A 55,390-nucleotide genomic window follows, 5' to 3' on the forward strand; every position below is an offset into this window, starting at 1 on the left:
ACCTCGATGCCCTTCAGGTAGTCGTGCACCAGGTCGTCGCCCCAGCCGTTGAGCTCGAAGCTGGTGGCGGGCGGGCCGTCGGGGAAACGGAAGAAACTGCGGTACAGCGCGTGGCTGTTGGGCAGCTTCTGCAGTGCCTTCGGACCAAACAGGCGACCCATCTGCGCCTCGAATGAGGTGGCGAACAGGCCGTCGATGTCATGGTTGCAGTCGTCGACGAAGACGAAGCCGCCATTGCGAACATAGCGCACGAAGTTCTGCCGTTCGGCGGCGTTGAACTCCACCAGCGTGTGCCCCGCCAGGTAGCAGAACGGCGCCTCCAGCATGCGCGGGTCGGCCAGCGCCACCACGTGTTCCTGCGGGTCCACGCGCAGCGAGGTGTAGTCGATCAGTGAGGTGATCAGGTTGGACGGCATGCGCGCGTCCACGTCCCAGTCACCGGAGTCGTACTGCAGGCGGGTGAACCAGAAGTCGTAGCGCGAACTGCGCGGGCCCGCCTGCGCGAAGGCCGGCAGCGCCGCCGCCGAAGCGGCAGCGGCCAACCAGCGCAGGCAGGCCCGGCGATCCATCAGACCGCGTCGGACAGCGAGGTGAAGGTGAAATCGCGCAGCTTCATCGGCGGGATCATCATCACGTAGCTGGATTCATCACCGGCCACGCGCACCGGCTTGCCCAGCTCTTCGATGTTGTTGAGCATGATCACCGGCGACTCGTTGAAGCGGAAGTTCTTCACCGGGTGCTTGATCTGGCCGTTCTCGATGTAGAAGGTGCCGTCGCGGGTGAGGCCGGTCAGCAGCACGGTCTGCGGATCGACCATGCGGATGTACCAGGTACGGGTGACCAGGATGCCCTTCTGGGTGCCGCGCACCAGTTCGGCGGTGCTCTTGTCACCACCGCTCATCAGCAGGTTGCCCGGCGTGGCCTTGGCGGTCTTGCCCTGCTTCTGTGCCCAGAAGCGCGAGTAGTCCAGGTTGGCGATCTTGCCGTTCTCGATGATGGCCATGCGCTCGCGCGGCATGCCCTCGCCGTCCCACGGCAGCACCGGTGCGTCCGGATGCCACGGGTCGGCGATCATGGTCACGCGCGGGTCGTAGACCTGCTCGCCCAGCTTGTTGCCACCGCCCTTCTTCGACAGGAAGCTGCGGCCTTCATCGGCCGAGCGTGCGCTGAAGAAGTTCATCATGAAGCTGATCAGGCCCGCGGCCGCGGCGGGCTCCAGGATCACCGTGTACTTGCCCGGTTCCAGCGCCTTGGCTTCGGCCGATTCGGTGGCCTTGCGCATGGCGATGCGGATGTCCTGGTCGGCCTTGAAGTCGGCGGCATCCTTCAGGTTGCGGCCAACCCAGCCCGAACCACGGCCATCTTCGGTACGCACGGTGCAGGTGTAGTCGAAGTTGGTCGTGCGCTGGTAGGCGAAGTTGCCGTTGCTGTTGGCGGTGGCCTGGAAGCCCTGGCCGTCTTCAAGGAACCCGGCGGCGATCAGGCCGTGGCCACGGCAAGGAGCGATCGAATCGGCGGCGACCTTGGCGCGGAAGGCCGGATCGATGGCAGCGGTGGATTCGCTGAAGGTCGGGCTGGCGCGGTAGCTCTGCTTGCCGATGGCCGGCATGAACTCCGGATTCTCCGGCGCCAGCCGGGCCAGGTCCTCGGCACGGCGCACCACGCGTTCCAGCGCGGCGTCGTCGAACTCGTTGATCGAGGCCGTGCCGACGCGCTTGCCGAAGGCGACGGTGACCGCCAGCTCGGTGTTGTCGACGATGCCACTGGTGGAGACATTGTTCAGCGCGAAACGTATGTTGCCGCTGATCGCGCCGGCCAGCACGGCGGTGCACTCGTCGGCCTTGGACAGGGCGATGACCTTGTCGAGGATGGCCTTGGCCTGGGCTTCGGTGAAGATACTCATGGTGTAAGGGCTCCTGACCGGTCAGCCGAGGCTGCGTGCGGTGTTGATGACGTTGATGCCGTTGAAGCGCGCGGTTGACGAACCGTGCGAGACCGCCGAGACCTGGCCCGGCTGGCCCTTTCCGTCGAAGAACGAACCGCCCAGGCGGTAGTCACGCTCGTCGGCCACGGCGGTGCAGGCATTCCAGAACTCCGGCGTGCGGATCTGATAGGCCACGTCTTCCAGCATGCGGGTGATCTGGCCGTTCTTGATCTCGTAGAACAGCTGGCCGCCGAACTGCGCGTTGTAGCGCTGCTGGTCGATCGAGAACGAACCATCACCGATGATGTAGATGCCGTTCTCCACGTCCTTGATCAGGTCCGGCACGCTCAGCGGCTTCTTGCCCGGTGCCATCGACACGTTGGCCATGCGCTGGAACTGCACGCTGGACCACGAGTCGGCGTAGCAGCAGCCGTCGGACTCGGTCTTGCCGAGGATGTGCGCCTGGTCGCGGATGGTCTGGTAATCCACCAGCTTGCCATTGCTGATCAGGTCCCAGCGCTTGCACTTCACGCCTTCATCGTCGTACGCCACCGCGCCGAGGCTGCCCGGCTGGGTCTTGTCGGCGAAGATGTTGACCAACTCGCTGCCGTACTGGAAGCGCTGCTCGCGCTTGTCCAGGGTGGCGAAGCTGGTGCCGGCGTAGTTGGCCTCGTAGCCGAGCACGCGGTCCAGCTCCAGCGGATGGCCGATCGACTCATGGATGGTCAGCCAGGTATGCGACGGATCGAGTACCAGGTCGTACTTGCCGGGCTTGACCGACGGCGCATTCAGCTTCTCCTGCGCCTGCTTGGCCGCCGCGATGGCGTCTTCCTTCATGTCGTAGGACGAACCGTAGTTCACCACGCCGTTGGGCGTGAGCACCTTGCCGCTGGCGGCGCCGTCCAGGTACTCGTAGCCCAGGCCCATCGGCGAGGACAGGCCTTCGCGGGTACGGAACTTGCCGCTGGACTTGTCGATGGCGGTGATTGTCATCGGTGCCCAGATGCGATGCACATCCTGGTCGATGTAGGAACCATCAGTGGAGGCGAAGTACTTCTGCTCGTTGACCAGGAACAGCATCGAGTTGACGAAGCTGGCACCGGCGCCCATCGCCGCAGCGTTGACGTCCAGCAGCAGGCCGACCTTGTCCTTGATCGGCACCTCCATCGCATTCTTGCGGATCGGCGTGCGCCAGCTCACCTCACCGACGCCCGGCGCCTTGGCCAGCTGCACCGGTGCGGTCTGCACGCCGGCATTGGCCTTGGCGATCGCCGCGGCCTGCTGCGCGGCCCTGGCCACGTCGGCCGTACCCAGCGCATTGGTAGCCGCGAAGCCCCAGGCACCGTTGACGATCACGCGGATGCCCACGCCGGTGGACTCGGTGTTCACCACGTTCTGCACCTTGTCCTCGCGGGTGATCACGAACTGCCGCAGGTAGCGGCCGATGCGCACGTCGCAGTAGGTGGCGCCAGCGCTGCGTGCGGCCTGCAGGGCGGCGTCGGCCAGGCGCTTCTTCAGCCCCAGGTCCAGCGTGCTCTGCAGCTGTTCGGCGGCAATCGCCTTGCCGAAGAAGGAGGGCACGATCAGCCCACCCGCGGTAAGCCCGGTCAGGGCCAGGAAGTCACGTCTTTGCAAGGCTGCTCTCCATGTCGAAGGATGGGTGGCTCAAGCGCCGAGACTGCGCGCGGTGTTGATGATGTTGATGCCGTTGAAGCGGGTGGTGGACGAACCGTGCGAGACCGCCGAGACCTGGCCGGGCTGGCCCTTGCCATCGAAGAACGAACCGCCCAGGCGGAAATCGCGTTCATCGCAGATGGCGGTGCAGGCGTTCCAGAATTCCGGCGTGCGGATCTGGTAGGCCGCGTCCTCGACCATGCCGGCGATCTTCCCGTCCTTGATCTGGTAGTACAGCTGGCCGCCGAACTGCGCGTTGTAGCGCTGCTGGTCGATCGAATACGACCCGCGGCCATGGATGTAGATGCCGTTCTCCACGTCCTTGATCATGTCCTCGACGCTGAGTGGCTGTTTGCCCGGCGCCAGCGAGACATTGGCCATGCGCTGGAACTGCACGCTGGACCAGGAATCGGCATAGCTGCAGCCGTGCGACGCATCGCGTCCGAGGATGTGGGCTTCATCGCGGGTGGCCTGGTAATCGACCAGGATGCCGTCGCGCACCAGGTCCCAGCGCTGGGTCTTCACCCCTTCATCGTCGTAGCCGACCGCACCGAGGCTGCCCGGCTGGGTCTTGTCGGCGAAGAAAGTGACAATGTCGCTGCCCCAGCGGAAGCCGGCATCGCGCTTGTCCAGCGTGGCGAAGCTGGTGCCGGCGTAGTTGGCTTCGTAGCCGAGCACGCGGTCCAGCTCCAACGGGTGGCCGACGTTCTCGTGGATGGTCAGGAACAGGTTGGACGGGTCCAGCACCAGGTCGTACTTGCCGGGCTTCACCGACGGCGCCTTCAGTTTCTCGCGCGCGTGGCGCGCGGCGGCGATGGCGTCTTCGACCGGGTCGTAGGAATCGCGGTAGGCGGTGATGCCGCCGGGCAGCTGCACCTTGCCACGTGCCTCGCCATCGAGGAATTCGTAGCCCATGCCCATCGGCGAGGACAGGCCGGCGCGGGTGCGGAACTTGCCGCTGGCCTTGTCGATGGCGGTGGCGGTGAACGGCAGCCAGATACGGTGGATGTCTTGGTCGATGAACGAGCCGTCGCTGGAAGCGAAGTACTTCTGCTCGTTGACCAGGAACAGGGTGGAATTGATGTAGTCGGCGCCCGCATTCAGCGCGGCGGCATTGAGCGCCAGCAGCAGCTCGACCTTGTCCTGGATCGGCACCGCCATCGCGTTGCGGCGCACCGGCGTCTGCCAGCGCACCTCACCGACCGAGGGCGTCGGCGCCAGCTGCACCGGCCGGGTCTGGATGGTGGCGTTGGCACGGGCGATCGCCGCAGCCTGCTCGACCGCAGCGCGCACGGCGGCTTCGGTCTGCTGATGGGTGGCGGCGAATCCCCAGGCGCCGTTGACGATCACGCGCACGCCCACGCCGGACGACTCGCGGTTGGTCACATTGCCGACCTGGTGCTCGCGGGTGATGACCGACTGGTTGAGGTAGCGGCCGATGCGCACATCGCAGTAGCTGGCCTTGGCGCTGCGCGCGGTGGCCAGGGCGACCTCGGCCAGGCGCCGGCGCTGGGCGGTATCGACCGGCGCCAGCAGCTGCTCTGCGGCGATGGCACGGGAATGCGGCAGCAGCAGGCCTGCCAGGCCCAGACCGGAAAAAGCCAGGAACTCACGTCGTTGCACAGCGTTTCTCTCTCTCGCTTGCGTGCGGTTGGCAACGGGCCGGACCGATCACGTCAACTCCTCGACTTTCGCCAGCGCGGCGCGTCCGGGCAAGTGACTGCAGTCATGGTTGGTGGGGGTTTCGGCAGGGCTTGCAGCCCTGCACCTGCTTCAAGCCAGGGCAACGTCAACGTCAAAAGCGGGCATTCCGTGGGTGGGTGGGGCGGTGTCGGATTGCGGGGACGCCGTGAATCCGTCCATGGAGGCTTGGCAGCCGCATCCATGCGGCTGACACCCCGCACTCCGACACCGCCCCACCTTCGACAGATTTCGTGTGCTGTTGGTGGGTGTCGACCTTGGTCGACACAATCTGTCAGATATCGAAATGTATCCGGGGTCAGATCCGTTTTCCTGTGGAAAACGGATCTGACCCCAAGAGCCGTTCCAACAGACCGCAGGAAACCGTCGAAGGCGGGGTGGGTCCGGTTGCGGGGGCGTGAGCCGCATGGATGCGGCGACCGAGCCTCCATGGACGGATTTACGGCGTCCCCCGCAACCGGACCCACCCCGCAATCCCACAGGAAGCCCGCTGTTGCTGTTGCCGTTGCTTCGGCGGGTGCAGGGCGCCGCCCTGTCGAGCAACACCCCCTCGTGCACAATGGGGCTGACCCCGCCTGGACACCGTCCCTGATGTCGAGCAAGCCGTATTCAGAAGCCTGCGAGCGCAACCGCGAACCGATCGCCGCCGCACTCGATCCGTGGATGGGCGACCGGCACCGGGTGCTGGAGATCGGCAGCGGCACCGGCCAGCACGCCGCCTTCTTCGCCGAGCGCTGGCCGTGGCTGCGCTGGCAGCCCAGCGATCATCCGGACCATCTGCCTGGCATCGAGGCGTGGCGCGCCGAGGCGGCGCTGCTCAACCTGCTGCCGCCCGTGGCGCTGCAGGTGGAACTGCCGCCGGCAGCGGGCCTGACCCTGCCGGAGGGCAGCTCGTTCGATGCCGCATTCAGCGCCAACACGTTGCACATCATGGGCTGGGAGTACGTGCAGGTACTGTTCGGCGCGCTGCCGCCACTGTTGCGTCACGGTGCGCTGCTGGCGGTCTACGGGCCGTTCAACTACGGTGGCCGCTACACCAGTGACAGCAATGCGCAGTTCGATGCCTGGCTGAAGGCGCGTGATCCGCGCAGCGGCATCCGCGATGTGGAAGCCGTGCATGCGCTGGCTGCGGACAATGGCTTCACCCGCCTGCGCGACGTGGCGATGCCGGCCAACAACCGGCTGCTGCTGTGGCGGCTGGGGTGATCATGCGTCGGAGGCCATGCTGGAAAGTCGAGCGGCTGCAGCACGTAGTCCGTTGAAAATCGGTTCGGACACGCTCGCTGGGAAGTTGCTTGGGAGCTGATGGGTGACGTGCTCGATGGCGGGTTCGACGGCTGCAATCAGTGCTTCGATCCACGGTTCTGCACCATCGGCAACACCGCAGGCGCGCGCGGTTTCGTTCCAGTGCCGGCGTCGCACAAGGTGCAGTTTCCGGCGGCGGTTCTTGCCCTGCACGGCCATGGCGAGCTGTGCGTTTCGTGGGTCGAGTTGATTGGGTCCTCTACCGAGGATGGGATACACCGACAGCACGTCGTAGACGGGCGTAAGGCGGAAGCGTCCACCGGCTTCCAGGTGAACACTGAAATTCTTGGCATGGCCGTCGGTTGCGGCCAGCATCCAGAGGAGAAACTGCGTCTTGAAGAAGATCGCGCGATCCTTGGGGTGTTCGGGCTGTCGAAGTAGATCCATGATCGCAACGATGCCGGGGCCGCCATCGGAGTCATACTTTCTGGCAGCGGGCAGACCAAAGACCTGGCACATGTCTTCCTGTGGCAGTCGCAGCCACCACTGGCGGTCGGCAGACAGGCGACGGTCAAACCGCTGGAATCTGCTGGATGTCCCCGGGTGGATGCGCAGGCGGCAGCAATTGCACTGCGCCCACACAATCCCGACCAATGGCTTCAAGAAGATCGAACGTATCGCTGCTGCGCGTGGCGAACCGGTCGCGGATCCGGTTGCGTATTGTGACGTTGTCGGGGAGAAGGTTATCGAAGTAGTCGTTGACGACGTTGCCCCGATGGCTCTCGCCATCCGGGAGCAGGGGGAGCGAGAGCGACAACGGTCGGGACTGGGGCGAGCTGACCCATTGGCTGACGTACGACAACCGGGATGACCCATTCCGGACATCATCCCAAAGCGCGACCTCCACACCATTCATCCAGACCCGCAGCGTACCCATGGCTCACCACTCCAATGACGACAGGTTCTCCTGGGGACTTCGTTGTTGCAGGCTGACCTCCAGACCCAGCACAGCCCAGATCCGCATCAGGCGTTCAAAGCTTGCTGATGCAGGGTCGCGTTCCAGCGCGCCCACTGCCTGGCGGCTGATGCCAAGTTGCTCCGCCAACTGAGCCTGGCTCAGGCCCGCCTGGCGCCGGAAAGCGCGCATCAGAGGCGCAAGTTGTTGTGCTGTCCTCACCGTGTGCAGCGGCCTGTCCATACCGGCAGTCCCCAGGAAAAATGACCGTACGCCAACGCGTACGCAAAGGATAGGTTGCTTTACGACAAGCAACCTATCGCTTTCTCGTTGAGGAGGCAACCTATCGATTGCTATATCGCCATGCAATCAATAGGTTGCCTTTCCGTGATGCAGCGACGAGTCAAGCCACCTGCACGATATGCAGCGCCTTCGGATTGCGCCACTGCGCCAGCAGCGCCGCTTCCCGTGCCTTGGCCTGCGCGAAATGCGCTTCCTTGACGTGGCCGAAGCCGCGGATGTGCTCGGGCACGCTGGCGATCTCCACCGCCAGCGCCAGGCGGTCGTCATCGAGGCCATCCAGCAGCAGCTGCACGGTCGCCTCGTAATCCCCGATCAGTTTGCGCTCCATGCGGCGTTCCTCGGTGCGGCCGAACACGTCGAGTCGGCCGCCACGCAGGAACTTCAGCTTCGCCAGCAGGCCGAAGGCCTTGAACATCCACGGGCCGTATTCCTTCTTCAGCAACCGGCCCTGCTCGTCCTTCTTGGCGAACAGCGGCGGTGCCAGGTGGAAACGCAGCTGGTAGTCGCCCTCGAACTGCTGCTGCAGCCGGCGCTGGAAGTCGCCGCTGGTGTACAGGCGGGCCACTTCGTACTCGTCCTTGTAGGCCATCAGCTTGAACAGGTAGCGGGCCACCGTCTCGGTCAGCGCGGTGGAACCACCGATGCGGTCGGCTTCGGCGGCGCGCACGCGCTCGACCAGGCTGCGGTAGCGGTTGGCATAGGCGGCATCCTGGTACTCGACCAGGAAGGCGGCGCGACGCTCGATCATTTCGTCCAGCGAGCGCGACAGGCGCGCATCGTCCAGCGGCAGGAACGCCACGTCGCCACCGTGCGAGGGCAGGCCACGCAGTTCGCGTTCGTCGCCGGTGTTGCGCGGTGCGGCGGTGGCACCCCATTCGTTGCCTTCCCACTCGCCCGGCGGCAGCGGGTGCAGCGGGCCCGGGGTGGATTCGGTATCGGTGTGGCGGTTGCGCACCAGGCCGGCCGCCTGCTGCACGGCCTGCGGGTCGACCACGGCCAGGCGACCCCAGGCGAAGGCCTGCTGGTTCATCGCCACGGCGGCGCCGTTGAGTTCGATGGCGCGCATCAGCGACTCGAACGACAACGGTACCAGGCCCTGCTGCCACGCATAGCCGAGGATGAACAGATTGGCGGCGATGGCGTCGCCCAGCAGCGCGGTGGCCAATTGGGTGGCATCGAGCAGCAGCGGTTCCTCGCCCCCCAGCGCCACGCGCACACCGGCCACGATGTCGGCGGCGGGGAACTGCATGTCCGGGCGGGTGGTGAAGGTGCCCGGCATCGCTTCGTAGGTGTTCAGCACCACCTGCGAACGGCCGGCACGCACCTTCGACAGCGCCCAGTAGTCGTTGACCACCACCATGTCGCAGCCCAGCACCAGGTCGGCTTCACCGGCGGCGATGCGCACGGCGTGGATGTCGTCCGGTCGGCGGGCGATGCGGATGTGCGTGGTCACCGCGCCACCCTTCTGCGCCAGGCCGGTCTGGTCGAGCACGGTCGCGCCCTTGCCTTCCAGGTGGCCGGCCATGCCCAGCAGCGCGCCGATGGTCACCACGCCGGTACCGCCCACGCCGGTGATCAGGATGTTCCAGGGCTGTTCCAGGGTGCCGCGGATGGTCGGCGCCGGCAGGTTGTCCAGCAGGGTGGAGGCATCGCGCTTGCTGCCCTTGCGCGGCTGGCCACCGTGCACGGTGACGAAGCTCGGGCAGAAACCATTCACGCAGGAATAGTCCTTGTTGCAGTTGGACTGGTCGATCTCGCGCTTGCGCCCGAACTCGGTTTCCTTCGGCAGCACCGACACGCAGAAGCTCTTCTTGCCGCAGTCGCCGCAGCCTTCGCAGACCAGCGAGTTGATCAGCACGCGCTTCTGCGGGTCTTCCAGCTTGCCGCGCTTGCGGCGGCGGCGCTTCTCGGTGGCGCAGGTCTGTTCGTAGATCAGGATCGAAACACCCTTCACTTCACGCAGGCGCTTCTGCACTTCGTCCAGTTCGCTGCGGTCGTGGAACTCGACATCGCTGGGGAAGTGCTCGCGCTGGCCGGTCCACTTGCCGATGTTGTCCGACAGCACCACGATGGTGTGGATGCCTTCGGCGCGCATCTGCTTTGCGATGTCCGGCACGCTCAGCGGGCCGTCCACCGGCTGGCCGCCGGTCATCGCCACCGCATCGTTGTAGAGGATCTTGTAGGTGATGTTGACGCCGGCGGCGACCGCCTGGCGGATCGCCAGCGAACCGCTGTGGAAGTAGGTACCGTCGCCCAGGTTCTGGAACACGTGAGGGGTGTCGGTGAACGGCGCCTGCCCGGCCCAGGTCACGCCTTCGCCACCCATGTGGGTGAAGGTATCGGTGCTGCGGTCCATCCAGGTCACCATGTAATGGCAACCGATGCCGGCCAGCGCACGCGAGCCTTCCGGCACCTGGGTGGAGGTGTTGTGCGGGCAGCCCGAGCAGTAATGCGGTACGCGCGGGAAGCTGGCGCGCGGCAGCGCAAGCTCGGCTTCCTTCTCCTGCATCCACTGCAGGCGCTGCTCGATCGATTCGTTGTTGAAGAACTTCTGGATGCGGCGGCCGATCACGCCGGCGATGGTGGCCGGCGTCAGTTCACCGGTGGACGGCAGGATCCATTCGCCGCTCTCGTCGTACTTGCCAACGATGGACGGGCGCTGGCCCCAGCTGGTCGGCCAGTTGAAGAACTGTTCCTTCATCTGGCGCTCGATGAAGGCACGCTTCTCCTCCACCACGATGATGTCTTCCAGGCCCTGCGCGAAGCGGGCGATGCCTTCCGGCTCCAGCGGCCAGGTCATGCCGACCTTGTACACGCGGATGCCGATGTCAGCGCATGCGGCTTCATCCAGGCCCAGGTATTCCAGCGCCTGCAGCACGTCCAGGTAGCTCTTGCCGGTGGTGACGATGCCCAGCCGCGCACGCGGCGCGTCCATCACCACCTTGTCGACGGCGTTGGCGCGGGCGAAGGCCTGCGCGGCCTTCACCGCATAGCGGTGCAGGCGCATTTCCTGGTCCAGCGGCGGGTCCGGCCAGCGGATGTTGAGGCCGCCCGAGGGCATCTCGAAGTCCTCCGGCAGCACGATGCGGCGTGCCATCGGATCGACCTCCACCGAGGCCGACGATTCCACCGTCTCGGCGATCGTCTTGAAGCCGACCCAACGGCCGGTGTAACGGCTCATCGCCCAGCCCAGCAGGCCCATGTCCAGGATGTCCTGCACGCCGGCCGGGTTCAGCACCGGCATCATCGCGCTGACGAATTCGTCTTCGCTGCCGTGCGGCAGGGTCGAACTGCGGCAGGCATGGTCATCGGCGGCCAGCGCCAGCACGCCGCCGTAGCGCGAGGTACCCGCAGCATTGGCATGCTTGAACACGTCGCCGCAGCGGTCCACGCCCGGGCCCTTGCCGTACCACATGCCGAACACGCCCTGCACGTTGGCGCCGGGGAACAGGTTGGTCTGCTGCGTGCCCCACACCATGGTGGCGCCCAGGTCCTCGTTCAGGCCGGGGGTGAACTTCACCTTGGCGGCCTCAAGATGCTTGCGCGCGCGCCACAGCTCCAGATCGAAGCCACCCAGCGGGCTGCCGCGGTAGCCGCTGACGAAGCCGGCGCTTTCGATGCCTTCGGCGGCGTCGCGCAGGCGCTGCATCAAGGGCAGCCGCACCAGCGCCTGCACGCCACTCAGGTAGATCCGCCCCTCGTTGCGGGTGTACTTGTGGTCGAGCGTGTAGTCACGGTCGATCAGGTCGGCGGAAGAGGGCGAAGTGAGTTGCGCGGTACTGGTCATGGCTGGCCCGGTAGGATCGGCTGGCACCGGCCGCGTGCAGGCACGCGGCGGGAAAGGCGCGAATTGTAGCAGCGGGGCCGCGCAGGCCCCGGCACTCGCGCCCGTGGCGGTGCTGGGGTTAGGATCGGGAAGAGAGAGGGAGGCTGCAGTTGCGGCCTGGGGAGAAGGGATGTCAGTTCCAGGAAAGATCCTGGCCAGCATGCTGCTGGCCTCGGGAGTGGTCACTGCGTGGGCCGCGCCGGTCGTGCCGGCACCACAGGAGTTCTACTTCGACAACGACCCGGCGGCCACGCCGATGGTGGCGGTGCACGGCGAGGGCGATGACCTGGTGGCCCAGCTGGTCAAGCTGCGTGAACGCGGCCGCCGCGCGGTCGAGGCGACGGTACAGCTGGCATCGGTGGCCGGGGCGCAGGGTCGCGGTGAACTGGCCGAGCAGCTGTACGGCGAAGCTCTGAAAGAGGCCCCGGCGCAGAGCAGCAGTGGCCGCAGCGTGCGCTGGAACTACGGCTGGGACCTGCTGCGCCAGGGCAAGCCGGAGGCAGCGCTGGAACAGTGGCTGGCTTCGGCCGGCAATGCGCGCAGCAAGCCCAGCTGGGTACCGCCGACCTATGCGCTTGCGCTGTGGCGCATGGGGCAGAAGCAGGAGGCGGTGCAGTGGTATGCGGCTGCGGTACGCACCGAGCCGACGCAGTGGAATACCACGGCCAACTATGGGCAGCTGCTGCCGCAGTGGCGGGAGGACGAGCGTGCGTCGCTGGCCGAGGTGCAGCAGGCGTGGGTTGCCGCGCCGCCTGCCTGGCCCTGAGGGAGGGGTTCGGCCGGGTTGCACCCGGCACCCGCAGAGGCAACGGCCAGAGCCGAAGCAACAGCGGGCTTCCTGCGGGATGGCGGGGCACTGTGGGTTTGCGGGGACGCCGTAAACCCATCCATGGGGGCTTGGTCGCCGCATCCATGCGGCTCACACCCCGCAAACCCACAGTGCCCCGCCTTCGACAGATTTTCGCAGCTGTGGGTAGGTGTTGACATTGGTCGACACGGTATCCACGCCATGCGTGGATGAATGTGCATCGGAATCGATTATTCGATATCTGATCGAAATGCAGCCGAGCGTGGGCTCGGCTCTACAAAGAGCGGCCGGCCAAGCGCTTTTACTTTTGCTCTTCTTCTTTCTTCTACGTGGCTGATCGCCAACGGAAACTGGCAGAGGCCGGGTGGGTAGGCTGCGCAGGGGCGTGAGCCGCATGGATGCGGCGATCGAGCTTACATGGACGTACTTGCAGCGTCCCCTGCGCGGCCTGCCCGCCCGGCCCCACCCGGCATTCGCCTTCAGCGAACAACCACGAGGGGCTGCGCCGTTCGCTGGAAACTCAATCGTCCGCGGAAACCGTGCGCCCCGACGCCCACGCCCGTAGTGCCTCCACCTGCTCGGCCATCAGCACCGACAGTGGCCGCGTGGCGCGGATCTCGGTCATCAGCAGCTCGGTGTCCAGCGGCCGGCCCTCGGCATGCGCCGCATACAGGCCGGCGACGATCGCCTGCTCGATCTCGGCGCCGGAGAACCCATTGGCGGCTGCAGCCAACGCGGGGAGCGCGAAGTCGTCGGCGTTGAGCTGGCGCCGGCCCAGGTGCAGCCGCAGCAGTTCCACGCGCACGTCAGGCGAGGGCAGGTCGACGAAGAAAATCTCGTCGAAGCGGCCCTTGCGCAGCAGCTCGGCGGGTAGTTCGTGCACCTGGTTGGCGGTGGCGACGATGAACACCGGCGCCTTGCGCTCGGCCATCCAGGTCAGCAGGTAACCGAGCACGCGGCGTGACACGCCGCCGTCCTCGCCACCGCTGGCCAGGCCCTTCTCGATCTCGTCCATCCACAGCACGCAGGGCGCCAGCTGCTCGGCCGAGGCCAGCGCCTGGCGCAGGTTCGCCTCGGTCTCGCCGTGGTACTTGTTGTACAGCGCGCCCACGTCCAGGCGCAGCAGTGGTACGCCGAAGCCGGCGGCGGTGGCCTTGGCCAGCATCGACTTGCCGCAGCCCTGTACGCCCAGCAGCAGCATGCCGCGCGGCGGGTCCAGCCCGGCCGGGGCCGAACCGGCAATGAAGGCCACGCGGCGCTGGTTGATCCAGCGCTTGAGCCGGTTGGCACCGGCCACATCGCCGAAGCGCGCGCTGTCGTGCTCGAAGAACAGGTGGCCGCTGCGGTTGAGCAGCTCGAACTTCAGCCGTGCCAGCTGTGGCAGGTCGTCGTCGCGCAGCGCGCCATCGGCGTAGATCAGCTGGCGGGCGATGCGCCGGGCATCGACCAGGCTCAGGCCCTGAAGGTTCTTCAGGATCTTCTTCACCGCCTCGCTGTCGACTTCAACCCGGCGGCCGCCATGCTCACGCGCATAGGCGTCGGCCTCTTCGCGCAGCATCTTCAACAGGGCGTTGGCATCGGGCAGGCGCGGGTTGAAGCGCACCGCCAGTGCTTCCAGCTCGGCCGGCAGCTCCACCTTGGCACCAATCAGCACCAGCACATGCGGCTCGCTGTGGCGGCGCTGGATCAGGTCGCGCAGGGCGCGCTGGTGACTGGCATAGCCCAGGTAGGGATGGAAATCGAGCAGCAGGTAGACCCCGCGCTGCTCCGCCTGGCGGATCATCTGCAGGGCCGCGCTGGCGTCGGGCGGCCCGACCGGCGGGTCTTCGCTGTCCAGGTCGATCCGGCGCAGGCCCTCGGTGATCGACCAGCGGTGCAGCGCCCGCCATACGTGCATCAGCGTCTGCCGGAACAGCTCGACGATGCGACCCTCGTCCTGGGTCTCGATGACGATCAGTGGGGTGTTGGCGCGGATCAACGCGCTCAGATCCTGCAGTTCGCTCATGCCGGTTCGATCCTTCGGGGGCGCCACGATAGCAAAGGCGATGGCCGCTGGTTCAGCACGACGCTACCTCCCGTCACCATCGCCGGTGTACGCTCGGGGCACGTACCCGGAAGCGAGGCTGGCATGAAGACGATCCTGGTGGCCGGTTCCAAGGGCGGGGTGGGCAAGACCACCGTCGCCACCCACCTGGCCGCGTACGCGGCATTGCAGGGCAAGGCCACGGTGATTGCCGATGCCGACCCGCAGGGCTCCAGCACCCGCTGGGCACAACGCCGTGCCGGGCTGGAAAGCGCGGTGCTGCCGATCGATGTGTATCGGAAGAAGCAGTGGGCGCAGAAGCTGCCCGATGGCACCGACACCGTCATCATCGACGCGCCGGCCGGTGCCCTGGCTGACGATATTCCCCATTTCCTCGACGCTGCCGACGCGGTGGTGGTACCGGTGCTGCCCTCGGCGCTGGACATCGAAGCGATCGTCGGCTTCCTCAACAGCCTGGCCCGGAACCCGCGCGTGCACAGCCGCAAGCTGCCGGTGGGGCTGGTGCTCAACCGTACCAAGCCATGGACCCAGACCTCGCAGCAGGCGCTGCAGATGCTGGGTGAATGGCCGTACCCGGTGGTCGCGCAGCTGCGCGACAGCCAGAGCTACGTGGTCATGACCGGCCTTGGCCGCAGCCTGTTCGACTACCGCTCGGCCCAGGTGCGCGAGCACCAGGCCGACTGGGAGCCGCTGCTGTCCTGGCTCAAGCTTTGATGCCTGCATCACTCTTTCTGCTGCATCCTCTTCTTCATGGAAACCCGCGATGCGTGAATTGATCCTGCTGCGCCATGCCCATGCCGAACCGGCGACCCCCGGCCAGGCCGACCTCGACCGGCCGTTGTCGCCGGTGGGGCTCGCCGAAGCCGAAGCCGCCGGCAAGTGGCTGAAGGAGAAAAACCTGCTGCCGGACTGCGTGCTGTGCTCACCGGCGCGGCGCACCCGGGAAACCCTGGAAGCCGTGCTCGGCACCATCGGCTACGTCGAGAAGCGCCTGGAAGACCGTATCTACGAGGCCACCCCCGGCACCCTTGCGGCGCTGGTGGACGACCGCCGTGACCTCGACCGGGTGCTGATCGTCGGCCATAACCCCGGCCTGGAGCGCCTGGTGGCGTTGATGACGGAAGGCACCAGCAGCGACTACCGCGGCATGCCGCCGGCTGGCATTGCCGTGCTCGGGTTCCCGCGCGAGGCCTCGATCGAGCCGGGCGTGGCCAGCCTGAACGCGTTCTGGTGGCCGTGATCCAATGAGTCTGGCGCGGCGCAGCCGCTTTCTGCTGCCCGTGCTGCTGGTTTCCGGCGCGGCCTGGGCTGCCGCGCCACCGCCAACGCCCCTGCCGCCGGTGGTTGCCGAAGCGCACCGGGTCCTGCGCCTGGATACCCAACGCTCGCAGATCGGTTTCGAGGTGCGCACCCGCTTCGGGCAGCGCATCGAGGGCCTGTTCCCGCACTTCGAAGGTCGCATCGAGGTCCTCTCCGATGGCCGCCACCAGGTGCACCTGAAGATGTTCACGCGCTCGGTCGAGATCCCCGGCAAGGCGCGCTACACCGGCTGGATGCGCGGCGAGGAGTTCTTCGACGCGGGCCGCCACCCGGTGGTCGAGTTCGACTCGCTGCCGTACTGGCCGGAGACCGTGGAAGACGGGGGCGACATCAACGGGCGGCTGACCCTGCGCGGGATCAGCCACCCCGAGACACTGAAGGTCGAGAAGGCGGAGTGCGCCCGACCCGGCTATGATTGCGACGTCGTCAGCCGCGGTACCGTGCAGCGAGGCCGGTATGGAATGGACAGCTGGCAGCTTGCCTTGAGTGACCGAGTGACCTTCGTATTGCGAGCGCGCCTGAGCGAGGCGCCGAAACCGTGAACCTCCTGCTGCGTGTACTGGCGCTGGCAACCGTGTTGCTGGGCAGCGGTTGTGCATCGCTGTCCACTGCCGAGCGCGACCGTGCCGAGGCCATCGCCGTGCAGGCGCGATCGACCCAGGTCGACTGCCAGCGCGCCGACCGCTGCGCGCAGGACTCGCCGCTGCGTGCGCTGGCCGGCCGGGCGTTCACCGAATCCACCCCGGAGCAGCCGCGCCACTACGCCACCCTGCTGGACGAGGGGGAGGGCGCCCTGGTGGCGCGCCTGAACCTGCTGCGCAGTGCCACCCGCAGCATCGACCTGCAGACCTACATCTTCGACAAGGACGACAGCGCGCGGCTGGTCATCGACGAACTGCTGGCCGCGTCGCGGCGCGGGGTGAAGGTGCGGGTGCTGATCGACCAGCTCTCGGCGATTTCCGACCTGCAGATCCTCGGCGCGTTGTCCGGTGCCCACCAGAACTTCCAGCTGCGGGTCTACAACCCGACCTTCGGCAAGGCCCGGCTGAACTACTTCGACTACGCCGGCAGCGTGCTGTGCTGCTTCCGCCGGTTCAACCAGCGCATGCACAACAAGCTGCTGGTGATCGACGATGCGATCGGCGTGGTCGGCGGCCGCAACTACCAGGACGACTATTACGACTGGGACCGCGAGTACAACTTCCGCGACCGCGACGTCATGATCGCCGGCCCGGAAGCGCGCGCGATGGCGGCCAACTTCGATGCGTTCTGGCGCGCCCACCGCAGCGTGCCGGCCGAGCGCCTGAATGACGTGGGCCGCACCCTGCTGCGCGAGGGCGTGCCGGTGCTGCCACCGGCCACCTTCCGCCGCCCCGAGCGGGTGCAGCGGGTCAGCGCCGAAGCCAATGACATGGACTTCGTCACCCGTTCCTTCGTGGATACCGCGCTGCCGGTGGCCTCGGTGCGCTACGTCGCCGACCTGCCGCGCAAGCACCGCCGCGAGAAAGCCGATGCCCCGCTGGCCGGCCAGCACGTGACCGAGCCACAGCTGGATGCACTCATTGCCGGTGCGCAGAAGGAAGTGATCCTGCAGACCCCGTACCTGGTGCTGTCCAAGCCGGCGCAGAAGCTGTTCCGTGAGCTGCGCAAGCGCCCGCAGCCGCCGCGCGTGGTGGTGTCGAGCAACAGCCTGGCGGCCACCGACAACCCGATCGTGTATGCGCTGTCGTACAAGTACAAGCGGCGCAACATGCGCGAACTGGGCTTCAACATCTTCGAATACAAGCCGTTCCCGCTGGATGCGCCGGTCGACTACCGCAACCTGCTGCCTGATCCGATCGCCGCGCCCGGAGGCGACGACGACGGCGGGCGCAATCCGCTGATTGGCGGCAGCGCCGCTGGCAGCAATGCCGGCGGTGGCAGCGATGGGGATCTGGCCGCGACCCGCAGGCAGGTACCGGTGAACCATCCGCGTACCGGCAGCGCCTACCAGAACGCCCGCGAACGCCGTCGTGCCGCTGGCAGCGAAGTGGAAACGCGCCTGCTGCGTACCGAGACGCGTCCGTCGTTCCTGGGCAGCAAGGCGGTCAACAAGCCGCTGCCGGTCACCCGCAAGGGTGCCCGCATGGGCCTGCACGCCAAGTCGCTGGTGGTCGACCGCCGCATAGGCGTGGTCGGCACCCACAACTTCGATCCGCGCAGCGAGAACTACAACACCGAAGGCGCGGTGATCATCGACGATCCGGTCTTCGCCGAGCAGCTGGCCGAGAGCATCCTGCGCGATACCCATCCGCAGAACGCGTGGACGGTGGCGCCGCGGGCCAAGCCGCCGGTGCTGTCGGGCCTGAACTACAGCGTCGGCAAGGCCTCCGAAGCGCTGCCGATTCTCGACTTCTGGCCGTGGCGCTATGCCACCGACTACGAGTTCAAGCCCGGCCCGGACTGCCCGCAGCCGCTGCCACGGCAGGACCCGGATTTCCATCGCTGCTACGTTGCCGTCGGCGACTTCCCCGAAGTCAACGTCGGCCCGAAGTGGCTGCTGGTGCGCATGCTGACCGCATTCGGTGCCGGCCTCGTTCCCATTCTCTGAAGGTGCCCGCATGACCCAGGTGTTCCGCGAAGCTGTTTCCATCGAGCAGCTCAATGCGCTCAGCCGCAATACGGCGATCGAGTCGCTGGGCATCGTCTTCAGCGCCGCGGGCGAAGACTGGCTGCAGGCCACCATGCCGGTGGACGAGCGCACCCGGCAGCCCTACGGCATCCTGCACGGCGGTGCCTCGGTGGTGCTGGCCGAGACCCTGGGCAGCAGCGCCGGCAACCTGTGCGTGGATACCGCAAAGCAGATCTGCGTGGGCCTGGAAATCAACGCCAACCATGTGCGTGCGGTGCGCTCGGGGACTGTCACCGGCACCGCGCGCGCGCTGCACGTGGGCCGCAGTACCCAGTTGTGGGAAATCCGCATCGAGGACGAGCAGGGCCGGCTGGTGTGCATCTCGCGGCTGACCCTGGCGGTGGTGGCCGCCGGCCACGGTTGAGCCCCCATCGGGCGTGTTGACGGCGGCAGAACCCAGCGTTCCCCGCCGATTGCCCCGGTCAATGGCGGTTATGGCCTAAATCGGCTGGCAGCTGCCGCGGCGCTCCGGTATCGTGCGCGGATGACTTCCCCCACTCCGGCCCCCCGTGGCGGCGTGGCGCGTGTGTGCCGTTACCTGTACCGCGTACCGCTGCTGTTGGTCCACATCACCGTGTTCCTGCCGCTGATCCTGCTCGGCATGCTTCCGCCGTGGGGCGAGCTGCGCGTGGGCGAGGATACCTTCGGCGCGAAGGTGGTGAACTGGTGGCAGGGCGGGCTGATGTGGATCTTCGGCTTCCGCCTGTCACGGGTGGGCCAGCCCTTGCCCGGTGCCGTTCTGTTCGTCGCCAACCACGTCAGCTGGGTCGACATCTCCATCCTGCACAGCCAGCGCATGATGGGCTTCGTTGCCAAGCGCGAGATCGCCAGCTGGCCGTTGGTGGGTTGGCTCGCCGCGCGCGGCCAGACCATCTTCCATCAGCGTGGCAACACCGAATCGCTCGGTGGGGTGATGCAGGTGATGGCCGATCGCCTGCGTGCCGGCAAGGCGGTCGGTGTGTTCCCGGAAGGGCGCACCCGCGGTGGCCACGAAGTGGGGCCGTTCCATGCCCGCATCTTCCAGGCCGCGGTTGAAACCGGCGTGCCGGTGCAGCCGGTGGCGCTGGTGTACGGGATGAAGGGCGACGCACAGACCATCGTCGCGTTCGGCCCGGGCGAGAGTTTCGCCGCCAATTTCCTGCGCCTGCTGGGTGAGCCGGCGCGGCATACCGAAGTGCATTTCCTGGAGCCGATCGGTACCCAGGACCTGGAAGGCCGTCGACGCATCGCGGAAACCTCGCGCGCGCGCATCGTGGCGGCCATGAGCACGCAGTGAGGGTGCGGTGGCCCTGATACCGCCACCTGTCCTGGACGCCGGTACGCCGACGCTGCATGCGGCTGACTATCAGCCGCCGCGCTGGCTGCGCAATCCGCACCTGCAGTCGATGCTCAGTTCCAGCCGCATGCGCCTGCAGCGCGGCCTGCTGCTGCTGGCGGCCACCGGTGCAGTCAGCGAAGAGCTGATCCTCGATGGCGGTGATGGCGTGCGCCTGCAGGGCTGGCACAGTCATGTCGAAGGCCGCGAGCCGAAGGGTGTCGCGCTGCTGCTGCATGGCTGGGAAGGCAGTGCCGAATCCAGTTACATGCGCATGGCCGCCGCGCGCATGATCGAGCAGGGCTTCGACGTGGTGCGGCTGAACTTCCGCGACCACGGCAACACCCATCATCTCAATCCCGGCATCTTCCACTCCAATCTCATCGATGAAGTGGTGCACGCCGCAGGCGACATCGCCCAGCGCTGGCCGCAGCTGCCGCTGGTGGCCGCCGGCTATTCGCTGGGTGGCAACTTCGTGCTGCGCCTGGCTCTGCGTGCACCGGCCGCCGGCGTGCCGCTGCTGCGCGTGGCCTCGGTGTGCCCGGTGCTGGATCCGGCGTTGACCATGGAGAACATCGAGAACGGCCCGGCGATGTACGACTGGTACTTCCGCCGCAAGTGGGCCGGCTCGCTGCGCCGCAAGCGCGATCTGTTCCCCGAGCTGAGCGACTGCGACGACCGCGTGCTGAAACTGGACATCCGTGCACTGACCGCCTGGCTGGTCGAACGGCACACCACCTTCGGCTCGCTGCAGGCCTATTTCGATGGCTACTCGATTGCCGGTGACCGCCTGTCCACCCTGCAGGTGCCGGCCGACATCCTGATGGCGCAGGACGACCCGGTGATCCCGTACGCGACCTTCAGCGATTGGCAGCTGCCGCGCCAGGCGCACCTGGAAACCGCCTGCTGGGGAGGCCACTGCGGCTTCCTGGAAAACTGGCGGGGTGACGGCTTCTCCGAGCGCTGGGTGGCGCAGCGCCTGCAGCAGGTGCTGGCGGGCTGAACCGGCACCGGTGCGCGGACCGCTACAATGCGGGTTTGCACTTGAACCGGACCGCCATGCAAGACCAGATCATCCAAGCGTTGCGCCAGAACCAGGCCGACCAGGCCGTGCAGCTGGCCCAGGCATGGACCCGTGATGAACCCGGCCAGGCCGGCGCCCACCGCTGGCTGGCGCTTGCGCTGCAGCAGCAGGGCAAGGCCGAAGATGCCATGGAAGCCCTGCAGCAGGCGTTGCAGCTGGCACCGGACGACGCCCAGCTGCACCTGCAGCATGCTGGCCTGCTGCTGGCCCTGCGCCAGTACGAAGGCGCCGACGAAGCGCTGGCGCGCACTACCGGGCTCGACCCGAACTCCTTCTCCGCCTACCTGATGCAGGCGCACCTGGCGATCGGCCGCAACGACTTCGATGAAGCCCAGCGCCTGTCCACGCTGGCCTCGCGCGTTGAGCCGGATCACCCGGAACTGCTGACCATCGACGGCATGATCGCGCTGCGCCGTGACGATCCGGATCGTGCGCTGACGCTGCTGTCGGCGGCCAACCAGGCGCAGCCCAACGACACCCGCGTGCTGTACGCGCTGGGCTTCGCCTACCTGGGCAAGGACATGCTGGCCTTCGCCGAGCAGGCGTTCCGCCGCGTGCTGGAACTGAACCCGGCCATCAGCTCGCTGCATGGCCTGGTGGTGCAGCTGGCGCTGCGCCAGGGCAACCTGGAGGCGGCTGCCGAAGCGATGCAGATCGCCCTGCAGCAGGAAGGCATGGATACGCCGTCGATGCGCCGCCTGGCCGGTGAACTGTCGCTGCGCGGTGGCCAGCCGCTGCGGGCGCTGGACCACCTGCTGCCGTTGCTGGAATCGATCCCCGACGACCGCCAGGTGCTGCAGCTGCTGCTGATGTCCTGGCAGCGCCTGGGCCGCGAAGACGAGGCGCGCGCGCGCCTGGACGCCGCCCTGGAGCAGCACCCGCAGCTGCACGACCTGTGGCTGGCGCGCCTGGCCGTGGAAGAAGTGGGCAGCCCGACCGCCGCCGCGACCGTGGAACGCTGGATGGACGCGATGCCAGGTCATCTGCCGGCCCTGGAAGCGCGCCTGCGCCTGCATGACATGGTGGGCGAACACGAACAGGCTGAAGCCATCGCCGAGCGTATCGTCAGTCTCGAACCGGGCCGCGTCAGCGGCGAAACCCGCCTGGTTGAAGGCCTGTTGCAGCGTGATCCGGTCGCCGCGATCGCCCGCGTGCAGGCGCTGATCGACAGGGCGCCGGACGGCCATCGCGCCGACCTGCGTACCTGGCTGGGTGAAATCCAGGATCGCGCTGGCCAGCCGGAACAGGCGTTGCAGACGTGGATGGCGCTGCAGGCCGACCAGGCGCCGCAGCGCCTGCCGCTGCCGCCGCAGGCCAAGGCGCCGCCGAGCTGGCCGGACAAGGGCGAGATCGACGCTGATGCCAGCTCCGCGCCGATCTTCCTGTGGGGCGCGCCGGGTTCGGGCGTGGAGCGGGTTGCGACCGGCCTGGCCGCCGCCAGCCCGGTGCTGCGCAGCGACCGTTACACCAGCAATCCGCCGGATGATGCATTCCAGAACTACCACACGCTGCAGGACCTCGCCTCCGGCGTGCTGACCCCGGAGCGCCTGGTGCAGCGCTGGCGCGAGCAGCTGCCCGTGCGCGGCTTGCAGGGTGATGCCGTCATCGACTGGCTGCTGTGGTGGGACAACGCACTGCTGTGGGCGCTGCGCCCGCAGCTGCCACAGGGGCGCCTGGTGCTGGTGCTGCGTGATCCGCGCGACATGCTGCTGGACTGGGTGGCCTACGGCGCCGCCGCACCGCTGGCGATGACCTCGCTGGCTGAAGCCAGCGAATGGCTGGCACGCGCGCTGGCGCAGGTTGCCACCCTGCACGAGGAAGATCTGTACCCGCACGTGCTGCTGCGCATCGACCAGATCGGCAACGATCCGCATGCGATGGCCGAGCTGCTGGGACGCCTGTTCGAGCGGCAGATGCCGCCGGCCGCACAGCTGGGCGCACCGCGCTTCCCGCCGGGCCACTGGCGCAACTATCGCGACGTGATGAGCGCCGCCTTTGCCAAGCTCACCCCGATTGCGGTGCGCCTGGGTTACCCGGAAGAGTAAGGAGAAGCCGATGCAACTGAGCAGCCACAGCCTGACCAACGGCGCGCCGATCGACCGCGAGTTCGCCGCTGGCGATGCCGCAGGCTTCGCGCCGGACCGCAACCCTCACCTGGCCTGGAACGGCGCGCCGGAAGGCACGCGTTCGTTCCTGCTGGTGTGCGTGGATCCGGATGTGCCGACCGTTCCGGAAATGGTCGGCCGCAGCGACATGACCGTGCCGCGCGACCAGCCGCGCTGCGACTTCGTGCATTGGGTGATGGCCGACATTCCGGCCTCGGTGCAGGAGATCGCCGCTGGCAGCTGCAGCGATGCCTTCGTGGTGAAGGGCAAGACCGCACCGGCGGGCCCGGCCGGCAGCCGCCAGGGCCTGAACGACTTCACCGGCTGGTTTGCCGGCAATCCGGACATGGCCGGTGACTATCTGGGCTACGACGGCCCGTATCCGCCGTTCAACGACGAACGCGTGCACCGCTACTTCTTCCGCGTGTTTGCGCTGGACGTGGCTTCGTTGGAGCTTCCGGCACGCTTCACCGCCGCAGATGCGTACCGTGCCATGCACGGCCACGTGCTGGCCGAAGCGGCGTTGCACGGTACCTACACATTGAATCCTGCGCTGGGTTGAGCGCGTCTGCAGGGCCGGGCCAAACCCGACTTTGCTTTCTGTAGCCATGCTCGCCTGCTTTTCGCCCAGTCGAGCATGGCTGGCCTCTATAAAGCCCCGATCGAGCCGGCTCGACCTTGCCGGCTGCACTTCTCATCTGTTTTTCAGTGGCACCGGCGCGAACACCAGCGTGTCGCCACGTGCGGTATGCAGGGTCAACGGCCCCGCGCGACCCATGATCAGTGTGGAGGCCCCCAGAATCCTGCGCTTGGCTTCGGTTTCCTGTTCGCCTTTGGCACCGAAGCATCCCTTCAGGTTCTGTTCCATGCTGCCCAACGTGAGCTGGCTGTCTTTCAACGTGTATGGGCCGCCCATGCCGTTGCACAGGTTCAGCACGTTGGCACTGGTGCCGCGGAACAACAGACCGACGGGCGGATCACTGGCGATGAACAGTGCATCCAGGCGCTTGCCGTTGCCGTCGACTGCGTGGGTGAGATGCCACTCGTATGCCTGTAGGCGTTGCAGATCGCTGGCATCACTGGCTGCCGCGAGGCCGGCAGGCGTTGTGGCCAGCAGGAGCGCGAAAATGCGGGAAAGAATCATGCCTGTCTCCTTGGCGGTTGGGTATGTAGAGTCGAGCCATGCTGGACTGCCTTCTTCCCAGCCGAGCATGGCTCTACTTCAAGGTGTCCCATGGAAGAAGGGCGACCTCGCGGCCGCCCTTCTGTTTTCTTACTTCTTCTCGATGGCCGACTCGACCACCATGTCCAGCACGTACGCCTGCGACGGCGCATCAGCCGGCGGGTTCTTCACTTCGTAGCGCTTCACGCGCACCACGTTGCGCACGCCGTCTTCGTGGGTGTAGCCCTCGATGTTGCCGTAGAAGTTCTCGAACTTGCCCGGCTCACCCTGCTTCAGGCCCTTGTCGTCGAACTTGACCTCACGCACCTGCAGGCACTGGTAGTCCGGGATCAGCGGGTGCGAGCACTTCTCGGTCTTCGCGGCCACTTCCAGGAACACGGTTTCGCCGGCGCCGCCATAGCGGGTTTCAGCGGTCGGTTCCGGGTTGAACACCAGCACGTCGCCCTTGGCGGTGGTCAGGGTCAGCTTGCCATCGGCATCCTGCTCGGCCTTCAGCTCGCCCTGCAGGCGGCTCGACACGGCCTCGTCCAGCGCCATCAGCGCCTTGTCGGTGCAGGCCATCATGGTCGAGGCCATCGCACTGACCGTCAGCTTGCCGTCGGCCAGTGTGTAGCCGCCACCCATGTGGTTGCAGGCGTTGCTGACCGACAGGCGGCCATCAGCGAAGTCCAGGGTGACCGGCTTGTCTTCGCGGGCGAACAGCGCGTCGATGCGCTTGCCGTCGGCGGCGGTGGCCTGCTGCAGCAGCCAGTGCTGGCTCTGCAGGCGCTGCGCGTCCAGGTGCGCCAGCGTCTGCTGGTCTGCTGCCTTTGCCGCGGCCGGGGCCACGTCGTCGCCGCCGGTGCCGGCCGGGGCCGGGGTCTGGCTGCAGGCGGCCATCAGGGCCAGCGGGAGGAGCAGGGTGAGCTTGCGGTTCATGGTGATTCTCCTTGGGGAACCGTGGGGGAAACGGGGTAGGGCCGACAACGGGGTTACCGTGCCCCGGCGCTGTTCAGCTGCCGGACGGCAACCACAGCAGCAGCGCCGCGCCCAGCGCGATGCGGTAAATGGCGAAGGCGGTGAACCTGTGCGACTTGATGTAGCCCATCAGCCACTTCACTACGACGAAGCCGGTGACGGCCGCGGCAAGGAAGGCCACGCCCACGTCGGCCCAGTTCTCGCTGCCCAGCTGCCCGGCCTTGGCCATCTCCAGGAAGGTGTAGGCGCTGGCGGCGAACATGGTCGGGATGCCGACCAGAAACACGAACTCAGCGGCGGCGGCGCGGCGGCTCAGGCCCAGCAGCATGGCCAGGAAGATGGCCGAGGCCGAGCGCGAGGTGCCGGGGAACACGCCGGCCACCACCTGCGCCAGGCCCACACCGATCGCCACTGTCCAGGTCACCTGGTCGCGGTCGGGCAGGCGCGCGGTATAGGCCTCCACCAGCAGCATCCAGACGCCACCGATGATCAGTGCCCAGGCCACCGGGCTGACCGTCTCCGGCAGCGACCAGCCGGCCTTGCGCACCACCAGGCCGACCACGGCGGTGACCAGGAAGGCCGCGCCCAGCTTGAACACGTACTCGCGGTTCTCGCGCTGGTTCAAGCCGGTGGCCAGCTGCAGCAGGCGCTGGCGGAACACCAGCACCACGGCCACGATCGCGCCGGCCTGGATGACGATGTTGAAGAAGTCCGAGCGGGCACCCAGCCAGTGCTGGGCGATGAGCAGGTGGCCGGTGCTGGAGATCGGCAGGAATTCGGTCAAGCCTTCGAGGATGCCCAGCAGCAGGGCGGAGAGCAGGTCGGACATGGACAGTGCGGGCACGCGCGGCAGGTAGGAAGAAGGTCGAGAGGATAGACGATCCCTGCTGCACCAAACGGGTGCGTCTGGTGCTGGGTGCACCCAATTGGTGCGCACCGATTTGCACCGGTTCAGGGCACCCTTTTTGAAATCAATGACTTGCAGCCTGCGAAAAGTTGGCACGGTCGTTGCTCTACCTCAGCAGGCATTCATCCCCATCCGAGGTCGTACCGATGTCCGTGGAAAACGTTGAGAAGCTGATCAAGGACAACCAGATCGAGTTCGTCGATCTGCGCTTTGTCGACATGCGTGGTGTCGAGCAGCACGTGACCTTCCCGGTCAGCATCATCGAGCCGTCGCTGTTCGAAGAAGGCAAGATGTTCGACGGCAGCTCGATCGCCGGCTGGAAGGGCATCAACGAGTCGGACATGGTGCTGCTGCCGGATACTGCCAGCGCCTACGTCGACCCGTTCTACGCCGATCCGACCATCGTGATCAGCTGCGACATCCTGGACCCGGCCACCATGCAGCCGTATGGTCGTTGCCCGCGCGGCATCGCCAAGCGCGCCGAGGCTTACCTGAAGTCCTCCGGCATCGCCGAAACCGCGTTCTTCGGCCCGGAGCCGGAATTCTTCATCTTCGACTCGGTCCGTTTCGCCAATGAAATGGGCAATACCTTCTTCAAGGTCGATTCCGAAGAAGCCGCCTGGAACAGCGGTGCCAAGTACGACGGCGCCAACAGCGGCTACCGTCCGGGCGTGAAGGGTGGCTACTTCCCCGTGCCGCCGACCGACACCCTGCACGACCTGCGCGCCGAGATGTGCAAGACCCTGGAACAGGTCGGCATCGAAGTGGAAGTGCAGCACCACGAAGTGGCCACCGCAGGCCAGTGCGAGATCGGCACCAAGTTCAGCACCCTGGTGCAGAAGGCCGACGAACTGCTGCGCATGAAGTACGTCATCAAGAACGTCGCGCACCGCAATGGCAAGACCGTCACCTTCATGCCCAAGCCGATCGTCGGCGACAACGGCAGCGGCATGCACGTGCACCAGTCGCTGTCCAAGGGCGGCACCAACCTGTTCTCCGGTGACGGCTACGGTGGCCTGAGCCAGCTGGCGCTGTGGTACATCGGCGGCATCTTCAAGCACGCCAAGGCCATCAATGCCTTCGCCAACTCGGGCACCAACAGCTACAAGCGCCTGGTGCCGGGCTTCGAAGCGCCGGTGATGCTGGCCTACTCGGCCCGCAACCGTTCGGCCTCGTGCCGCATTCCGTGGGTCTCCAACCCGAAGGCGCGCCGCATCGAAATGCGCTTCCCGGATCCGATCCAGTCCGGCTACCTGACCTTCACCGCGCTGATGATGGCCGGCCTGGACGGCATCAAGAACCAGATCGACCCGGGCGCACCGAGCGACAAGGACCTGTACGACCTGCCGCCGGAAGAAGAGAAGCTGATCCCGCAGGTCTGCTCCTCGCTGGACCAGGCGCTGGAAGCGCTGGACAAGGACCGCGAGTTCCTGAAGGCCGGTGGCGTGATGAGCGATGACTTCATCGACGGCTACATCGCGCTGAAGATGCAGGAAGTGACCAAGTTCCGCGCGGCCACCCACCCGCTGGAATACCAGCTGTACTACGCCAGCTGACCGGATGCGATGGCGGTGGGCTTCCCCTCCCACCCGCCGCCATCGCTTCCGTTCTCGCGGCTGGGGAGCCGCAAGGCGGGCGCAGGCCCGCCGTTGTAGAGCGGACTGTCGGTCCGCTGCATTGGAACGCGGGCCTTTGGCCCGCTTATCCAGGGGCAAGAGAAAGACCGGATACGCGACCAGGGCCGCCCTCCCTCCCGCGTCGGTCGTGCAAGGAGAGAGGCACGGCCGTCCCGGCCCTGTATGTGTCCGGTGCAACAGCCACGGCCATCATCTGATGGCCGCGGGTTGCCTGATGCCAACGCGCGTCTGCGCGCTGGCCCCATCCACCATCGGGACATGCGCATGAAACTGATCTCCGCCATCATCCGGCCGTTCAAGCTCGACGAGGTCCGCGAGGCCCTGTCCGACGCAGGCGTGTCGGGCATCACCGTGACCGAAGTGAAAGGCTTCGGTCGCCAGAAGGGCCACACCGAGCTGTATCGCGGCGCCGAGTACGTCGTCGATTTCCTGCCCAAGATCAAGATCGAAACCGTGGTCACCGACGAGCGTGCCGACGCGGTGATCGAAGCGATCCAGTCGTCGGCAGGCACCGGCAAGATCGGTGACGGCAAGATCTTCGTCACCGCCGTCGAACAGGTCATCCGCATCCGCACCGGCGAAATCGGTGCCGACGCGCTGTAACCCCCCTTCCGGAGACTCCCCCATGAAGATGCGCCTTCTCACCGGGTGGCAAGCCCGGTTCCATGTCGTGTGGCTGTTGATGCTGCTCAGCGCGTTCGCCGCCGGTGCGTGGCCGGGCAGCGCCCATGCCCAGGCACAGGTGTCGCCGCTGCCGAGCGAAACCGTAGCGGTTGAACCGTTGCAGGCCCCGGTGGCCGCAGCACCTGCCGCTGCCGAAGCAACGGCCCCGGCGTTCGACCACGGTGACGTGGCCTGGATGCTCACTTCCACCCTGCTGGTGCTGCTGATGGTGGTGCCGGGCCTTGCCCTGTTCTACGGCGGCCTGGTGCGTTCGAAGAACGTGCTGTCGGTACTCAGCCAGATCCTGGTGGTGTTCTCGCTGGTGCTGCTGCTGTGGGTGGCGTACGGCTACAGTGCGGTATTCAGCGCCGGCAACCCATTCTTCGGCTCGTTCACCGAATTCGCCTTCCTCAAGGGCTTCACTCCGGAGTCGGTCGGCAACACGCCGATCAAGGGCCTGCCGGATTACCTGTTCGTCGCCTTCCAGTCGACCTTCGCGGGCATCACCACTGCGCTGATCGTCGGTGCCTTCGCCGAACGCATCAAGTTCCGTGCGGTGCTGCTGTTCTCGGCGCTGTGGTTCACCCTCAGCTACATCCCGATGGCGCACATCGTCTGGGGGGGCGGCTACCTGGGTGAGATGGGCGCGATCGATTTCGCCGGTGGCACCGTGGTCCACATCAACGCAGGCGTTGCCGGCCTGGTGGCCGCATGGTTCGTCGGCAAGCGCCTGGGCTATGGCCAGACCGCGCTGAAGCCGCACAACGTGCCGTTCACCTATATCGGCGCGATGCTGCTGTGGGTGGGTTGGTTCGGCTTCAACGCCGGCTCCGCCGCCGCAGCCGATACCGTAGCTTCACTGGCCTTCCTCAACACCGTGCTGGCCACGGCTGCGGCTGTACTCGGCTGGACGCTGGTGGAAGCGATCAGCAAGGGCAAGCCGTCGGCACTGGGCGCCGCCTCGGGCGCGGTGGCCGGCCTGGTCGGCATCACCCCGGCCTGCGGCACCGTCGGTCCGCTCGGCGCGATCGTCATCGGCTTCGTCGCCGGCGTGGTCTGCGTGTGGGGCGTGACCGGCCTCAAGCGCCTGCTGAAGGTGGACGACACCGCCGACGTGTTCGGTGTGCATGGCGTCGGCGGCATCGTCGGCGCGATCCTTACCGGCGTGTTCAGTGCACAGTCGCTGGGTGGCACCAAGGCCGATCTGGATATCGCGCACCAGGTCTGGGTGCAGGTGGTCAGTGTCGGTCTCACCGTGGTGTGGTCGGCCGTGGTGACCGCGGTCATCCTGCTGGTGGTCAAGGTCGTGGTCGGCCTGCGCGTGACCGAAGAGGCAGAGCGCACCGGCCTGGATGTGACCTCGCACGGCGAATCGGCCTACGAGGCCTGAAGTAGCGGTGCATGGACGAGGTGGGTGCCGACCGTTGGTCGGCACTTCCACTGTCCTCGTTCTGGTAGGTGCCAAGCTTGCTTGGCACGGGGTCTGGGTCTGCTCTGGTGGGTGCCGACCGTTGGTCGGCACAGCCGGTAGCCCATCCACACATGGCGTGGATCTACCGCATCCTCTCTGGTGGGTCCCAAGCTTGCTCGGCACGGCGGCATGCATCATCGCGCCCGATCGCGCACAATCAGGCCATGCACCCGATCCGCACGTCCCTGATGCTCTCGGCCTGCCTGCTGCTGGCCGCCTGCGCCTCCACGCCGCAGGAAACCCGCAACCCGCTCGCCACCTGGGTGCCATCGCCCAACCAGAACGCGCGCACGCCGGTCATCATCGTCATCCACCACACCGAGCAGAAATCGGTGCAGCAGAGCCTGCACACGCTGCGCACGGCCAACAGTGGTGGACCGGTCAGCGCGCACTACCTGATCGGCGCCGATGGCCATCGCTACCAGCTGGTGGCCGATGTGCGCCGCGCCTGGCATGCGGGGGCCGGACGCTGGGGCACCATCACCGATCTCAATTCGGCCTCGATCGGCATCGAACTCGACAACGATGGCCGCAGCCCGTTCAGTGCGGCGCAGATCGAATCGCTGATCGTGCTGCTTCGCGATCTCACCACCCGGTTGAACATCCCGCCGCGCCAGGTGATCGCCCACGCCGACCTGGCACCGACGCGCAAGCAGGATCCGAGCCGCTTCTTCCCCTGGCAGCAGCTGGCCGAGGCCGGGTTCGGGGTCTGGCCGCGCGCTGCGGATGGTGCTGCGCCGGAAGGCTTCGATGCGTGGAATGCACTGGCCCGCTTCGGCTATCCGCTGGACAACCGCGAAGCCACCGTCGCCGCCTTCCACCGACGTTTCCGTGGCCGCGACGACTTGCCGAAGACGCTGGATGCCGAGGACGCCCGCATCCTGCATTCACTGCTGCTGCAGACCCCATGAGCCAGTAGTGCCAGCCCATGGCTGGCAGCCTCACTCCATCCCCAGCTCGCTGCGCAGTGCCGCCACATGCGCGCGCCCAACAGGCAACTCGCTGCCGTCGCTCAGCACCAGCCAGTAGCGGCTGCCCGAGGCCGCATGCAGGGTACGCACCTGGCGCAGGTTGACCAGGTAGGAACGATGGCAGCGGACGAAATCCGCAGGCAGCACGCTGGCCAGCGCGGCCAGGGATTTGTCATGCAGTTCACTGCCACCGTCGCGCAGGCGCACCTGGCTGTAGTCGCCGTCGGCGCGTATCCACAGCACGTCCGCCAGTTCGACGGTCGCTGTACCCTGCGCACGCCAGATGCCCAGATACCGCGCGCGACCGGCGCGGACGCCACCGGTATCGAGCAGGCGTTCCAGCGCCTGGGCAAGGCGCTCGCGTGAGAAGGGCTTGGGTACGAAGTCGAGTACGCCGTGTTCGAACGCCTGCAATGCGCGCTCGCGGTGTGCCGACACCACCACGCACTGGTAGCGCCCGGCCACGGCGCGGCGCAGCAGCTCGAAGCCATCGTCGCCGCCAAGGTTGAGGTCCAGCAGCAGGCCGTCGTAGACGCTGCGCTGCAAGCGGTCGCCGGCCGCTTCCAGATCGGCCACCGCATCGAAACGCGCCCGTGCACCGGCCACCTCGCCGCACAGGCGCAGGAGGCGCTGTCGCACCAGCGGCTCGTCCTCGACGATCAGGATGCGCATGTCAGCTCGATCCGGCCACACCAGTGGTCACCGTCGATGCCCTGCACGAAGCTCCAGCCGGCGGGGCTGGCTGCCGCCAGACTGGCCTCGATGTAGCGCGTGCCGGTGCCACGTCCGCGATGCGGGGCCGAGCCTCGCGCACTGTGCAGTTCCAGTATCCAGCGCGCGTTGTCGCGCTGCACGCGCAGGCGGAAAGGGTGCAGTGCACAGGCGACAGCACCGGCATGGGTCAGTGCATTTTCCACCTGCGCATGCAGGATGCCGGGCGGCAACGAAATCGCCGCATCCTCGCCCTCGACGTCCAGCATCATGCGCCGGTCCAGAGCAAGACCGACGATATCCAGATGGCTGCGGCACAACGCCAACTCGTCCTGCAGGGGTACGCTCTGGCGGCTGCTGCTGTCGCGCAGGCGATCGAACTGATCAGCCAATGACTCCACCAGGCGGCTGGCGCGCATCGGTGACTGTTCGATCAGCTCCTGCAGGCAGGTCAGCGTGTTCATCAGCCAATGCGGCTGGATACCCCGTTGCAACAACTGCAACGACAGCTGCGCGCGTTCTTCGCGCAGCCGGGCGTTGTGCCGGTCTAGCGCCTGCAACTGGGCAGCGTGGCGCAGTAGCAGGAACACCATCAGCACCGCCAGCAGCAGGAAGTAAGGGCCATCAAGGAAGGCGCCGCGTGCGACCAGCAGCGCGAGCAGGCCGGCAGACAGCAGCGCCAGGATCGGCCATCGGTCTTCCTGCCCCGCAGGCGTGCGCAGCAGCACCCACACCGAGGCGAGCAGGCTCAACAGCAGCACCGCCGCTGAGCGGGTGTCGAAGCCGGGCAATGCGATGGCCGCGGCCATGATCAGCGCCAGATAGATGAAACCACTTGCCTTGGGCACGACCACCTCGAAGCGACGCGCAAGATAGGCTGGCAGCAGCACGGCCGCGATGACATGCAGTGCAAGCAGCGCGACCAGGCGAACGCCGTGCCACGGGTAGGTGTAGCCCAGCAGTGATCGCCACGCCTCGACCGCGGGCAGTGCAAGTCCCACCACCCCCAGCGCCAGCAGCAGCCGCGCGCCGGGTTTGTGCGCCTGTCCCCGCAGCACGGCCAGGAAGTACAGGCACGCTGCCGCCAGCGCACCGGTGGCGAACGCGGCGATCAGCCACGGCAGGATCACCTGGCCGTACAGCACGGCGGCAGGCGCGATCAGTACCATCGCATCGGCACCATGCAGAGCAAAGCGTTGCTGTTGGCTGGACGCAAGCGCCACCAGCTCATCGCTGGCGTTGGCCGAAGGAGGCGGCAGCACGCGGACGATGTCGATGCGTCCCGGCCGCTCTTCTTCGGCGGTACGGCCGACCACGCCATTGCTGATCCACGGTGTGCCATTCCAGTACAGCTGGCTGGCCGCGCGCAGCGACAGTCGCAGGGCGCGGCCGTGATCACCGGCGACAGCCGGCGCAGGCACATGCCAGCGCAGCCAGTACGGGCCGCGCCAGCGCGCCAGCGCGCGTTGGTCCAGTGGCTGCCAAGCCAGGTCCTGCGCCGGTCGCGTCGGCAGGGGGCCGGATGCTCCGAGGTTCGCAGGTGCCATCTCCGCCCCGCGCAGCTGCACCATTCCGGGCGGGGGCGTCGTCGCGATCAGCCACGCGGCGACGGCCGCAAGCAATACAACGAGGACAGCCAGGGTTCGTAGGATCTGCATGGCGGCCATCGTATCGGCTGCGCGGAGACATTGGGCTGCCGTCTGGAGACGTTCGGCAGATGGACGCGCCCGCAGCGCGGCGAGGGAGCAGATGCTGGCGGTGCACATCCTTCCATCGGAGCCCAACATGACCCGCAGCGCCTCTACCTCCGCCGGCCGTTTCCAGGTTCGTCGCCCTGTCGTGGCTGCCACCCTCGCCGTGCTCTGCCTGGCCCTGGCCGCGGCCCTTCCCGCGCAGGCCAGTCCGGCGGCGCTGACATTCGAGCCCTACACACTGCAGACCAAGGGCCATGGCGATATTCCCGCCGAGATCGCCACGCTGGAGGTGCCGCGTCGGCACAGCGAGCCGGACGGTCCGCGCCTGCACCTGAATGTGGTGCGCCTGCGCGCGACGGCCGGCAATGGCCGCGCGGCACCGGTGGTCTACCTGGCGGGTGGTCCGGGTGGTTCCGGTATCGACACTGCACGGGGTCCGCGCTGGCCTGTGTTCGACCAGGTGCGGCGCGAATCCGACGTGCTGCTGCTCGACCAGCGCGGCGCCGGCCAGTCCGAGCCGCCGCCGGAATGTCCGCATGAAACACGTTTCGACGACGCCCAACCCCTGCAGCGCGATACGGCCCTGGCCGCAGTGCAGGCCACGGCGGCGAAGTGTGTAGCGTTCTGGCGTCAGGCCGGCGTCGATCTCGGCGCTTACACCACGGCCGAGAGTGCCGGTGACCTCGACGACCTGCGGCGCGCGCTGGACGTGCCGAAGATCAGCCTGTGGGGCATGAGCTACGGCACCCATCTGGCCTTGGCCACGGTACGCCTGCATGGTGCCGGTCTGGAGCGCGTGGTGCTGATGGGGTCCGAAGGGCCCGACGATACGCTGAAGCTGCCGCTGAGCAGCGACGCGCTGCTGCAGGAGCTGACAGTGCTTGCGCGCAAAGACGGCTTCGACGATCTCGCCGGATCGGTCACCCGCGTGCTGCAAGCGCTGCGTGAGCAGCCGCGGCAGGGCCGCAGCCACATGCATGCGGGCAAGCAGGTCACCATCGGCCTGTACGACGCGCAGATCGTCATCGCCAACATGCTGGGGCAGCGCATCACCCAGCAATGGCTGCCGTTGGTGCTGCGCGAGGCCGAGCGCGGCAACTACGATCCGCTGGCAGACCTGGTGCTGATCGGGCGCGCCCAGTTCGCACAGTTCCCGGCCATGGGCCTGGCGATGGACGTTGCTTCCGGGCAGAGCCCGCAGCGCCGGGCGCTGGCCGAAGCACAGGCACGCCAGAGCCTGTTCGGCGACGGGCTGAACTTCCCCTTCCCGGCCATCGGCGAAGGCCTCGGCCTGGCCGATCTGGGTGAGGGCTTCCGCCGGCCGCTACACAGTGAGGTGCCGGTGCTGTTCATCAGCGGCACGCTGGATGGACGCACGCCCCCGGCCAATGCCGCTGCACTGCTGCCGGGGTTCAGCAACGGCCACGCGCTGCTGGTGCGCAATGCAAGCCACCACAACGAGCTGTGGACCGGCAACCCCGCCATCGCCCGCAACATCGTCGACTTCCTCGCTGGCCGCGCCGTGAGCGACACCGTGCTGGACGTGCCGCCGCCGGTGTTCGCCACCCACAGCAGTGAGTCGCTGGGCGGCAAGCGATAAGGCCGTCGTGTGGCGCAGGATGCGATCCCGGTCCTGCGCCACGCCCGATTGCACTACATTGGGGCAATGACTGACCTCATCGCCCCCTTCAACCGCACGTGCTGGAGTCTTCTTGCGCTTGCCGTGCTTGCTGGTTGTTCCACCACCGCCCCCCGCACCGGATCCGAAGTGCCGACGGCAGTCACACCGCCGGCGGCCACCTACGCCAAGGTCGCATGGAGCGCACTGCCGCCGGTCTCCGACAGCGATCTGCAGGCCGGCTTCGTTGCCTGGCGCAGCAGCTGCACCCGCCTGAAGAACGATGCAGTCTGGGCCAGACCCTGCGCCACCGCCGCGACGGTGGCGGACAAGGACCCGGCCGCGATCCGCCAGTTCCTGCAGCGCGATTTGGATGTCTATGCACTGCGTGCCGGCGGCCACCAGGCCGACGGGCTCATTACCGGCTACTACGAACCGATCTATCCCGGCAGCCTCACCCGCACGGCCACTGCCACGGTGCCGGTGTACGGCACGCCGGATGATCTGGTGGTGGTGCAGCTGGAGAGCCTCTACCCGGAACTGAAGGGCAAGCGTTTGCGCGGGCGCGTCGAAGGCAAGGTGCTCAAGCCCTATGACGACGCCGGCACCATCGCGGCAAAGGGCGCCAAGGCGCCGGTGCTGGCCTGGCTGACTGATCCGATGGACCTGCAGCTGCTGCAGATCCAGGGATCCGGCCGGGTGCGACTGGGCGATGGCACGCAGGTGCGGCTGGCCTATGCAGAACAGAATGGCCACCCGTACCGCGCCATCGGTCGCTGGCTGGTGGACCAGGGCCAGCTGAAGAAGGAAGACGTCACCATGGACGCCATCCGCACCTGGGCCCGAGCCAATCCCGCACGCGTGCCGGAACTGCTGCGCAGCAATCCCAGCTACGTGTTTTTCGTGCGCAACCCGGACAGCCCGGAAGGTCCACGCGGTTCACTGAACGTGCCGCTCACCGCCGGTTACAGCGTGGCAGTGGACCGCACCGTGGTGCCGCTGGGCAGCCTGCTGTGGCTGTCCACCACGCGCCCGGACGGCAGCCCGGTGGTGCGCCCGGTGGCCGCGCAGGACACCGGCGGTGCCATCGCCGGTGAAGTGCGCGCCGACCTGTACTGGGGCAGCGGCGATGCCGCCGGCAAGCTGGCCGGTGACATGAAGCAGAAGGGCAACATCTGGATGCTGTGGCCGAAGGGCGTGGCGTTGCCGGCGCCGGCCCAATGAAGCGCTCACCTGCGTGCTGCAAGGTCGGGCGATAATGGCGCCATTCCGAACTTTCCGGCCGCGTCTGCGGCCAGGACCTCCGCAATGACCTACGCAAAGCACAACGCAAGATCCGGCGCGAAATCCGCCGCAAAGAAGTACTACAAGCACTGGGCCGAATCGGGCTTGGGCAAGGGCAACGTGCTGATGGAAGCACGCGGCGAGAAGATCGTGCGCCAGGTGGAAATCTACGGCACCAAGATGGTCTGGGCCGACGAGCATGCCCACAGCGACGACCGCTTCCTGCTGGCCGAGCAGCCGGTGTCGTTCCTGGATTTCGACGAGGACGACGAAATCTCCGCGCGCGAATTCGAAAGCGCCTGGAAGAAGGCCAGGGAAGCCACCGGCTACCCGGTGTAAACACCGCTCCACCCCCGCCTTTGCAGCGTCGAGCCATGCTCGACTGCTGTTTGCCAGGAGCCGTCGAGCACGGCTCGACTCTACATGGCAGGCGCATGAAATGTTATAGAATTACATTTCATCCGCACCCTTCCACCCCCATGAAGACCTCCACGCTGGTGGCCGCGCTCGCGGCCGCCCCGTTCGCCCCTGAAGCATTCGCCCAGTCCGCCGACGCCGCGCTCACCCTCGGCAAGGTCGATGTGCACCAGCACAGCGAGGGGCAACTGAGCGCGCACCAGGTGCTGACCTCGGTGGACGTGCTGGGCGCGGACCAGATCGAAGACCGCAACGTCTCGCACAGCTGGGAACTGCTGGGGCAGATGCCCGGCATCCAGCTCACCGAAACCCGGCAGGGGGCCGAATCGGGCAAGGTCAGCTTCCGCGCCTTCAACGGCGAGGGCTACCTCAACGCCATCAAGACCCTCATCGACGGCATCCCCAGCAACGTCAACAGCGGCAACCAGCGCTTCATCGACATGCTGTTCCCGCTGGAGATCAGCTACATCGAAGTGGTGCGCGGAACCAACGATCCGCGCTACGGCCTGCACAACATCGGCGGCAACGTGAACTTCGGTACGCGCCAGGGCGGCAACTACACCGATGCGCGGCTGGCCTACGGCAGCTACAACACCCGCGATGCGCAGCTGGCGATCGGCCGCGAAAGCAATGGCTTCGCGCAGAACTACTTCGTCGGCACCCAGGCCAGCGATGGGTACCGCGACCACGACACCTCGAAGAAGTATTCGCTGGGTGGCAAATGGTTCTACGGGTCGCTGGACAACGGCCTGCGCGTGGGCCTGATCGCGCGCGCCTACCACCACGAAGCGGACGAACCCGGCTTCATGACGGCCGACGAACTGCGCACGCATCGTCGTGGCAGCGACCTGCGCAACGGCAACGATGGCGATGACCGCGACATGCGGCAGATCGCCGCGCACGTGGACCTGAAGCTGTCCGACGCGCTCACCTTCGGCACGCGGCTGTACTACAACCGCTACGAAGACGACCGCCGCGTGACATTCAGCGACCTGCCCACCGGCAACCTGCCGCGCCAGCGCCGCGTGTGGGATGAGCGCCAGACCGGCCTGCTCAGCACGCTCACCTGGCAGGCCAGCCCCGCGCTTACCGTCGAAGGCGGCCTGAACTACGAGCAGCAGGACAACGGCTACGTCCGCGAGCGCTACGCCTACGCCGAACCCACCGATTTCAGCCAGGCACCGGCGCGCGTGCAGAACAACGACCGCCACAGCTTCGACAACTGGGGTGCCTACGTGCAGGCCATCTACCAGCCCGGCGAGGCGTGGAAGATCGTGCCGGCCTACCGTATCGACCGCTTCAGTGGTAGCACGCACCTGATGAGCGGGATCAGCGGCCGCCTGCAGGACTACGGCACGATCGGCCAGCCCAAGCTGAGCGTCATCCACAGCCTGGGCCAGACCACCCACGTCTACGCGAACTGGGGCCGCACCTTCCAGGTACTGACCGGCTCCACCGCACCGGCCTACCTCACCCCGGGGCAGGCGCCGATGCAGCCGTCCACCAACACCGGCACGGAGCTGGGCCTGAAATTCCAGCCGTTTGCCGGCAGCCAGGCACGCCTGGCGGTGTGGCAGCAGGATGCGGAGAACGAGGTATCCAACATGCCGGCTACCGGTACGACGGTCACCTTGGGCAAGACCCGCCGACGCGGCGTGGATGCGCAGCTGAGCCTGCAGATGGGCGACGACTGGACGGTCTGGGCCTCGCACGCCTACCAGGAAGCGAAGATCACCCGCGACGACCGCGATGCCAGCGTTTCCCTGCAGGGCCGCGAAGTGGCCGCCACCCCGCGCCACATCAGCAATCTGGGCGTGGACTACCGCGCCACTGATGCGCTGCGGCTGGGCCTGCAGGCGCGTGCACAGGGCGATTACTACCTGGAAGAGCGCAACGCGGCCGGCAAGTTCGGAGGCTTCGCCGTGCTCGACCTCAGCGCCGCGTACCAGATCAACCCGCGCTGGAGCGTGGACCTGCAGCTGAAGAACGTCACCGGCCGCGAGTACGCCTACGCCTGGTACGACAGCTTCTTCTGGGACAGCGCCCGCCCGATGTTCTCGCCTGCCCCGGGCCGCAGCGTGTTCATCGGCCTGAACATGAAGCTGTAATCGGCCACGCACCCGGTAGTGGTCGAGCCTGCTCGACCTGCGGCAGGGGTCAGAGCCCACGTTTTGCACTACATTGGTGCAATGTCCGACCCCGCACCCCCGCCGTCCCTTGATGCCCTCGGCACGCCGCTGGCCTGGGCCGGGGCCGATGGCTGCATTGCCGGCTGCAATCCGGCTTTCGCCCGCTGGCTGGGCGTCAGCGTCCGGCGCCTGTTGGGTCGGCCGCTGGCCGCACTGGAAGTCCAGGGCGAGGCACTGGCCCATTTCCTGGCCCGCGATGAACGCGACAGCCTGCGCCTGAACCGGCTGGCGCTGGCGGTGCCCGGCGAGGCCCCGCGCTTCGCTGAGGGCTGGATGAGCCGCCGCGACGATGGCGGCTGGCTGCTGGAAGCGCATCCGGTCGATGAATTTCCCGGGCTGGACCCGACCCAGGCCCTGCCCAGCGCGCTCAGTGCAGCGCTGAAGGGGCTGGCCCACGAGCTGCGCAACCCGCTGGCCGGGCTGAAGGGCGCGGCCCAGCTGCTGGCCCGCCGCGCGGCCCAGCGCGATGCCAGCGAACGCGAGCTGATCGAACTGATCGGCTCGGAGATCGAGCGCCTCAACGGCCTGCTCGACCAGCTGCTGTCGCCGGCCCCGGCCGCGCCGCATGCCGAACTGAACATCCATGCCGCGCTTGAGCGCGTGCTGCGACTGGCCGAGAACGAGGCCGGCTGGGCGGTACGCCTGCAGCGCGACTACGACCCCAGCATTCCCGAATTCCATGGCGACGCCGACCGCCTCACCCAGGCGGTGTGGAACCTGGTGCGCAACGCGATCCAGGCCGGTGCCGGCAACATCACCCTGCGTACCCGCGTGGAGCATGGCGTGCGCATCGCCGAGCAGCTGCACACGCTGGCGTTGCGCCTGGAAATTGCCGACGACGGCCGTGGTGTACCCGAGGAACTGGCCGAGCACCTGTTCCTGCCGCTGGTCAGTGGCCGCGCCGAAGGCACTGGCCTGGGCCTGGCGCTGGCCCAGCAGGTGGCGCGCGAGCACCGCGGCACGCTGACCTACCGCTCGCGCCCGGGCCATACCGTGTTCACCCTGCTGCTGCCGATCGTCAGTGGCACCGCCCCGGCCGAGGAGGCCCCGCGCGATGTCTGAGTCTTCTTCGTCCCCGCAGCGCATCTGGGTGGTCGATGACGATCGTGCCGTGCGCTTCGTGCTGTGCACCGCGCTGCGCGAGGCGGGCTACCAGGTCGTCGATTTCGACAGCGCTGCGCCCGCGTTGCAGGCGTTGAACGAGGGCCCACCGCCGGCGCTGCTGTTCACCGACGTGCGCATGCCCGGCGACGACGGCCTGGTGCTGCTGGACAAGCTGAAAGCCGCATTGCCGCAGCTGCCGGTGGTGGTGATGTCGGCCTATACCGATGTGGCCAGCACGGCCGGTGCGTTCCGTGGTGGCGCGCATGAATTCCTGTCCAAACCGTTCGACCTGGACGACGCGGTGGCGCTGGCACAGCGTGTGCTGCCGGCAATTGCGCCGGCACTGGCGGCGCCCACACCTGCGGCGGAAGCGCATAGCGACCAACCGCCGCAACTGGTGGGCGATACCCCGCCGATGCGCGCGCTGTTCCGTGCCATCGGCCGCCTGGCGCAGGCGCCGCTGGCGGTGCTGATCACCGGCGAGACCGGCACCGGCAAGGAGCTGGTGGCCAATGCGCTGCATCGCGAATCGCCGCGCGCGCAGGGGCCGTTCGTCGCGCTCAATACCGCTGCAATCCCGTCCGAGCTGCTGGAAAGCGAGTTGTTCGGCCACGAGGCTGGTGCCTTCACCGGCGCGCAGCGCCGCCATATCGGCCGCTTCGAACAGGCCGACGGCGGCACGCTGTTCCTGGATGAGATCGGCGACATGCCGCTGCCGCTGCAGACGCGCCTGCTGCGCGTGCTGGCGCAGGGCGAGTTCTTCCGCGTGGGTGGCCGCGAGCTGATCCGCGTCGATGTGCGCGTGGTCGCCGCCACCCACCAGGATCTGGAAGGCCTGGTTGCACAGGGAAAGTTCCGCGCCGACCTGCTGCACCGCCTGGACGTGGTGCGCCTGCAGCTGCCGCCGCTGCGTGAGCGCCGCGAGGACATCGCGCAACTGGCCAGCACCTTCCTGGCCGCCGCCGCGCGCAAGCTGGATACGCCGCCGAAGCGCCTGACCGCTGCCGCACTGCAGGCGCTGCGCGAACACGACTGGCCGGGCAACGTGCGCGAACTGGAAAACGTGTGCTGGCGGATGGCGGCGTTGGCCGCCGCCGACACCATCGGCGTGGCAGACGTCGATACCGCGCTGAACCGCACGCGCGGCCGTCGCGGCAGCACCAGCGGTGCCGATCCCGGCCAGTGGGAAGCGCTGCTGGCCGAATGGGCACGCCGTCAGCTGGCCGAAGGCGTGGAAGGGTTGCACGCGCAGGTGCGTGAGCGGGTCGACCATGCCCTGCTGGAGGCCGCGCTGCAGATCACCCATGGCCGTCGTGCCGAAGCCGCTGCCCGCCTGGGCCTGGGCCGCAATACCCTTACCCGCAAGCTGGGCGCTGGCCGCCGCCGCGGGGGCCATTGAACGGTCCCTGCACGCGATCCTCGCGCCCGCTTGCCGAACCGTTGATCGTTCATGGACGATGCCGTCCGTAGTGTCACCTGCAAGGAGTCTTCGATGCGTCTGTCCTTTGCCATCCTGCCGTTGTCCGCCGCCGTGCTGCTGTCTGCCTGTGGCAGCGCGCCGAAGAAGGCCGAGCCCACCCCGCCACCACCGACCGTGGTCAGCGCCGCGAAACAGGCCGAGGCCAATCTCTCGCCGGCCTCGGCCAGTATCGTCAGTGGTCGCATCGCGCTGATGGTGGAGCCCGGTGGCCTCCACATCACCGGCCTGATCGGTGGCCTGCAGCCGATGCAGCAGGCCGGCTTCCACATCCATGAGCGTGGCGACTGCAGCGCGGTGGATGCCAGCAGTGCCGGCAATCACTTCAATCCCGGTGGCGCTGCGCATGGCCGCGCCGGCACCGGCAAGCACCACCTGGGCGACATGGACAATCTGCGTGCCGACGCCCAGGGCCGCGCCAACGTCGATATCCACCTCAAGGGCGTTACCCTTGGCGGAGGCGCCGCCACCGATATCGCCGGACGTGCACTGGTCGTGCATGCCAACGCCGACGACTATCGCAGCCAGCCCGCCGGCAATGCCGGCGTCCGCATCGCCTGTGGCGTGATCCGGGTTGTCCGCTGATCACTGCAGGCATCATCCAGGGAGAGATTCCATGCGTTTGATCCACACGTCGCTGTTCGCAGCCATTGCTGCACTGGGCCTGGCGGCCTGCAACCAGCAGCCGGCCGCGCCGCAGGCTGAAACCCCGCCGGCCGCACCGGCCGACGGCGCCACCACCGAACCGGCCGCAACGCCGGCGCCGGCCGCTGCAGCGGCCACCGATGCCACCGCCACCGCCGAACTGGCACCGACCCAGGGTAACGAGACCAAGGGCAGCGTCACCTTCAAGGTGGTTGACGGCAAGGTCCACGTGACCGGCCAGATCAGCGGCCTGAAGCCGGGCAGCGAGCACGGCTTCCACATCCACGAGAAGGGCGACTGCAGCGCCCCGGACGGCATGAGCGCCGGTGGCCACTTCAACCCGGGCAAGCAGGATCACGGCAGCGTGTCCGCTGATCCGCACCACGGTGGCGACATGCCCAACATCAAGGCCGACGACAAGGGCGTGGCCACCATCGACGGCCCGGTGTCGAGCAACGTCAACATCGGCAAGGGTGATGACTTCGACATCATCGACCGTGGCCTGATCGTCCACGCCGACGCGGACGACTACAAGACCCAGCCGACCGGCAACGCCGGCGCGCGCCTGGCATGTGCGGTGATCCAGAAGGCCCCGTAAGGGCGCTTTTGCTGGAAACGGAAAACGCCGGCGCAAGCCGGCGTTTTTATTTGCATCGCTTTCTGTAGAGCCGAGCCCATGCTCGGCTGTGCTTCCGGCGGCCTGAGCCGAGCATGGGCTCGGCTCTACAGCAATACGCACGGCGGTCGCGCCCCGGCGAAACGCAATTGCACGGTAGCGCCGGGCCATGCCCGGCGGCGCGCATCCGCAGATCAGCGCGCCAGCAGCTCGCGCGCGTCCTGCCCTGCCTCGCAGTGCACGAACAGCACCGGCACGCCGTGCGCTTCCAGCACCGCCGCCATCTGCCGCTGGCGCATCAGGAACTGCTCGTAGATGCCCTTCAGGCGATCGCAGTCGTTGTTGCTGTGGTTGTAGTGCGCGCACCAGCCGGCCGGGTCGAACAGCGCCATGCGTGCCTCGCCGTGGGTGTAACGCAGCAGCGGCTCGGGTGCGGCGTTGAGCCATTCGTCCTCACCCGGCGCCATGATCGCCGTCTCGATCAGCGGCCACAGCGCGGCCAGGCCCTGGTTGTCGTACTGCATCGACATCATCGCGGCCAGATCGTTCACGGTGAAGTAGCGTGCGTGCTCGATGCGGGCACCAAAGGTGTTCTGCGCCATCAACGCGGTGTCGGCATGGGCCATGCCGTTGGCCAGCAGCGTATCTTCCAGCGCCTCGGCCACCGCATTGGTGGTGGCCACGTCACTGCCGGCCAGCAGGAACGGCACCACACGCAGGCCACCACCCACCAGGCTGGCATCGGCCTGGAACGGCAGCGGCACGTCACCCTGGGCGTCGGTACCGAACGCCAGCAGGCGCGGGCCCTGGTTGCGGCCCGGCGCACGCATCTGCAGTTCTTCCAGCCGGCGATGGATCGGCCAGCCCGGGCGCAGCACTTCGGCCGGGTCGAAATGGGCGGCGGCGAACACCAGGTCCAGCTCGGCCACCTGCGGCACCAGCTTGGACAGGTCGCGGCCGACGCGATCGGCCAGTTCACCGGCCTGTTCGGCGCTGAGTACCGCCTGGCGGGGGATTTCGCCGCCGGCCAGTTCCAGGGCCAGCACGCCAAGGGCATTCATCGCGGGGTCGGGTTTGCTCATGGTTCCACGGTTGGCCCATCACAGGGCGGCAGCTACACTTGGCTCCATTATGCCTGCTCCGCCGTGCAGGCCATGTTGCAGACACCCTCATCCATGCCAGGTATCTCCATGCCCAACGCTCGTCCCGTCGCCATCCTCGGTGGCGTCCGCATTCCGTTCTGCCGCCAGAACACCGCGTATTCGGATGTCGGCAACCTCGGCATGTCGGTCCGTACGCTGGGCGCGCTGGTCGAACGTTTCGGCCTGCACGGCCAGCAGCTGGGTGAAGTGGCGATGGGTGCGGTGATCAAGCACTCCAGCGACTGGAACCTGGGCCGCGAAGCCACGCTGTCCTCCGGCCTGTCGCCGCTGACCCCGGGCATCACCCTGCAGCGCGCCTGCGGCACCTCGCTGGACAGCATCATCACCGTCGCCAACAAGATCGCGCTGGGCCAGATCGAATCGGGCATCGGCGGTGGTTCGGACACCACCTCCGACGTGCCGATCGTCTACGGCAAGAAGCTGCGCGCGCGCCTGCTGGCCGCCAACCGTGCCAAGAGCACCGGCGACAAGATCCGTGCGCTCACCGCCGGCTTCAAGTTCTCCGAACTGAAGCCCGAGTTCCCGGGCGTGGCCGAGCCGCGCACCGGCAAGAGCATGGGTGACCATTGCGAGGACATGGCCAAGGAATGGAACATCTCGCGCGACTCGCAGGACGAGTGGGCGGTGTCGTCGCACAAGAAGCTGGCTGCCGCCTATGAGCGTGGCTTCTTCAACGACCTGATCGCACCGTTCCGTGGCGTCGAGCGCGACAACATCCTGCGCCCGGATACCTCGCTGGAAAAGCTCGCCACGCTGAAGCCGGCCTTCGACAAGGTCTCCGGCCGCGGCACCCTGACCGCAGCCAATTCCACCCCGCTCACCGATGGCGCTGCCGCGGTGCTGCTGGCCAGCGAGGAATGGGCCCGCGCACACGGCCACGAACCGCAGGCGTACCTGCGTGATGCCCACGTCTCGGCCGTTGATTTCGTGCATGGTGAAGGCCTGCTGATGGCACCGACCGTGGCTGTGCCGGAGATGCTCAAGCGCAATGGCCTGACCCTGCAGGACTTCGACATCTACGAGATCCACGAAGCCTTCGCCGCGCAGGTGCTGTGCACCCTGCGTGCGTGGGAGAGCGAGGATTACTGCCGCAACCGCCTGGGCCTGGATGCACCGATGGGCCGCATCGACCCGGACAAGATCAACCTGCTGGGTTCGTCGCTGGCCACCGGCCACCCGTTCGCTGCCACCGGCGCCCGCGTGATTGCTACGGCCGCCAAGCAGCTGGCCGAACGCGGCGGCGGCCGCGCGCTGGTGTCGATCTGCACCGCCGGCGGCATGGGCGTGGTGGCGATCGTCGAACGCTGATTGTTGCGACCGCACGCCAACCAAGGTTGGCGACTACCGGGTTCCACACATGAAAACGCCGCCCAATGGGCGGCGTTTTTTCTTGCTCTGGTGAGTGCCGACCGTTGGTCGGCACGCTTCACGGCAACCGCGGATTACCGAATTCGTCGCGCTCTTCGTTGGCGTCATACACCGGCGGCTGCACCGTGATGGGCTGCTCTTCCACCGTGGCGCGTGCAGGTGCTTCAATGCCGCGCACCAGCTCCACGCTGTCCTCGCCGCGCTGCAGTCGCAGCGCATTGGCCAGGCATTGCGCGGCCAGCGCGTGCTCGCCACGCTGCGCGAACAGCTCACCCAGTGCTTCCCACGCAGGAGCACCAGCGCCGGCGGCGATGGCCTCATGCAGGAACGCATCGGCGGCATCCCACTGCTGCTGGGCCAGGGCCACGCGGCCCTGTGCCAGGCGCAGCGCGGCCGACTCGTCATGCACGTTGCGCCAGCGCGCCAGGTTGCTCTGGCGGGTGGCCAGGCGCTCGGCCGGCAGGCGGCCATACAGCGCCACCAGTTCGTCGTCCCAGCGATGGTCCAGGGCCTGTTCCAGCGCCAGCAGCGCCGGCTCATCCCAGTTCAGGGCCACCGCGCGGCTGGCATACGCGCCGACCACGTCCGGGGTGGGGCGCAGCGCCTTCGGCGTGGCTTCCCACTGCGCGGCCAGCGCGTTGACGTCGGCCGCTTCCAGCAGCGCCTGTGCGGCCAGGCGTGCTTCCAGTTCGCTGTTGGCGTCGGCCGGCAGCACCTTGCTCTGGCGCAGTGCACCCAGCTGGCCATACGCCTCGTGGGCGCGGCCCGCCTGTGCCAGTGCTTCGGTGCGCAGCCACAGGCCGCGCGGCGGCAGCGGCTGGATCGCCGCCACGTCCAATGCGTTGATTGCATCCACCGGCAGATCGCGCGCCAGCAGCTGTTCGGCGCGCAGCAGCGCCTGCAGGGTGGCATCGCTTTCGCCCAGGCGCTGCAGCAGCGCTTCACCGGCGGGGCCGTCGGCACGCGCCTGCGCACTGCGCACGGCGTTGGCCAGCGCCACCGCGCTCACTTCCGGATCCTTGGCGGCGCCGTCCAGCAGCTTCTCGGCACGCTGCCACTGGCCGTGCTCATAGGCCTGCAGGCCGTCGATCAGGCGCACCCGGCCCTGCTTGCGGCGGTAGCGGCCCCAGGCGCGGAACGGTGCAGCGATCAGGCTCCACAGCAGCCACAGTACCAGCACCGCGATCACCGACAGCAGCGCCACCTTGGGCAGGTTGCTGTGGTAGTCGTAGCCGCCGTAGCGCAGTGTCACTTCGCCGAAGCGGTTGAGGTCATCGGCGCCGAGCCATTGCGCGGCAACCACGCCGATGGCCACGGCCAGCAACAGCACGACCAGGGATTGCAGGGGTTTCATGTGGGATTACCTCCGGTCGGTCTGGGTACGCAGCTGCTGCAGGGTGCTGCCAAGAACAGCGTTGCTGGCCTGCAGCGGAAGCTCGCGCAAGGCCTTCAGTTCAGCACGTTGCGCGCGCAGGGCCGGTGAATCCGGCCAGCGCCGTTGCGCCCAATGCTCCACGCGTGCCAGCGCAGTATCGCGGCCGGTGCGGTCGCCACGTTCGATCGCGGCGCGCGCCAGGGTCAGTTCCAGTTGCAGTGCATCGTCTGCATTGCGGCGCTCGGCGGCGGTCAGCGGACCGTTCTGGCGGCTGGGGCTGATGTCCACGAACGGGGCCAGCGTGGCCTGCCACCAGGTTTTGCCGGCGTCGGGCGCGCTGTCGCCTGTTACCTGCGAGGGCAGGCCCTGCAGGGCTTTGGCCAGGCTATCCAGGCGCTGCAGCGATTGCGCGCGCGGGCCGGCACCAAGGGAATCCAGTGCATCGCGCTCCTGCACCAGGGCGTGGCGCAGATTCAGGCCGTCGCTGTCGGGCAGATCGGCCAACGCGGTGGCGGCCTGTGCATACAGGCGGCGTGCGCCTTCCACGTCGTCGGCGTAGTTCAGTCGCTGTGCCGCCTGGGTCAACAGCAGCTCGGCCTCATCGCGCTGTACCGCCTGGCGGCCCTGGTTGGCGCTGTCGGCCAGCTTGGCCAGGTTCTCTTCCAGCAATGCACTGCGCTGCGAAAGGCCCAGCATCTCATCGCGCAGCACGCGGTTGGTGGTCGCCGCATCCTGCAGGCGCTGGCTGGTCGCGCGCTGGTCGCGGCGCAATGCATCCAGTGTCGCCTGCAGGCCCTGCAGCTGCACGGCCGTGGTCTGTGCCTGCGCTTCCTGTTCGTGCTGTTGTTGTTGCCAGACGTACCAGCCGGCATAGCCGCCCACGCCAAGCACGACCACCCCGGCCAGCGGCAACAGCCAGCGCACAGGTCGACGGGGCGGGGAAACGGGCGGAGTCTCGTTCATGGGGCTTCCTTGTCGGCAACGTCGCCGGTCAGGTTCCGGCAGGCCGCGTTGTGCACAGCATCACTGTTGCCGACCACAGCGGCAAGCGTGACCCACGTCCCTGTTCAGGTCGCTGCCGGGACGGTGAGCGTGGCGTGTGCAGCGGCCACCAGTTGTGCCGTGGTGGGCCCGGCCGCGCGCACCACGCGTTGCAGCCCCAATGCGTGCGCCTGTTCGCCGAGCCGTTCGCTGGCCACGACGACGGTGGCGTGCGCCTGAAAGCGTTGCTGCAATGCCGGCGGAAGCTGCTGCCAGAAATGCTGCAGCGCTTCGCCACTGCTCACCGCCAGCACCCACGGCTGCGCTGAATGCGCCAATCGAGCCAATGTGCGGGGCGGCAGGCGCAGCAATCGGCGCTGGTAGACGTCGGCGCGTTCGATCGTGGCGCCCGCCGCCTGCAGTTGCGCGGCAATCAGGCCGCGTCCGCCAGGGGCGGTGACCAGGCCGATGCACAGGCCCTGTACGTTGGCCAGCACCGGCATCGCCAGCAGCCCCTCGCTGTCCATCCGCTGCGGTGCATGCACCTCGGCGACGCCCTGCGCCCGCAGCGCGCGCGCGGTGCCTTCGCCCACGGTCAGCCACGGGCTGCGTTGTGCTTCGGCCAGTGGCAGCAGGGTGGCGGCCGCAGTAACGGCGGCCGGACTGGTAAACACCACCCGATCGCAGTTCAGCGTGCGTTGCAGCTGACGCACCACTGGCGTGCCGTTCAGGCGCTGCAGACGCCAGGGCGGCAGGGCCACCACATGCCCGCCCAGCCCAGCAACGGCGCGGCGCAGCGCGGAATTCTGGCCCTGCGGTCGCAGCGAAATGAAGGTCCAGCCCGGCTCGGAACCGGCGGCGCCAGTGGGTATCGTATGGTCGGCCATTGCCTGCATTATGCGGGCCCTTCGTTGTCGTGGTCTCTGCTCCGATGTCCGTTGATGCTCTGACTTCCTCGCTGGCCGCCCTGCAGGACGTGCTGGACTGCATGCCGGCGGTCCGCGCCATGCAGATCCAGCTCGACGGCTATGCCGATGGCGTGCTGCGCATCACCGCGCCGCTGGCCGCCAACGTCAACGACAAGGGCAACGCCTTCGGTGGCAGCCTGGCCTCGGTGCTGACCCTGTCTGGCTGGGCGCTGGTCAGCCTGCGCCTGCGCCTGGCCGGCCACGATGCCGAGGTCTACGTGGCCGACAGCAACCTGCGCTACCTGGCGCCGGTCTACGAAGACCTGCACGCCCATGCCGAAGCGGCCGAGGTTACCGGCTGGGATGCTTTCCTGAACACCTTCCGGCAGCGCCGCAAGGCCCGCATCAGCATCATCGCCACCCAGCCCGGTGCCGATGGCAAGCCTGCCGCCGAGTTCAGCGGTCGCTTCGTTGCCTTCGCCAAAGGGTAGGATGGCAGGCTGACGTTCTGGGGAAACCACCGATGCGCCGCCTCATCCAGTTCCTGATGTGTTCCCTGCTGCTGGTCAGCGCCGTGGCGTCGGCCGACGACCTCAGCCGCAAGCAGCGCAAGCTGCTGGAAGAGACCCAGATCGCCTACGGCGCCACCATCCGCTGGGGCAGCATGGACGATGCGATCGGCTATCTGGACCCCAAGCTGCGCAAGGAAAAGCCGCCCACCGAGTTCGAGCTCAACCGCTACGCGCAGCTGCGCGTGTCGTCCTACCGCGAGCGCAGCAGCGCCTCGCTGGACGGTGGCCTGGTCGAGCGCCGGGTCGAAATCGGGGTGATCAACCAGAACACCCAGGCCGAACGCACCGTGGTGGTGGTCGAGCGCTGGCGCTGGGATGCCGAGGCCAAGCGCTGGTGGCAGACGGCCGGCCTGCCGGACCTGTGGAAGGGGCAGTGACGGGCCGCGTCCGGCTTGTGCGACAATCGGCGCCCGCTTAATCGACCCGTGACCTGAGTGAATTACGAAGAGTTGCTGGCCTTTGCAGGCCGAAACCCGATGCTGTCCGCGGCCCTGGTCGGCCTGACCGTGGCCATCATCGTCACCGAGATCCGCCGCCTGTTCCGGGGCTTCAAGGGCATCAAGCCCGCCGAACTGACCCAGCTGATGAACGCGGGCGGCACGGTGGTGGTCGACCTGTCGGCCAGCGGTGACTTCGAGAAGGGCCACATTGCCGGCAGCCGCAACGCCCAGGCCAGTGCCTTCGGCCCGGACAACAAGCTGGTGGCCAACGCCAAGCAGTCGCCGGTGGTGCTGGTGTGCCGCAGCGGCAACGCTTCGGAAACCGCCGCCAAGGCGCTGAAGAAGGCCGGTTTCGAGAAGGTCTACGTGCTCGACGGCGGCATTCCCGCCTGGCAGCAGGCCGAGCTGCCGCTGGTCAAGGGCCGCAACTGATTGCCGCAGGTGGCGGATCCGACCTTGTATGGGCCTGATCCCGCCCCCATCGCAGTAGTTCGACCATCGTTTTCATTGCATTCATTGGAGTTACTGGAAATGTCCGAAGAGATCACCAACGGCGCCGCTGCGCCGGTCGATGCCGCCACCGGCCCCGCTTTCACCGTCGAGAAGATCTACGTCAAGGACGTCTCCTTCGAGTCGCCGAACGCTCCGACCATCTTCAATGACCAGGTGCAGCCGGAGCTGCAGCTGAACCTGAACCAGCAGGTGCAGCGCCTGGGTGAGAACGCCTTCGAAGTCGTGCTGGCCGTGACCCTGACCTGCCAGGCCGGTGAGCGCACCGCCTACGTGGCCGAAGTGAAGCAGGCCGGCGTGTTCGGTCTGGTCGGCCTGGACCCGCAGTCGATCGACGTGCTGCTCGGCACCCAGTGCCCGAACATCCTGTTCCCGTACGTGCGCCAGCTGGTCAGCGACCTGATCCAGGCCGGCGGCTTCCCGCCGTTCTTCCTGCAGCCGATCAACTTCGAAGGCCTGTACGCAGAAACCCTGCGCCAGCGCCAGGAGCAGGGCGACGCACCGTCGCTGGCTGACTCCGAGCCGGCTGGCAACGCCTGATTCCTGCCGCGACGTCACGGATGAGCACTCCCGCTGACAAGATCGCCGTGCTTGGCGCCGGTTCCTGGGGAACCGCGCTGGCCAGCCTGCTCGCACGGCACGGTCACCCGACCGTGCTGTGGGGGCGCGACGCTGCCGTGGTCGAAGCCATCGACCAGCGCCACGAGAACCCGCGTTACCTGCCGGGCATCCCGTTGCCGGACAGCCTGCGTGCCACCACCGACCTGGCGTCGGCGGTGGAGGGCGCGGCCTGGATCCTGGTGGTGACCCCGTCGCACGCCTTCGGTGAAACCGTGCGTGCGCTGGCGCCGCTGCGCCCGGCCGGTGCCGGCGTGGCCTGGGCCACCAAGGGCTTCGAGCCCGGTTCGGGCCGCTTCCTGCATGAAGTAGCGCGCGAAGTGCTGGGTGAGGACGTGCCGCTGGCCGTGGTCACCGGCCCGTCGTTCGCCAAGGAAGTGACTCAGGGCCTGCCGACCGCGATCACCGTGCACGGCGACGTGCCCGAGTTCGCGCAGACGGTGGCCGAAGCGATGCATGGCCCAGCGTTCCGCGCCTACACCGGCGACGACATGGTCGGTGCCGAGCTGGGCGGTGCGATGAAGAACGTGCTGGCCGTTGCCACCGGCGTGGCCGATGGCATGCAGTTGGGCCTGAACGCCCGTGCCGGCCTGATCACGCGTGGCCTCAACGAGATGCTGCGCCTGGCCGCCGCCATCGGCGCCAAGCCGGAAACGCTGATGGGCCTGGCTGGCCTGGGCGATCTGGTGCTGACCTGCACCGGCGACCTGTCGCGCAACCGCCGCCTGGGCCTGGCCCTGGGCCGTGGCCAGACGCTGCAGGATGCCGTGCGCGAAATCGGCCAGGTGGTCGAGTCGGTGCAGACCGCCGACGAAGTGATGCGACAGGCACGCCGCCATGGCATCGACCTGCCGATCTCCGACCGCGTGCGCGCCGTGCTGCACGGCGAGCAGACGCCGGAGGAAGGCCTGCGCGCACTGCTGGCGCGGGAACAGAAACCGGAATACCCGGACACGCTGTTCAAGTGAATCGAAAACCCCGGCCACGCGCCGGGGTTTTCTGTGCGCGCCCCATCCACGCATAGCGTGGATCCAGGACGGAACCCGCTTCTGGTAGCTGCCAACCTTGGTTGGTGCCCGGTAGCGCCGGGCCATGCCCGGCGGCATTCATCACCGCGCGCGCGGCCGCGCGTTGCTGTTGTCCATGTCCGAGAAGATCAACCACGGCCCATCACCCACGCGCTTCAACGTGAGCGTGAACTTGCCGGTATCCCCCACCTTGTTGCCGTAGCTGTACGCACCGATGACGTAGCCCGTGTTCCCCTCCACCGCGTACGCCAACGCACGCAGCCGCAATGGGCTGCCGCCCTGGCCGGCATACGCCGCTTCGATCACGCTGCGGCCGCGCACCGGCGGCTGGTTGCTCTGCAGCACAAAGCCATCTTCGGCGAACAGTGCAGCCAGTGCCTTGGCATCACCGGTGCGCCACGCCTGCTCGTAATCGCGCAGTACGCGATCCAGCGGTGCGGGCAGGGGGGTATCGGGCAGGCGCGCAGACGTCGTGCCTTCTGCATCGTGGGAAATTGCCGGCGTTGCCAGCAGCAGGGCACTGCAGAAGATCATGGCGAGTGGTCTACGGCGCATGCGTCCGGCTCCAGGCGATGACGGGAAGCTGCGAACGCATCCTAGCGCGGTGCTGGTTAGAATCACGCGGCCGCAGATTCGGCGGATGCAGCGCAGATCAGACAAGGACACGGAATGAAGATGCGAATCACAGGGATGGCGATGATGGCCGCGCTGTTGGCAGCCTGCGGACAGGCACCGGAGAAGACTGGCGGGACTGCACCTGCTGCGGCGCCAGCGCCGACCACCGAAGCACCGGCCGCCACGGCCACCGTGGTCGAGAAGGAACCGTCCATCGAAGAAGGCGTGGACCCTGCGGTGTGGGACAACGAAGGCGAGCCGGAAGACCCGGCCGCCGGCGGCGAACTGACCTGCGCGGACAATCCGCTGGCGACCCACTTCTTTACTCTGGTGGGCGGCAACACCGTGGATGACTGCGGCCGCAAGGACCCGAAGGTGCTGGCCGCGTTCGATGCGTTGATGAAGGGCACGCAGGACGCCGAATCCAGCGACAAGGACATTCCGTCGCTGCGCAAGCGCCTGTTGAGCGGACCCAGTGGCCCTGGCGAGCTGCTGGTGCTGCAGGGCGAGCCGTGGTGGTTCTACACCGCCTGCCAGGCCCACGATTGCCCCGGCACCGCGTTGGCGATGTTGTACTCGCCCGATCAGTCGAAGCTGGTCGGCCGTCTTACCGCGCGCTGCCGTGTGTGGTGGCTGGGCGAGCCGACGGCGGAACAGCGTGCGCAGATCGAACAGCGCCAGCCACTGCAGGATGCCGCGTTGAAGGAAGACAGCGTGCTCTGCGAGTGATGTGGCGCGCTCTGCAGCGCCGGGCCGTGCCCGGCGCTGCAGTGAGCGTTGTTCCCCGTATCACCCTTCCGGCCGCATGCGTGCGCTGACCTGTGCGGCCAGCGACAGACTGGCCATCATCAGGCCCTCCATCACGCGGTCGCCCACGTATTCCTCCTCGGGCCCGTTCTGGCGTACGCGCTCGGCAGCCAGCAGCATTTCCAGCGCCACGCGCAGCCCGGCCAACGCACAGTCCGCGTCGGCCAGCGCCATGCGGCGCCCTGGCATCTGATGACGTTCGGGCCAGGGCTGGCCGTCGGCGGCCGCGCCCTTGCCGATGCGGTCGAGCGTGGCGATGAAACCGTGCGAATCGTGCGGGTGCAGTGCTTCCGAGGGCGCGTCCGCGTTGGCGGGCACGTACTGCGCGCGCAGGCGGGAGGATTCGGGTGTGCTCATGGCAAGGGCTCCGTGCAGGACAGACGGTAACCGCCACATAGAGGTGGCGGGCGGAGACGTGGCTCGAAAACCGGGAGATCACGAACAAGACCGGCAGGCGCAAGGCCTCCACGCTCCGCCCGCCATAGCCGGCAGACGGAATGCCAGCCGGCGCCACGCGGGGTGACGCCGGCTGGCAAGCGCAAACAACGTTCGTGATCTAACGGGTTTTCGAGGCCCGGCCACCCATTTTCCGGCGGCCCACCATCTGTACCGCCGTCGCTGCGCAACGCCAATCAGAAGAGTTGCATTCAACGCTGGATCAAAGACGCTTTTGGCATTTTTGCATGCTGTTAAGCCGTCGCAGACGCAGGCGCCGCAACGTCCGTAGCGGCATGGGGAATATGCGACATGGGTCGAAGTTGATGACGTGGCGTACGGGCACCCCACCAGGCCGATGACGACAGTGTGGGGCGAAGAACGTAAATCGACTTCGGCGCACTCCGGTGTGTCAGTGCTCTTCGTGTCTCTCATACCAGGCTTGAGTACGGTTCACGATCCGCACCACAGACAACATGACCGGCACCTCGATCAGTACACCCACCACCGTCGCCAGCGCAGCCCCCGAATGCACACCGAACAGTCCCACCGCGGTGGCAACCGCCAGCTCGAAGAAATTGCTGGCGCCAATCAACGCCGAAGGGCCGGCCACGCAATGCGCCACGCCCAGGCGACGATTGAGCAGGTAGGCCAGGCCGGAAGTGAAATAGACCTGGATCAGGATCGGCACCGCAATCAGTGCGATCACCAGCGGCTGCTCCACGATCTGTCGGCCCTGGAAGCCGAACAGCAGCACCAGTGTGAGCAGCAGCGCACACAGCGAGACGGGCCCAAGCTTGCGAAGCACCCGCTGCAACGCCGCCTCGCCACGATGCAACAGGATCCAGTGCCGCAGCAACGCCGCCACCAGCACCGGCGCCACGATGTAGAGGCCCACCGACAGCAGCAGGGTATCCCACGGCACGGTGATCGCCGACAGGCCCAGCAGCAGTGCAACCACCGGCGCGTAGGCAACCACCATGATCGCGTCGTTCAACGCCACCTGGCTCAGGGTGAAGTTGGCATCGCCACGGCACAGGTTGCTCCAGACGAACACCATGGCGGTGCAGGGCGCGGCCGCCAGCAGGATCAGCCCGGCGATGTAGCTGTCGATCTGTGCTGCGGGCAACCAGTCGGCGAAGGCATGGCGCAGGAACAGCCAGCCCAGCAGCGCCATCGAGAATGGCTTCACCGCCCAGTTGATGAACAGCGTCACGCCGATGCCCTTCCAGTGCTGCTGCAACTGGCGCATCGCAGTGAAGTCGACCTTCAGCAACATCGGGATGATCATCAGCCAGATCAGCAGTGCAACCGGCAGGTTGACCTTGGCCACTTCGGCGGAGGCCAGCACCGCGAAGGCATCGGGCAGGACATGGCCCAGCAGCGTGCCCATCGCAATGCACAGCACAACCCACAGCGTCAGGTGTCGCTCGAACAGGCTCATGGCAGTGGCACCGTCACTGCGCGCCGTCGGTCGGCAGCAGCCGGCCGATCCGGTCCAGCGCGTGCTGCAGCGCCGTACGGTCGGACCACAACGATTCGGGCAGCGCGAGCAATGCACGCAGTCGCAGCTTCACGATGGCATGGGCCTGCGCGAATGCTGCGGCCTTGTCGGCATCGCTACCCGCGACGGCCGCCGGATCGGGCAGACCCCAGTGGCTGCGGATGAAGTCACCGAACACCACTGGGCAAGCTTCGGCGGCCGCCGAATCGCATACGGTGATGACCAGGTCCATCGGGGCCGCGTCCACGAACTCATCCCACGATTTGCTGTGCAGCCCATCGATCGGCATGCCTTCGGCCTGCAGTTGCACCAGCGCGAACGGATTGACCTGGCCGGTAGGCTGGCTGCCGGCACTGAACGCGGTGAAGCGATCACTGTCCCAGGCACGCAAAGTGGCTTCGGCAAGCACGCTGCGGGCGCTGTTGCCGGTGCAGAGGAACAGGATATTGCGGGTCATGTGGCTTCCATGGTCAGTGAGTGGCTTGGACATGCAAAGCGCGCTGGCCGGGCAGAGACAAGTGAACTCGGCAGAGCTGCGGATCGCCTC

Annotated in this window: 52 protein-coding genes and 1 pseudogene (2 of these 53 running past the window's edge); 30 read left to right on the top strand and 23 right to left on the bottom strand. The window is 67.3% G+C overall.

Features of this window, described 5'->3' with window-relative positions; all coding sequences use genetic code 11:
• The 4 genes in view from AC5P8D_RS19355 to AC5P8D_RS19370 are tightly spaced (at most 30 nt apart) and all read right to left on the bottom strand, a layout consistent with a single transcriptional unit that may run on beyond the window.
• Positions 1 to 569, bottom strand: partial view of a DUF4159 domain-containing protein gene (locus AC5P8D_RS19355; protein ID WP_012509667.1) — the 5' portion only. The gene continues 139 nt to the left of window position 1, outside the view; only the first 569 of its 708 coding nucleotides appear in the window; the start codon lies at positions 567 to 569; the stop codon falls past the left edge of the window.
• Entirely contained in the window at positions 569 to 1,903 is a 1,335-nt protein-coding gene (locus AC5P8D_RS19360) for a TldD/PmbA family protein (protein WP_019336350.1), read from the bottom strand. The genes AC5P8D_RS19355 and AC5P8D_RS19360 overlap by 1 nt, the downstream gene beginning before the upstream one ends.
• A 21-nt stretch (positions 1,904 to 1,924) precedes the next feature.
• On the bottom strand, positions 1,925 to 3,559 hold the full coding sequence (locus tag AC5P8D_RS19365) for a TldD/PmbA family protein (RefSeq protein WP_495203580.1): 1,635 nt from the start codon (positions 3,557 to 3,559) through the stop codon (positions 1,925 to 1,927).
• A gap of 30 nt (positions 3,560 to 3,589) precedes the next feature.
• Positions 3,590 to 5,221, bottom strand: a complete 1,632-nt coding sequence (locus tag AC5P8D_RS19370; protein WP_495203581.1) for a TldD/PmbA family protein — start codon at positions 5,219 to 5,221, stop codon at positions 3,590 to 3,592.
• Between the two features lie 669 nt (positions 5,222 to 5,890).
• Here AC5P8D_RS19370 and AC5P8D_RS19375 point away from each other — a divergent pair.
• Positions 5,891 to 6,505 (top strand): DUF938 domain-containing protein, encoded by a 615-nt coding sequence (locus tag AC5P8D_RS19375; RefSeq protein ID WP_329759642.1) that lies wholly within the window; start codon positions 5,891 to 5,893, stop codon positions 6,503 to 6,505.
• On the opposite strand, the gene AC5P8D_RS19380 is transcribed toward AC5P8D_RS19375, so the two are convergent.
• The 4 genes from AC5P8D_RS19380 to AC5P8D_RS19395 form a co-directional block, all read right to left on the bottom strand.
• Positions 6,506 to 7,186: a HipA domain-containing protein gene (locus AC5P8D_RS19380; protein WP_236565220.1), complete on the bottom strand. Its 681-nt coding sequence runs from the start codon at positions 7,184 to 7,186 to the stop codon at positions 6,506 to 6,508.
• Positions 7,116 to 7,481: a HipA N-terminal domain-containing protein gene (locus tag AC5P8D_RS19385; protein ID WP_236565129.1), complete on the bottom strand. Its 366-nt coding sequence runs from the start codon at positions 7,479 to 7,481 to the stop codon at positions 7,116 to 7,118. Before AC5P8D_RS19385 ends, AC5P8D_RS19380 begins: the two co-directional genes overlap by 71 nt.
• 3 nt (positions 7,482 to 7,484) lie before the next feature.
• Positions 7,485 to 7,742: a helix-turn-helix transcriptional regulator gene (locus tag AC5P8D_RS19390; RefSeq protein WP_010487243.1), complete on the bottom strand. Its 258-nt coding sequence runs from the start codon at positions 7,740 to 7,742 to the stop codon at positions 7,485 to 7,487.
• Positions 7,743 to 7,902: 160 nt separating this feature from the next.
• Positions 7,903 to 11,589 carry an indolepyruvate ferredoxin oxidoreductase family protein gene (locus tag AC5P8D_RS19395; RefSeq protein WP_159359636.1) on the bottom strand — a complete coding sequence of 1,229 codons (3,687 nt, stop codon included), beginning with the start codon at positions 11,587 to 11,589 and terminating at the stop codon, positions 7,903 to 7,905.
• Positions 11,590 to 11,758: 169 nt separating this feature from the next.
• Here AC5P8D_RS19395 and AC5P8D_RS19400 point away from each other — a divergent pair, with 169 nt between their 5' ends.
• On the top strand, positions 11,759 to 12,394 hold the full coding sequence (locus tag AC5P8D_RS19400) for a tetratricopeptide repeat protein (protein WP_099559730.1): 636 nt from the start codon (positions 11,759 to 11,761) through the stop codon (positions 12,392 to 12,394).
• Positions 12,395 to 12,956: 562 nt separating this feature from the next.
• Here AC5P8D_RS19400 and AC5P8D_RS19405 read toward each other — a convergent pair.
• Positions 12,957 to 14,441, bottom strand: a complete 1,485-nt coding sequence (locus AC5P8D_RS19405) for an AAA family ATPase (RefSeq protein WP_019337592.1) — start codon at positions 14,439 to 14,441, stop codon at positions 12,957 to 12,959.
• A 123-nt stretch (positions 14,442 to 14,564) separates the two neighbouring features.
• On the opposite strand from AC5P8D_RS19405, the gene AC5P8D_RS19410 reads away from it, so the two are divergent.
• The 9 genes from AC5P8D_RS19410 to AC5P8D_RS19450 all read left to right on the top strand — a co-directional run bounded on the left by AC5P8D_RS19410 (position 14,565) and on the right by AC5P8D_RS19450 (position 23,537).
• Positions 14,565 to 15,194, top strand: coding sequence for a ParA family protein (locus AC5P8D_RS19410; protein WP_019337593.1), 630 nt, complete (start codon positions 14,565 to 14,567; stop codon positions 15,192 to 15,194).
• A gap of 49 nt (positions 15,195 to 15,243) precedes the next feature.
• Positions 15,244 to 15,720, top strand: a complete 477-nt coding sequence (locus AC5P8D_RS19415) for a SixA phosphatase family protein (protein WP_019337594.1) — start codon at positions 15,244 to 15,246, stop codon at positions 15,718 to 15,720.
• A 4-nt stretch (positions 15,721 to 15,724) separates the two neighbouring features.
• Entirely contained in the window at positions 15,725 to 16,342 is a 618-nt protein-coding gene (locus AC5P8D_RS19420; protein WP_043400783.1) for a YceI family protein, read from the top strand.
• The gene (locus AC5P8D_RS19425) at positions 16,339 to 18,390 is read left to right on the top strand and encodes a phospholipase D family protein (RefSeq protein WP_495203582.1); all 2,052 of its coding nucleotides are present in this window, start codon (positions 16,339 to 16,341) and stop codon (positions 18,388 to 18,390) included. The genes AC5P8D_RS19420 and AC5P8D_RS19425 overlap by 4 nt, the downstream gene beginning before the upstream one ends.
• 10 nt (positions 18,391 to 18,400) lie before the next feature.
• Complete coding sequence (locus AC5P8D_RS19430) at positions 18,401 to 18,835, top strand: hotdog fold thioesterase (RefSeq protein WP_010487227.1); 435 nt, start codon at positions 18,401 to 18,403, stop codon at positions 18,833 to 18,835.
• Between the two features lie 120 nt (positions 18,836 to 18,955).
• Complete coding sequence (locus tag AC5P8D_RS19435) at positions 18,956 to 19,747, top strand: lysophospholipid acyltransferase family protein (protein ID WP_159359637.1); 792 nt, start codon at positions 18,956 to 18,958, stop codon at positions 19,745 to 19,747.
• Between the two features lie 52 nt (positions 19,748 to 19,799).
• Complete coding sequence (locus AC5P8D_RS19440; protein WP_495203618.1) at positions 19,800 to 20,789, top strand: YheT family hydrolase; 990 nt, start codon at positions 19,800 to 19,802, stop codon at positions 20,787 to 20,789.
• A gap of 56 nt (positions 20,790 to 20,845) precedes the next feature.
• Positions 20,846 to 22,915, top strand: coding sequence for a tetratricopeptide repeat protein (locus tag AC5P8D_RS19445; protein WP_043400777.1), 2,070 nt, complete (start codon positions 20,846 to 20,848; stop codon positions 22,913 to 22,915).
• A 10-nt stretch (positions 22,916 to 22,925) separates the two neighbouring features.
• Positions 22,926 to 23,537, top strand: a complete 612-nt coding sequence (locus AC5P8D_RS19450; RefSeq protein WP_043400774.1) for a YbhB/YbcL family Raf kinase inhibitor-like protein — start codon at positions 22,926 to 22,928, stop codon at positions 23,535 to 23,537.
• A gap of 132 nt (positions 23,538 to 23,669) precedes the next feature.
• Here AC5P8D_RS19450 and AC5P8D_RS19455 read toward each other — a convergent pair whose 3' ends face one another.
• From AC5P8D_RS19455 to AC5P8D_RS19465, 3 genes are all read right to left on the bottom strand, one after another.
• Complete coding sequence (locus AC5P8D_RS19455) at positions 23,670 to 24,188, bottom strand: META domain-containing protein (protein ID WP_100064786.1); 519 nt, start codon at positions 24,186 to 24,188, stop codon at positions 23,670 to 23,672.
• A 60-nt stretch (positions 24,189 to 24,248) separates the two neighbouring features.
• Positions 24,249 to 25,076 (bottom strand): META and DUF4377 domain-containing protein, encoded by an 828-nt coding sequence (locus tag AC5P8D_RS19460; protein WP_010487212.1) that lies wholly within the window; start codon positions 25,074 to 25,076, stop codon positions 24,249 to 24,251.
• A 73-nt stretch (positions 25,077 to 25,149) separates the two neighbouring features.
• Complete coding sequence (locus AC5P8D_RS19465) at positions 25,150 to 25,944, bottom strand: undecaprenyl-diphosphate phosphatase (protein WP_010487209.1); 795 nt, start codon at positions 25,942 to 25,944, stop codon at positions 25,150 to 25,152.
• Between the two features lie 224 nt (positions 25,945 to 26,168).
• On the opposite strand from AC5P8D_RS19465, the gene glnA reads away from it, so the two are divergent.
• From glnA to AC5P8D_RS19485, 4 genes are all read left to right on the top strand, one after another.
• Positions 26,169 to 27,578 (top strand): type I glutamate--ammonia ligase, encoded by a 1,410-nt coding sequence (gene glnA, locus AC5P8D_RS19470; protein WP_010487206.1) that lies wholly within the window; start codon positions 26,169 to 26,171, stop codon positions 27,576 to 27,578.
• A gap of 345 nt (positions 27,579 to 27,923) precedes the next feature.
• Positions 27,924 to 28,262 (top strand): P-II family nitrogen regulator, encoded by a 339-nt coding sequence (locus tag AC5P8D_RS19475; RefSeq protein WP_004134334.1) that lies wholly within the window; start codon positions 27,924 to 27,926, stop codon positions 28,260 to 28,262.
• Positions 28,263 to 28,284: 22 nt separating this feature from the next.
• Entirely contained in the window at positions 28,285 to 29,712 is a 1,428-nt protein-coding gene (gene amt / locus AC5P8D_RS19480; protein ID WP_043400789.1) for an ammonium transporter, read from the top strand.
• A 245-nt stretch (positions 29,713 to 29,957) separates the two neighbouring features.
• Positions 29,958 to 30,704, top strand: coding sequence for an N-acetylmuramoyl-L-alanine amidase (locus AC5P8D_RS19485; RefSeq protein WP_043400769.1), 747 nt, complete (start codon positions 29,958 to 29,960; stop codon positions 30,702 to 30,704).
• A gap of 30 nt (positions 30,705 to 30,734) precedes the next feature.
• Here the strand turns inward: AC5P8D_RS19485 and AC5P8D_RS19490 are convergent, their stop codons facing one another.
• On the bottom strand, positions 30,735 to 31,436 hold the full coding sequence (locus AC5P8D_RS19490; RefSeq protein WP_043400767.1) for a LytR/AlgR family response regulator transcription factor: 702 nt from the start codon (positions 31,434 to 31,436) through the stop codon (positions 30,735 to 30,737).
• Entirely contained in the window at positions 31,424 to 33,022 is a 1,599-nt protein-coding gene (locus tag AC5P8D_RS19495; RefSeq protein ID WP_227199571.1) for a histidine kinase, read from the bottom strand. The genes AC5P8D_RS19490 and AC5P8D_RS19495 overlap by 13 nt, the downstream gene beginning before the upstream one ends.
• Positions 33,023 to 33,260: 238 nt before the next feature.
• Between AC5P8D_RS19495 and AC5P8D_RS19500 the strand changes: the two genes are divergently transcribed.
• From AC5P8D_RS19500 to AC5P8D_RS19535, 8 genes are all read left to right on the top strand, one after another.
• The gene (locus tag AC5P8D_RS19500; protein ID WP_495203583.1) at positions 33,261 to 34,769 is read left to right on the top strand and encodes an alpha/beta hydrolase; all 1,509 of its coding nucleotides are present in this window, start codon (positions 33,261 to 33,263) and stop codon (positions 34,767 to 34,769) included.
• Between the two features lie 66 nt (positions 34,770 to 34,835).
• Positions 34,836 to 36,011, top strand: coding sequence for a murein transglycosylase A (mltA, locus tag AC5P8D_RS19505; RefSeq protein WP_019336493.1), 1,176 nt, complete (start codon positions 34,836 to 34,838; stop codon positions 36,009 to 36,011).
• Positions 36,012 to 36,095: 84 nt separating this feature from the next.
• Positions 36,096 to 36,410: a hypothetical protein gene (locus AC5P8D_RS19510; RefSeq protein ID WP_043400761.1), complete on the top strand. Its 315-nt coding sequence runs from the start codon at positions 36,096 to 36,098 to the stop codon at positions 36,408 to 36,410.
• Between the two features lie 140 nt (positions 36,411 to 36,550).
• On the top strand, positions 36,551 to 38,596 hold the full coding sequence (locus AC5P8D_RS19515; protein WP_495203584.1) for a TonB-dependent receptor: 2,046 nt from the start codon (positions 36,551 to 36,553) through the stop codon (positions 38,594 to 38,596).
• 81 nt (positions 38,597 to 38,677) lie between these two features.
• Positions 38,678 to 39,739: a two-component system sensor histidine kinase NtrB gene (locus tag AC5P8D_RS19520; RefSeq protein ID WP_029380135.1), complete on the top strand. Its 1,062-nt coding sequence runs from the start codon at positions 38,678 to 38,680 to the stop codon at positions 39,737 to 39,739.
• The gene (gene ntrC / locus AC5P8D_RS19525) at positions 39,732 to 41,180 is read left to right on the top strand and encodes a nitrogen regulation protein NR(I) (protein ID WP_043400755.1); all 1,449 of its coding nucleotides are present in this window, start codon (positions 39,732 to 39,734) and stop codon (positions 41,178 to 41,180) included. The genes AC5P8D_RS19520 and ntrC overlap by 8 nt, the downstream gene beginning before the upstream one ends.
• Positions 41,181 to 41,273: 93 nt before the next feature.
• Positions 41,274 to 41,843 (top strand): superoxide dismutase family protein, encoded by a 570-nt coding sequence (locus AC5P8D_RS19530; RefSeq protein WP_010487189.1) that lies wholly within the window; start codon positions 41,274 to 41,276, stop codon positions 41,841 to 41,843.
• Between the two features lie 31 nt (positions 41,844 to 41,874).
• The gene (locus AC5P8D_RS19535) at positions 41,875 to 42,501 is read left to right on the top strand and encodes a superoxide dismutase family protein (protein ID WP_342787693.1); all 627 of its coding nucleotides are present in this window, start codon (positions 41,875 to 41,877) and stop codon (positions 42,499 to 42,501) included.
• Positions 42,502 to 42,713: 212 nt separating this feature from the next.
• Here the strand turns inward: AC5P8D_RS19535 and AC5P8D_RS19540 are convergent, their stop codons facing one another.
• Positions 42,714 to 43,601, bottom strand: a complete 888-nt coding sequence (locus tag AC5P8D_RS19540; protein ID WP_053442350.1) for a hypothetical protein — start codon at positions 43,599 to 43,601, stop codon at positions 42,714 to 42,716.
• 93 nt (positions 43,602 to 43,694) lie between these two features.
• On the opposite strand from AC5P8D_RS19540, the gene AC5P8D_RS19545 reads away from it, so the two are divergent.
• Positions 43,695 to 44,990: an acetyl-CoA C-acetyltransferase gene (locus tag AC5P8D_RS19545; protein ID WP_029550824.1), complete on the top strand. Its 1,296-nt coding sequence runs from the start codon at positions 43,695 to 43,697 to the stop codon at positions 44,988 to 44,990.
• A gap of 118 nt (positions 44,991 to 45,108) precedes the next feature.
• Here AC5P8D_RS19545 and AC5P8D_RS19550 read toward each other — a convergent pair whose 3' ends face one another.
• The 3 genes from AC5P8D_RS19550 to AC5P8D_RS19560 form a co-directional block, all read right to left on the bottom strand.
• Positions 45,109 to 46,404, bottom strand: coding sequence for a heme biosynthesis HemY N-terminal domain-containing protein (locus tag AC5P8D_RS19550; RefSeq protein WP_019338206.1), 1,296 nt, complete (start codon positions 46,402 to 46,404; stop codon positions 45,109 to 45,111).
• 6 nt (positions 46,405 to 46,410) lie between these two features.
• Positions 46,411 to 47,388, bottom strand: a complete 978-nt coding sequence (locus AC5P8D_RS19555) for a uroporphyrinogen-III C-methyltransferase (RefSeq protein WP_312386979.1) — start codon at positions 47,386 to 47,388, stop codon at positions 46,411 to 46,413.
• 104 nt (positions 47,389 to 47,492) lie between these two features.
• The gene (locus AC5P8D_RS19560) at positions 47,493 to 48,302 is read right to left on the bottom strand and encodes a uroporphyrinogen-III synthase (protein ID WP_049480462.1); all 810 of its coding nucleotides are present in this window, start codon (positions 48,300 to 48,302) and stop codon (positions 47,493 to 47,495) included.
• A 35-nt stretch (positions 48,303 to 48,337) separates the two neighbouring features.
• Between AC5P8D_RS19560 and AC5P8D_RS19565 the strand changes: the two genes are divergently transcribed.
• The 5 genes from AC5P8D_RS19565 (at position 48,338) to AC5P8D_RS19585 (ending at position 51,422) form a co-directional block, all read left to right on the top strand.
• Complete coding sequence (locus AC5P8D_RS19565) at positions 48,338 to 48,805, top strand: YiiD C-terminal domain-containing protein (protein ID WP_043400743.1); 468 nt, start codon at positions 48,338 to 48,340, stop codon at positions 48,803 to 48,805.
• A gap of 32 nt (positions 48,806 to 48,837) precedes the next feature.
• Positions 48,838 to 49,263, top strand: a complete 426-nt coding sequence (locus tag AC5P8D_RS19570) for a hypothetical protein (RefSeq protein ID WP_019338209.1) — start codon at positions 48,838 to 48,840, stop codon at positions 49,261 to 49,263.
• A 57-nt stretch (positions 49,264 to 49,320) separates the two neighbouring features.
• A complete protein-coding gene (locus tag AC5P8D_RS19575) occupies positions 49,321 to 49,758 on the top strand; it encodes a rhodanese-like domain-containing protein (protein WP_004153552.1) in 438 nt (145 codons plus the stop codon).
• A gap of 99 nt (positions 49,759 to 49,857) precedes the next feature.
• The gene (secB, locus tag AC5P8D_RS19580; protein WP_004153553.1) at positions 49,858 to 50,376 is read left to right on the top strand and encodes a protein-export chaperone SecB; all 519 of its coding nucleotides are present in this window, start codon (positions 49,858 to 49,860) and stop codon (positions 50,374 to 50,376) included.
• A gap of 20 nt (positions 50,377 to 50,396) precedes the next feature.
• Positions 50,397 to 51,422, top strand: coding sequence for an NAD(P)H-dependent glycerol-3-phosphate dehydrogenase (locus tag AC5P8D_RS19585; RefSeq protein ID WP_010487166.1), 1,026 nt, complete (start codon positions 50,397 to 50,399; stop codon positions 51,420 to 51,422).
• 141 nt (positions 51,423 to 51,563) lie between these two features.
• On the opposite strand, the gene AC5P8D_RS19590 is transcribed toward AC5P8D_RS19585, so the two are convergent.
• Positions 51,564 to 52,016 (bottom strand): YybH family protein, encoded by a 453-nt coding sequence (locus AC5P8D_RS19590; RefSeq protein ID WP_495203619.1) that lies wholly within the window; start codon positions 52,014 to 52,016, stop codon positions 51,564 to 51,566.
• Between the two features lie 135 nt (positions 52,017 to 52,151).
• Between AC5P8D_RS19590 and AC5P8D_RS19595 the strand changes: the two genes are divergently transcribed.
• A complete protein-coding gene (locus tag AC5P8D_RS19595) occupies positions 52,152 to 52,826 on the top strand; it encodes an Ivy family c-type lysozyme inhibitor (RefSeq protein ID WP_019338210.1) in 675 nt (224 codons plus the stop codon).
• A 60-nt stretch (positions 52,827 to 52,886) separates the two neighbouring features.
• Here the strand turns inward: AC5P8D_RS19595 and AC5P8D_RS19600 are convergent, their stop codons facing one another.
• The 4 genes and pseudogenes from AC5P8D_RS19600 to arsN2 form a co-directional block, all read right to left on the bottom strand.
• A complete protein-coding gene (locus AC5P8D_RS19600; protein WP_099472769.1) occupies positions 52,887 to 53,261 on the bottom strand; it encodes a hypothetical protein in 375 nt (124 codons plus the stop codon).
• A gap of 490 nt (positions 53,262 to 53,751) precedes the next feature.
• Complete coding sequence (gene arsB, locus AC5P8D_RS19605) at positions 53,752 to 54,783, bottom strand: ACR3 family arsenite efflux transporter (protein ID WP_495203585.1); 1,032 nt, start codon at positions 54,781 to 54,783, stop codon at positions 53,752 to 53,754.
• Between the two features lie 13 nt (positions 54,784 to 54,796).
• Positions 54,797 to 55,300, bottom strand: a complete 504-nt coding sequence (locus AC5P8D_RS19610) for an arsenate reductase ArsC (protein WP_329766172.1) — start codon at positions 55,298 to 55,300, stop codon at positions 54,797 to 54,799.
• Positions 55,301 to 55,336: 36 nt separating this feature from the next.
• Positions 55,337 to 55,390, bottom strand: a pseudogene (gene arsN2 / locus AC5P8D_RS19615) (arsenic resistance N-acetyltransferase ArsN2); its annotated part runs 366 nt beyond the window's last position; the annotation flags it as partial.

This window comes from Stenotrophomonas sp. YJH_SMC_101-4 (assembly GCF_059370395.1).

What these genes read in the sequence shown, in the direction of transcription:
- AC5P8D_RS19360 (WP_019336350.1), bottom strand. Translation starts at nt 1,903, where the DNA reads ATGAGTATCTTCACCGAAGCCCAGGCCAAGGCCATCCTCGACAAGGTC.
- AC5P8D_RS19375 (WP_329759642.1), top strand. Translation starts at nt 5,891, where the DNA reads ATGTCGAGCAAGCCGTATTCAGAAGCCTGCGAGCGCAACCGCGAACCG.
- AC5P8D_RS19385 (WP_236565129.1), bottom strand. Translation starts at nt 7,481, where the DNA reads ATGGGTACGCTGCGGGTCTGGATGAATGGTGTGGAGGTCGCGCTTTGG.
- AC5P8D_RS19390 (WP_010487243.1), bottom strand. Translation starts at nt 7,742, where the DNA reads ATGGACAGGCCGCTGCACACGGTGAGGACAGCACAACAACTTGCGCCT.
- AC5P8D_RS19395 (WP_159359636.1), bottom strand. Translation starts at nt 11,589, where the DNA reads ATGACCAGTACCGCGCAACTCACTTCGCCCTCTTCCGCCGACCTGATC.
- AC5P8D_RS19400 (WP_099559730.1), top strand. Translation starts at nt 11,759, where the DNA reads ATGTCAGTTCCAGGAAAGATCCTGGCCAGCATGCTGCTGGCCTCGGGA.
- AC5P8D_RS19405 (WP_019337592.1), bottom strand. Translation starts at nt 14,441, where the DNA reads ATGAGCGAACTGCAGGATCTGAGCGCGTTGATCCGCGCCAACACCCCA.
- AC5P8D_RS19410 (WP_019337593.1), top strand. Translation starts at nt 14,565, where the DNA reads ATGAAGACGATCCTGGTGGCCGGTTCCAAGGGCGGGGTGGGCAAGACC.
- AC5P8D_RS19415 (WP_019337594.1), top strand. Translation starts at nt 15,244, where the DNA reads ATGCGTGAATTGATCCTGCTGCGCCATGCCCATGCCGAACCGGCGACC.
- AC5P8D_RS19420 (WP_043400783.1), top strand. Translation starts at nt 15,725, where the DNA reads ATGAGTCTGGCGCGGCGCAGCCGCTTTCTGCTGCCCGTGCTGCTGGTT.
- AC5P8D_RS19430 (WP_010487227.1), top strand. Translation starts at nt 18,401, where the DNA reads ATGACCCAGGTGTTCCGCGAAGCTGTTTCCATCGAGCAGCTCAATGCG.
- AC5P8D_RS19435 (WP_159359637.1), top strand. Translation starts at nt 18,956, where the DNA reads ATGACTTCCCCCACTCCGGCCCCCCGTGGCGGCGTGGCGCGTGTGTGC.
- AC5P8D_RS19445 (WP_043400777.1), top strand. Translation starts at nt 20,846, where the DNA reads ATGCAAGACCAGATCATCCAAGCGTTGCGCCAGAACCAGGCCGACCAG.
- AC5P8D_RS19450 (WP_043400774.1), top strand. Translation starts at nt 22,926, where the DNA reads ATGCAACTGAGCAGCCACAGCCTGACCAACGGCGCGCCGATCGACCGC.
- AC5P8D_RS19455 (WP_100064786.1), bottom strand. Translation starts at nt 24,188, where the DNA reads ATGCTCGGCTGGGAAGAAGGCAGTCCAGCATGGCTCGACTCTACATAC.
- AC5P8D_RS19460 (WP_010487212.1), bottom strand. Translation starts at nt 25,076, where the DNA reads ATGAACCGCAAGCTCACCCTGCTCCTCCCGCTGGCCCTGATGGCCGCC.
- AC5P8D_RS19465 (WP_010487209.1), bottom strand. Translation starts at nt 25,944, where the DNA reads ATGTCCGACCTGCTCTCCGCCCTGCTGCTGGGCATCCTCGAAGGCTTG.
- glnA (WP_010487206.1), top strand. Translation starts at nt 26,169, where the DNA reads ATGTCCGTGGAAAACGTTGAGAAGCTGATCAAGGACAACCAGATCGAG.
- AC5P8D_RS19475 (WP_004134334.1), top strand. Translation starts at nt 27,924, where the DNA reads ATGAAACTGATCTCCGCCATCATCCGGCCGTTCAAGCTCGACGAGGTC.
- amt (WP_043400789.1), top strand. Translation starts at nt 28,285, where the DNA reads ATGAAGATGCGCCTTCTCACCGGGTGGCAAGCCCGGTTCCATGTCGTG.
- AC5P8D_RS19485 (WP_043400769.1), top strand. Translation starts at nt 29,958, where the DNA reads ATGCACCCGATCCGCACGTCCCTGATGCTCTCGGCCTGCCTGCTGCTG.
- AC5P8D_RS19490 (WP_043400767.1), bottom strand. Translation starts at nt 31,436, where the DNA reads ATGCGCATCCTGATCGTCGAGGACGAGCCGCTGGTGCGACAGCGCCTC.
- AC5P8D_RS19495 (WP_227199571.1), bottom strand. Translation starts at nt 33,022, where the DNA reads ATGGCACCTGCGAACCTCGGAGCATCCGGCCCCCTGCCGACGCGACCG.
- AC5P8D_RS19500 (WP_495203583.1), top strand. Translation starts at nt 33,261, where the DNA reads ATGACCCGCAGCGCCTCTACCTCCGCCGGCCGTTTCCAGGTTCGTCGC.
- mltA (WP_019336493.1), top strand. Translation starts at nt 34,836, where the DNA reads ATGACTGACCTCATCGCCCCCTTCAACCGCACGTGCTGGAGTCTTCTT.
- AC5P8D_RS19510 (WP_043400761.1), top strand. Translation starts at nt 36,096, where the DNA reads ATGACCTACGCAAAGCACAACGCAAGATCCGGCGCGAAATCCGCCGCA.
- AC5P8D_RS19515 (WP_495203584.1), top strand. Translation starts at nt 36,551, where the DNA reads ATGAAGACCTCCACGCTGGTGGCCGCGCTCGCGGCCGCCCCGTTCGCC.
- AC5P8D_RS19520 (WP_029380135.1), top strand. Translation starts at nt 38,678, where the DNA reads ATGTCCGACCCCGCACCCCCGCCGTCCCTTGATGCCCTCGGCACGCCG.
- ntrC (WP_043400755.1), top strand. Translation starts at nt 39,732, where the DNA reads ATGTCTGAGTCTTCTTCGTCCCCGCAGCGCATCTGGGTGGTCGATGAC.
- AC5P8D_RS19530 (WP_010487189.1), top strand. Translation starts at nt 41,274, where the DNA reads ATGCGTCTGTCCTTTGCCATCCTGCCGTTGTCCGCCGCCGTGCTGCTG.
- AC5P8D_RS19535 (WP_342787693.1), top strand. Translation starts at nt 41,875, where the DNA reads ATGCGTTTGATCCACACGTCGCTGTTCGCAGCCATTGCTGCACTGGGC.
- AC5P8D_RS19540 (WP_053442350.1), bottom strand. Translation starts at nt 43,601, where the DNA reads ATGAGCAAACCCGACCCCGCGATGAATGCCCTTGGCGTGCTGGCCCTG.
- AC5P8D_RS19545 (WP_029550824.1), top strand. Translation starts at nt 43,695, where the DNA reads ATGCCAGGTATCTCCATGCCCAACGCTCGTCCCGTCGCCATCCTCGGT.
- AC5P8D_RS19550 (WP_019338206.1), bottom strand. Translation starts at nt 46,404, where the DNA reads ATGAAACCCCTGCAATCCCTGGTCGTGCTGTTGCTGGCCGTGGCCATC.
- AC5P8D_RS19555 (WP_312386979.1), bottom strand. Translation starts at nt 47,388, where the DNA reads ATGAACGAGACTCCGCCCGTTTCCCCGCCCCGTCGACCTGTGCGCTGG.
- AC5P8D_RS19560 (WP_049480462.1), bottom strand. Translation starts at nt 48,302, where the DNA reads ATGCAGGCAATGGCCGACCATACGATACCCACTGGCGCCGCCGGTTCC.
- AC5P8D_RS19565 (WP_043400743.1), top strand. Translation starts at nt 48,338, where the DNA reads ATGTCCGTTGATGCTCTGACTTCCTCGCTGGCCGCCCTGCAGGACGTG.
- AC5P8D_RS19570 (WP_019338209.1), top strand. Translation starts at nt 48,838, where the DNA reads ATGCGCCGCCTCATCCAGTTCCTGATGTGTTCCCTGCTGCTGGTCAGC.
- secB (WP_004153553.1), top strand. Translation starts at nt 49,858, where the DNA reads ATGTCCGAAGAGATCACCAACGGCGCCGCTGCGCCGGTCGATGCCGCC.
- AC5P8D_RS19585 (WP_010487166.1), top strand. Translation starts at nt 50,397, where the DNA reads ATGAGCACTCCCGCTGACAAGATCGCCGTGCTTGGCGCCGGTTCCTGG.
- AC5P8D_RS19590 (WP_495203619.1), bottom strand. Translation starts at nt 52,016, where the DNA reads ATGATCTTCTGCAGTGCCCTGCTGCTGGCAACGCCGGCAATTTCCCAC.
- AC5P8D_RS19595 (WP_019338210.1), top strand. Translation starts at nt 52,152, where the DNA reads ATGAAGATGCGAATCACAGGGATGGCGATGATGGCCGCGCTGTTGGCA.
- AC5P8D_RS19600 (WP_099472769.1), bottom strand. Translation starts at nt 53,261, where the DNA reads ATGAGCACACCCGAATCCTCCCGCCTGCGCGCGCAGTACGTGCCCGCC.
- arsB (WP_495203585.1), bottom strand. Translation starts at nt 54,783, where the DNA reads ATGAGCCTGTTCGAGCGACACCTGACGCTGTGGGTTGTGCTGTGCATT.
- AC5P8D_RS19610 (WP_329766172.1), bottom strand. Translation starts at nt 55,300, where the DNA reads ATGACCCGCAATATCCTGTTCCTCTGCACCGGCAACAGCGCCCGCAGC.